Below are 53183 nucleotides of genomic sequence, written 5' to 3'. Positions count from 1 at the left end.
CCGGTGTTGGCACAATGAGATACGCACGGCAGGACGCTGCAGCGGAGAGATCGCTCTCCATGGTGATCTGTGTGGTCAGTTCAGTGACGAGTGTCGATAGCTGATCGAGGGCTGCTGCCAGCCTGATCTGAGTTACAACATCCGCTGTGAGCGCTGCCTGTGCTGACAAATTTGCTGCGATGCGAATCTGACTTAACAGCGATGACTCGGCGGTGGAAGCGCATGTCAGGCTCGCGGAAAAACCTACACCCGTCGATAGTCTTGCAAATACTTCGCTCTGTGTTTTAAGTTGTGCTGCCAGATACGCTGTTGGTGGAACATAGTCTGTCAGATCAGCAAAGATCGATTGTGTGGCAGATAGTGCTGCGTAGAAGCGACCATCCAACGTCGCAATCAATGAGGGTGGCGAGCACGACAGCGCTGCCTCAAGAGCAATCAACGAGTCGCTGAGAGTTGCAAGCGCAGTACTAGAAGCCGATAAGTCGGCAAAGATTCCTGGATCAAGCGCCGCCGTAACCGTACTGGTGACGGTCGGGTAGCTGTCTAAGTTTGCCGCATCTTGTCCGATGAAAATAGCATCTGTGGTGTTAGCATTCGCACGGCTAGATACCAATACCAGCTTGCCACTCTGCAACTGGAATAAATCAAATATCTCGTCATACGATGCAAGGGCACTGGGCTTATCGCACAATGTTGAGAAAGTAAGTGTATCGCCAGATACCGTGATCTCTTGTAGATGGCCGGAGGTCAGATAACCCGTGGATGTCTTTAGAACGGAACAGCCGATAACCCTGTTAGGAAATACTCGAAGCGTGACCCGCTTGCCGAACTCACTTGGCAAATTAACTGTTGTTGCCGCTGTCCACGTGATGGTGTCCCCACTCACCACACCGAGATAATAGTAAGTGCCGTTGGAGGTTACAGCGATCAGTCGCCCATCGTTGAGGACATCATAAGACCACCCTTCCCACCCAGCACCTTGAGACCACCCAGACTGAGTGCATGTTGCCCAGGTGATCGTATTGGAAGAAACTGTGCCGAGTTGACAATTCCCGTGGTTGCTCCAAACGCAGATTCTTCCATCAGGTAAGGTGACACAGGAATTGACGTTATTGAAATCGCCAGCACCTCCCCAAGCCATCGCTGCTGGTAAATCTGTTGACTGCACCCACGAGTATGTATTGGTACCCGACGAGTAGGTGCCTAGATACGTGGTCTCATCGTATGACCCTGTGTTCCACCAAGAGCCGCCGACAAATAACCTTCCGTCTGACAACTTAGTGGAAAAGTTATTTGTCGATGAGTTTTCCCCACTTCCGTATGGGGGGACGGAAGTTGTTGTGCCGTTCGAAGTCAGCGAGCCGCTGGAGAAATCGAACGACATTGCATGGGCGGCTACCGATGCACCTCGCGCATGGATGCTGTGGTACCGCTCGTCTGCTCCAGCGGAGTGGATCAGTACCGACCGAAGATACGAGTATTCCGTTCTAGCCGTGCTGGACGGGCTTACCCATACAATCGACATAGGATTTTACGTATCCAACGTGAATACGAATGCTCCGGTGGAAAAGCTAGGGGCTGCGTCTCCGTTGTTCACCGTCTTTGGCGTGGTCAACGTACCCCACACTAACAAGTTCCCCGCCGTCGCTGCGTCGAACACACCCACTGCGGTGATCGTGCCCCAGTTCGTACCGCCTGTCGGCGCGTTGAAAACAATCGATGCGTTGTTCGAAGTTACTGCGTCAGTACCCGCTGAAACAGCGATGCCTCCCGGAACAGACGTAGCAGCGAAGTTGGCAAGCGAGGCGACGACGGACTTGCGTGCGTAGTTGGTACCCGTGGTCGAGACTTCGGTACCGCCACCCGTATCACTCGGTGTTGCGGTGAACAGGGCGAAGTACAGCGTGCCTGGGAATGAGTAGGCTTGGCCGCGAAAAATCTGATCGATCAATTTGTTTTCGAGGTAATTGGATAGAGCTGACATGATGTGTCCTTTCGAGCTTATCAGAGTTTATCAGATTTCGATTGCTGAGCGCGATACGCTTTCGGCAGATGCGAGCGCAGTAGCTCGCTGTTGTAACTATCCTGGCAGTGGTTCGGATCACGGAATATCCAGTTGATGAACGCTTCTCGCCGCTTCCATCCTTTACGGTAGGCGCGAGCGGATACAGTCTCGTCGGCATACCCGCCGACAAGGGTATTCAGCAACTGGTCAATGGCAATCAGAACTTGTCTCACACAGGCCACCCGGCGTTGATGTCGTAAGTCGTCAGTGTCTCGAAATCAGCAGCGTCGATTGCGGTCTTGTGTGCCTTGGCTGCGGAGTGCAGTGCGCTGGCGTTCATGGCAAGAGCAGCAGGCATACCGAGCATCGCGGCTTGGTCAAGGGTAACGATGGAGTTATCCGCCGCAGTCCAGTCGACTGTGAAGGTCGGGCCGACTGCCATTGCCGTCAGTGCCGCCGAAGTGATCCGCGCCACGCTGCGCTCGTCGCTGTCGAAAGGCTTGGTCATGTAGATAAAGCCTTCGGCTTCCTTCTGGTCGCGCATGGCTTTGACCTTGGACTTCAGCATTTCGCGGATGGATTCAACTGACTTCGGCGTGACGACCAGATACGGCGCGTCGTTCTGTTCCGTGTTGTAGTAAAACTGCTCGTCGCCGCGTGCCGGATCAGCAATCTCCACCACGTTCGCCGCGGCTCGTTGTTCAGGCGTTTCGAGGCGGGAAAAGCCCTTGTACGGGGAGTTGATATTGACCCGCAGTTTTGTGTCGTTGTCGATGAACATAGTTATCGTCCTAGTGAGTATTTACCAGCCACGTCGGCAATCGCGAAGCCGATGTAGGTGCCGCTGCTTGCGTTTGCGCTTGCTCCCGTAGTGCGCCACTTCATGCCGTTAGCAGTAGTATCCAGCGCCCCATCAGAGAATTCTGCGCTAGATAGGTTTGCACCAAGGTACAGGTTCATAACGTTAACCGTGTTCCGCGTGGTGTCGAATATCAGCCAGTCTCCTGTGCTGTCTGTCCGCTTAATCAGAATCCACCGAGGCTTGAACCCTAGATGTACATACGGCCCATCAGCACTGCCGTTACCTGTGTAGCTGAATGCCTTGCTGTAGCCTTCGATGTCGGCGAAGCAGTAGAACACCCAATCCCCTGTAAGGCCGGTTCCGACTGAGAACACCGTAGATGTCGGGGGAGTGCTGTTCCAAGTCGTTGCGCTTGCTGCTTGTGCGGCAGTGGTATCGAGATACATCACGTTGGCAGCGCTTGTCAGGCCAGAGTGGTATATGGGGTGGCTGCTCACTCCATTACGCTTAAAGCCAATAATCAGCTTGGGCGCTTTACCTTGACCGTGACCAACAGTGCCGTTTGCTGCGGATAGCGTAGCCGTAACAATCGAGAAGCCAGCATCCACGTTAGCGGATACCTGTGAGGTAATGCTGCCTGCGTTGTTGGCAACAGGTGCGCCACCTGCTTTCCAGAGCCAATCAACGTAGGTGTTCGTATTCTGATTTGTACTACCCGTACCAGTTACGTTGTCGCCTACAATTATTCCGCCAGTTGCGAACCCATTTGTTATGTCGTTATTTGTTTGCTCTGCGTTAGTCAGGTTAGAGAATAGCTGTTTGTCCCCACCTCTGACTCTATCAAAAAGAACGTGCGTAGCAGATACACCACGATTCTTAATCCACGCAAAATCAGGGTCGAATTGCGAGCCAGTAATTGCACGATCCTGAACACCATTGCCAGTGTGCGTCAGCACATCAAAATGCGCCTTCGGATTCTTGATCGCTACATCTGGCAGGTTCGCTTGGCAGAGTGCTTTGAAGCCGGTTGGCGGAACACAATGGAAGAAGCCACCCGCGTCAGTTCTAAATGCAGAATTTGCTGTCGATGGATACTGACCAGCGTTGAAGGTGCAAGTCTGCGAGCCTCCTCCGCCCTGTATGTCTGCGTGAGGAAACACAGGTTTGGTTATGCTTACGGTTGTTGATGGGGAAGTCCCTGCGGCGGGATCGCCCCCGCCAATCCAAGTTGGTGTGCTAGTTCCAGAAGCTGCGTATCCGAGCCATAAATTACCAGTCGCAGCATCAAACGCTACGCAAAGAACTCCGCCAGCAGTAGGAGGAGCGATACCCAAAGAAGCACTAGACCCGTTGTAAATGGTGTTCATCGAACCTGTGTTATATACACCCCACAGTTCCGCAGAGACAGAACCCATGCTTGCAGAAGCTACTGCACCTCCACCTTGAACACCCCATCCCATGTAATTAACACCGGCAGATGGGTACTCAAAATAGGACTTTCCACACGAGAGCAGATCAGGAACGCCCCGTGCGCACAAGGTAGTAGATGACGTAAATTGCAGATTGCCAGCAGCAATGTTGGATGGGTTGTACTGCAATGGATTCAACGTCGCATACGAATTCCCCGGCACATCCAGCATGTGATCGTAGGTTGTTCCTGCTGTGAGAGAGAATCCGTTCAGCGTCCAGTTGTTGCCCTTGCTACTCTTGTCATAGCCGAGCGTGGTGAGCGACGTAGCATCATCGAAGTCCAGCATGAAGCTGTTCGTACCACCAGCATCGACAACAGCTTTGACTGCGGATTGTGACTTGCTAACCCACTCGTTGATTTCGGTGTTGAGGTAGCCGAAGGAACTCGGAGTCAGTGCTTGACCATCTACGAAGCAGATGCGGGAGAGGTAGCCCCCATAATAGTCAAAGGTTGATACTGGAACGCCACCGCCAAGATATACACCGATACCCTGCATACGGGTGTCGTTCATCTGCATATCGTGAGCACCGGAGTACGTGCTTGTACCCCAAGACGTAATCTGTTCATTATTGACCCAAACCTTGACAGCATTGGCGAAGGTTGCTTGGTTGGTGTCAAGCGCTACGACAAGGTGTATGTGCACTGTTGGGTCACGAAACAATCGCGTGGATATGCCTCTGATTTGATACGAACCACTGAAGTCAACAATTTCAAGTTGATTGCTCGCGTTGATTGCGATGTTGAATACACTTGACCCTGTATCGTTTCCCACGAAAATCCGCTGCATTGCTGCACTGGGGGACACTTTAAGAAAAGCTGAATAGGTTAGTATCCTACGACTACCTGCTCCTCCGGGGGTGCGATTCAAATACTGCGCACCACGAAACCGAAGCGAATGCCCGATGTCGCCGGTGTCTATGCCGGAGGTGCCCGAACCAATTACATTGGAATTAGCCAGAACGCTCATGGCTTCGTCCAGACGCCCAGGATGAAAACATCCGTTCCATCACACAGATACGGAAGGACATACGTACCACTGACGACAATCTTGGCTAGGTCAGTCGTTGCAATCTTCGTATTCGTGTGTGCGGTGTAGGCGTAGTTGCTTCCATTCGTGAGGGTGATGTATCCGGATTTCCCCGCATTGGCGGCGATGTTGGTGAACGTGATAGCGACTGCGCTGGTTGGGGCACTCGCGTAGTTGTTCCCTGCACCAGAGAGGTCAAACGATCCGTCGTTATCAGGGATGTTTGCACTGCGTTGCGAGGCTACCCAGTTCTGCGCCACGTCAGTCTTTGCGGTGTCGGCGTCGTATGCTTGGACGGTTACGCCAATCGCTGCCGGTGCCAGGTAATTAGTACCCGCCACGAAATTCGCTGCTCGGTAGTCGTTGGTGTAATTCGTGTTGGCCGCATTATCACCCGTATTTGTACCACTGGTCGCGTCAAGTTTCGCTTTATCAGAGCCGCTCAGGAAACCCGCTGCACCAGACGCCACCGCCAACGCATGTGCAGCTCCGCCAGCACCAACGTGGGCAGATGGTGCACTAGCAGCAATGGCAGCGGCTTGTGCTGCGCTGTCAGCCGCTGCCTGTGCGCTACTAACAGGCTTGTTTGCATCGCTCGTATTGTCTACGTTACCAAGGCCGAGATTGGTACGGGCCGCAGGGTAGCTGGCCAACCCTGACAAATTATCAGACTTGAGCATATCCCCTGCCCCATCGCCAGCAGGGCCAGCAGGGCCAGCAGGGCCAGCCGGTCCTTGTGGGCCAGCAGCGCCAAAAGCAACCCAGGTGGGGGTGGTTGATGCCAAGCGCCAATAAGTTCCATCATCTAGCTGCAAGGCCAGCTTATGCAAATCGGAACTTTGAAACCCCGTCGCACCAGTGCGAGCAGCAGCATTCGCATACTCATAGTTGTGCGTGGCGTGTCTATCTTCAACTGGAATATTTTTATGTAGCATCGTTGGTCACCACATCACCTTCTTTTGTAAATACAATTTCAGGATTACCAAAGTTGTAAACAGAGACAGGTTCAAGGTTCCCGCTTGACCCATTCGCACCAGCAGGCCCAGGTGGCCCCTGCTCACCCGCTGCGACGACGAAGGTTTGCACCTCAGTGACAACGCTGATGTTTTTCATTGTAGCACCTCGGTGATCGTCACGAACTCACCCTGCTCTTCCACGATGGATAGCTCGTCGCTTCCGAGGCGCACGAACAGCAAGGCCTCCTGTGTAGCGATGAACTCGACCGAGGTAGCCGGCACTGATCTACGAATCGGATTCCGTGGTCGCACTTCTTCAGGAGCGTCCTTGAACTTCGTCTGCAATATCGTGTGGGTTGGCTCTTCAACGACCACGGTGAACTGAGATACCAGCACCGGGTACGGCGTGCCTGGGCCACTACCTGCTGTGATAGCAAGCAGGTGTGATCCTGCACTGACCCCAGTCAGCCCAGACAAACCGACGAGGATTGCCCCAGCAGTACTCATGGCAGCACCTTGGCCCATACGGCATCAGCTATCTCTGCAGCAGTTGGCCCCGTGCTGCCCGACGTGCTGATCCCCTGCGCCTGTACCGGCACGGTGTAGTTCACGTTGACTTGGAACGTGCCGAGCGTCGAGACAACCGGCACGCCGCCGCCATCAACGAACAGGTTGCCGGTGATCGTCAAATTGTGGCTTGACTCCATCGGACGCACGCGCCAGCCGTTGAGCAGGAAGAAGTAAGGTGGGATCGACAAGCCGCCGCCGAGATCGTCGCCGCCTGTCGCGCTGAAAGCTGGCAGGTACTTGAGGTTGTCGGAAAGCAATGCCCAATCCGCCCACGCCCTGAAAATGTCCTTGGCGGTGACGCTGGCCGAGTCGAGGATAATCCGGTTGTTTGCCGGATCAATCGTAATTGCCATCAGGCATATACTCGGTCAGCTTCTGCGACCAGTGACAGCGCAATCGACTTGCTCTGCGTAATCTGCCCGGTTGCCACAGCGAACTTTCCATACCCCGGACGAATGCCGATCAGCGTAACGTCGCGTACCGTGCCGCCAGAGAACCCGCCCTGCGTGTTGCCGTTCCAGTCGAAGTCGAAGGAAATTGACCCGCTGCTGATCGTGCCTGTGATTGGCGTTCCGGCTGCGTTATTGACCGTAATCGCAGTGGCCTCGCCGTAGTCGTCGCCGCCCGGTGTGGTCGTGTAGATCAGCCGATAGCTTGACCCTGCACCGACCAGCACGCTGTTGAATGCCATTGCGCCCGATGCGGTGTAGTTATTGACGCGCAGTGTGTTGCTGTCGTCGTAAAACTCAACCCGGTTGCTGTCTGCCGAGAGAACGTCGTCGATATAGACCGACTGCGAAGTCACCAGCGTGTCGCCCACGAAACGCAGTAGTTCGTCCTGAATCTTGCCCGTCTTGGTGCCGGCGGTGCCGCCTGTGTTGATATCGGCGTTCTGGCGCAGCAGATACTGAACCTTGGCGTAAATCTGCTCCAACGTGCCGCCGTTGCCCTCGATGATGATTTTGAAGTTGCGCGATACACCTGCGATGGTGCGCGTCTGGTTGGCTGAGTAGTACGCCACAGTGATGCCGGAGTAAGGCGCCCCGGCCATAGCTGCGTCTGCGGCGGTAGCATCCGAGCCAAGCAAGGTCGTCAGCTTCAGGTCGTCTTCGTTCGAGACAAGGAAGTTCTGCTTGAACGGGCCGGTGCCTGACGAACCGGTATCCGCCAGCACTGAGGATTTGAACTTCTTGCCGTACTCACGAATGAACGCCTTGAAGTAGGTGCGTTTGTCCAGTGATACGTTGTCATAGACCTTGACGCCGACGTTGAACTGGTCGGTGAAAGGGAAGTTGATCGGCGCATCGGTCGAGGCGAGGTGATAGTACGGCTGGCAGGTCGTCACCGGGGTGATCGAACCAAGGCCCACTGCACCCACGTACTCGGCAGTCTTTGTGCCGCCGCTGTTGTACTCGGCCCACCCGCCATCGCGCAGCATATTGCGCGTGGTGTCGCTATCGAAGTTCCAGCCGCTGAATGTCGCGCCGTCAGTTCCAATCTGAAACTGCCCTGATAGCGCGTCAATCGCGTAGAAAGGCATTGGGCTATCTTGATATGACGCCGTTGCCCACAAATCTACGATCTTCGAGTATAGCGCTTGCCACGTCACGCCGTCTTTTGCGACAAGGTTGCCGGTAGCAACCAACTGAATCGTTCGAGCTGGCTCATTGATTACCAGTTCCGTGCCGACGTTCAAAAGCGACTTGCTTGTAATTTTCGCCATGATTAGACCTCGTACCTATTGGCTTTAGAACAGTTGTAGTCGTATGCAACGACCGATAAATTTTCAGGAACATGCAGCCCGCTAACCTTCTCGCCGCGTAACGGGATCACATGATCGACGTGGTGCGGAATCCCGGTAATTTCGGTTATGCGGCGAGCAACGTGATATATCCGATTGATACGTTCTTTGTCGGCCCACGCTACTGCCCGGCACAATTTCGCCGCGTTCCTGCGCTGAACCTTTGCCACCTCAAGATGTGGCCTGCGTTGCCTGACGGCTCGCGCATGGGCTTTAACCATTTCTGGATTGGCTGCTTGCCACCGCCGGGTGTTTTCTATTGCCTTGCGTCGCGCTTCGGCGCGTTTGTCCGCGTAGGACGGGTCGTTCGCAAGTCGCTCTTTGAATGCCTTGCCGGCCGCATAGCGAAGCGCTTTTACGCGCTCTCCACCATTGGCGCGGTACTTGTCATTACGCGCCTTGGCTGCTGCTTTCTTTTGCTCAACCGTGGGCGTCGGCGAATAAATCTCAAGGTTCTCAATACGATTATTCAGCGTGTCACCATCTTTGTGGCGAACGCGCAAGCCTCTTTGCAGTCCGATGTACGCCTCGGCAACAGCGCGATGGATAGGTACCGCTATGCGTTTGCCAGCGTCGTTATGTATCTTTACCGCCAGCATCCCTTTGTTCAGGTGCGGGGATATCGCGTGCCCGCGCGGGCCGACGACCGTACCGTCTTCGGCGATCAGGTATTTTGAAAATCCATTGATTGGTTTCATGGCAAATAATTCCTATCCGGTGTCAGTGTCACCGGCAAGCTTGAATCTGCCGCGCCTAGCGCGAGGTTGCGGAAGTAGTACGGCACATATCCCGGCTTGATAAAGCCGACATCCACGGTCGGCGTGCCTTCGTAGGTGTAGCCGTAGGTCGTGCCGGCGGCGCTATCCACCTGCGCCAGAATCGTCGAGGTGCCTGCTGTCAATACCACGGCGTCGTAACCGGACGGCAGACCGGTGAAGGTAACGGTAGTCACGTCCAGCGGATACAAGTTATCCGTCTGAGCTGCCAGCGTGCTCGTCGTCGCAATGCGGATGTAGGTCAGCAGGTTGGTCGTCGAGGTCGTGTCGCAGACAATCCGGTATTTCGGCCGGAATCCCGTAGCGGGCGAGATGGTTTCGCCACTCAAGTTCGCTGCTGTCAGGTCTTTCCATGTGCCGCCGTATCCGCTTCCGGTGTCGATCTGGTAGTAAATATCGTGGTTGCCCCAATCCGGGCCGCTCACATGCGTAACGTTCGTGCCTGTGACAATCGGCGCAGTGTTGGTCAGTGCCGTGCAGCCCTTGACGAAGTAGCTGCTTTCGATAATGACTTCATCGCCCACAGTCGCCAGCACAAGGTTTCCAGCCGAGGTGAATTTCGGCGTACCTGAAACGACGGTGTAATAGCCGGAGGTTTCCGTCGTCGGCTCGTTGAGGCTCAAGATGACACGCCCGGCCGTGTCAGAGGTAAAGGCATCCCAGAAGTGCGTGCCATAGACAGACGCCTGCCCGGTTGTGGTATTCGTACCGCCGCAGTTCTTGACCGACGAGTTCAGGTCAGCGATGGTCATCGTGTCAGCCACGTCACCATAAACGTGCTCGTAGGTGTTGCCTTTGTCGGAGTTCGTTGTACTGATTGCGCCCGTCCGCGTTGGCAGCATGTAGCAGCGCTGCACCTTAACTCGCCGGTTGTTGCCGCTGCTGAGGAAGATGTAGGCCGGCTGGTTCGCACTGCCGCCAGCAGCAAACGCCGCACGGCTGCCGAGGCCGCGGAATGTAATGTCCTCGCTCTGGCCGCAGTTGAATACGCCTAGGTACGGGTGGCAGTTGGCGATTGCACCGCCCATGCCGAAAGTCACTGCATCCACCGTGATGCGTGCCGACGAGGCGCTGACAACCACGGCATAGACGCCGGTTGTGGTGTTGGTCGCGCCGACGTAGCGATCAACGTGATCCACCAATTGCAGGTGACAGTCGAAACAGGTCGTAAATGCCACCGGCCCGTTGAACTGCTGCAAGGTGCCGGTGATGCCGCTGCATTGCGTGAATTGAAACGGCAGGCCCGTTGATCTAGCGTAGGTCACGATGCCCGAGCGAACGTCGAGATTCCAGTCGCCAGAGCAATAGACCATTTCAAAGGCGTGGTCGGTTGTGCCTGCTTGATGCCGTGGAGAATCCCACTTGAGCACATCGCCGCCGGCAAAGTTGGAGGTAAAGGTTGCGGTTCGGGCATCAAGCGTCTGGCTGATTCCATTGCCGCCGTCGTAGATATTGACCGCCGAGGCGCACTCGCTCACGTTGATGTAGTCGAACGTGGCGCAGTGGTGCATCTTGACAGCGTACGGCTGCGCGAACAGGAGATACCAGTCCGTCACGAAATGCTCGATGTCGATAGCGCCTGCCGAGGTTGTTGTGAAGTCTGGCCGCGTGGCTGCCGTGGCGTTTGGGATGGCGCTGGTAGCGCGTGTCCCCGTCGCGCACTGGCGACCGAACACGTTGGGGATGCGAATCTTTCGCCCAGCCGGCGGCACGTAGCAAACGGAGGCGGTACCGTTGTGCCCGATGCGAATTGCGCCAGTAGTCTCCATGCACACGAATTTGCTTCGGGCGTCTGTGCCGAAGTTGGTTGTAATCATCGCCGCCGCGTAAATCGACGGGTAGAAATCGTAGTCGTCGTCGGTCGTCGGGCTGGCGACGTTGGCGATCCAGATACCCGGCACGTAGCAGGTTGAGCTGCCGTTGGTGGGAATCTGAACGACTTGGTTTGCCGCGCCGGTCGTGGTGCCGAGGTCGAACCAATCGCCGCGCACCGTGAAGTCACCAAGCCGTGGGACTGTGATGGCGATAGCCTGGTCATGAACAACCTCCAGCCAGCCGACCGCATCCGCCCCATTGGCCGTTGCGCCGATGCCTGACAGGACATCGTTATCGACATACGCGCCCGTAACCTCACGGAACTTGAGAAAGCCCGTGGCAGGCATCGCTGCACCCACTGCGGTAGGGGCTGCGGTCATGGAAGCCCACACGCCCAGCAGGTAGCCAGATGCACCCGAGGTTCCGCCCGTAACTGTGGTGCCAATTGCCGGCACGTTGCCGCTGCCTGCGTCGTAGGCCATCCAGCGCACGTTGCGCCCGTCAATCGTGTAGCCGCCGCCCAGCGTTGCCGAGATCGTGACGCTGCCGAGGCTGCCAGTCATGGAGGCCGGGCTGTTCGCGTGCCAGCGTGTGTCTGTGCGGATCGTCAGCCGTCCGCCGTTGAGCGTAAAGGCTTCGCCCGCCGTGCAAGCAGCGGCGTCGAGATAACGGTCAACGGTCAGAGTGGCCAAGGCTTACCCCTCGATGCGGAGATAGTATTCGCCAGCTTGGCGAGGTTGCAATCATTTGCTTACCTTCTCGTTCCAGCTTTGAAGCATGTTCTGCATCAGTTGGACTTCGGCGCAGTCCGCTGCAATTCGGTCGGCAGAAGGTACTGTGCCGGCCCCGGTTTCATTAGCTCGGCTGGAGGGCGCGGATACTCCACCGGAGGGCATACCACCGGCACTGGGGCGCACCCCACAGCGGCCAGACTTGTAGCACTGATGCAGAGCATCCAGATTCTTGAGCCAGTCATTGCTTGTCTCCTCGTTTAATTTCTGCTGCTTGTCCTTCTCGATCTGCTTCTGATCGATGATGGCCTGCTCCCGTGTCTTGTAGCGCTGCTTTTCGGTTTTCACGTCGTTCTTCAGGCTGCTCACGTGCAACCCCTGAACGTACCAAGCCGCGCAGAAGCCTAGCCCGAAGACTACGCCGTAGGGCAGCGCCCACTTGAAGAACTGGATCACCATCGGGTTCATCATTCATCCTTCCGACTCTCGATGTACGCACGGAATACCGTACCGGCAAAGAGCGTCACAGGTGCTTGTACAGCGGCCAGAATCGCCGCAATCTCCAACCCCGGCCTTGCGTTTCCCACTGCGAACCACATGCTCCAGCGCGACACTTCCAAGGTCATCAAGATCGCCGTCGTCAGGACCGTGATGCGAACCGGGTGCCGGGCAATGTCCTTCGCCCCATTGATTGCCGCCGTCCGAAGTGTCTCTGCCCAGTTCATCGCCACGTCTCATACCAAGCCCATGCCAAACAACTCACCAGCGCCACGTATGACACGACGGCGCAGCCAAACAGGACATCCAGATTGCCAGTTTTGCGGCAGTCACCGCCAAGCCAACAAGCAAACACCCGATCAGGGCAGTCTGCGCTAGGGCAAGAAGAATCTCCCTGTCGATGAATCTGAATGGGCGTTTCATCGGATTTCAATGGTGATCTCCTCACCAAGTGCTTCTGCTGCTTCGAGCTTGTTGAACAGGCGCTCGTAGGCTTGCCGCGAGTTGTACAGCCGGTCATTCCCGATACCGACCCCAACGAGGATGCAGCCATGCGTATCTTCCGCCGTGTTACCGGGGTGGATACGGATGCCTTCAAACTGCGGAACATCCACAAGCAACGGCATTGGCTGCTTGAACCTATTGCTGTAGGTGATAACGACTTTGTAAGTATTACGAGGTATAGCCGTTTCCCCATATACTTTTTCGCCTCCTTCTTCAAGGTGACGATCACGGTCTTCGAGCGTATAACACTCGCGCACACCATCGACGTACATGGTGCCTATGCTTGTCTTGTCGCTGAACAATTCACGTTGGACCAGGAGCTTCATTGCTTCACCTCCATGACGTGATCCATCACGGCCATGCGACGGTGATTCGCAGCCTCAATCTCGGCGCTGATACGCGCCTTCACCAGTGGGTCGTCGATGGTGTTCATCTCGTTTAGAATGCGCAGCAGAGCGGCCTGCTCGTCGATGAAGGCAAAGCGCAGCTTCATCAACTGCTGAGTCATCAGAGCGATGTCATGTGACTGCGCACGTACCAGGACTTCCAGTCTGCCTATCTCTTCACGCAGGCTCCCTATCTGCTCACGCTGCGTCGAGTCCTGCACGACAGTGGTCGCGTCGCGGCTGATGCGCAAGACGAGGTGGCGAATCGCCAGTATCACCACACTGACGATACCCGTGCCCCCGATAGCGTAGGTTCCATAGGTCATGATTTCGGCCTCAGCAGCCATAGTCGTTCGCCCTAACACCTTTGAGTTTCAACCCGGAGCGCACCCACACCCAGGCAGCACCGACAGCAAGCGCCAGTTCACCAGAGATTGCTGCAGGGGGTGGAGATACGCTGAGATACATGGCGATGACCACGAAGCTCCACAGCACGCTGTTCCAACCGGCGAAGGCTGTGGCGAAGGCGGTGTGGTACTCGCAACGGATCAGAATGCTCAACTGTGTTGCGGCGGATACAGCGAACACGAGCGCCCATGCCTCTTCAACCATGACCTGTCTCATGACCGCGTAGGTTGGGCGAGCAAAGGTGTCACCCGGCATGAACAGGGTGATTGACCAGACTGCTTCGGCCAGTGCCAGCATGAAACGCGTGCCGTGCAGGTCGCTATAGAAGACGATCTTCAACAGGCGGCAATACACGTCGTGGAATGGGCCGACTGGGATCACGTCGTCACCTCTTTCGTGACTGTGACCTTACCTGTCAGCAGCGCGGTCACTACTGGGGTGACATCACCGCTGACTAGTTCGAGGTCGTAGACCCCGGTCTTCCACGTCAGTGCGGCTGTGGCCAGGGCCGCGATCGTCAGCGAAATAGTGCTGCGCACGAGATCGATAGCTATGCCGCCGTTCTCGGTGGTGAGCGAGAGCAACTCGGTGCCACCCACTTTATCCTTGATCGACATGCGTGCGGTGAAGCCGGTGAGTACGACAGGGGTGTTGTACTGGATGTAGCCGCCGCTGACGTAGGGCTTGAAGCCTGCTGCGTTGATGTCGTTGATCTGGATCGTAGAAGCGTCGATCACTGTCGCTTGGTGATAATCGCTGTCCTTGACCTCGTTCGCAGGGGCGTTGATGTCGGTCATGCCCTTGACGTTGGTGACGGCTACGCGCCAGCCTTCAGGCACGCCGTGAGCGGCCACAGTGAGGTTCACCGGAGCTGTCTGTGTGGCCCCTGTGATGGGTTTGAAGATTACTGGCGGGGCTTCCCATCTCAGCACAAGGCTGAAAGTTTTGCCCTGCGTGATCGTCAGATTCTTAGCCGCCATATTGAACCACTCCAACCTTGTAGCGCTGGCGCTCAAGCTCGCCCTTCGCTTGCAAGCAGTAAGCTCTGAACTCGTCACCGCAATGCGTCGACTTGTTCACGTCGTACGTCTCCGCATCGTGCTTCTTGTAAGCGAGATGCTTCATCCAGTCGAGCAGGTAGATGTGATGCATCTCATCCACCTCAGCCAAGTCGTGATCGAATCCACAGATGTCTTCGAGCGGTAGACGGAACACTGAGAGCTGTGCTTGATCATCCTCAACGGGGATCGAAGCCCACTCAACCTTGTCCTTCTGGCGACCGATGATCATCGAGTGCACTGCACCGACACTTCTATCATTCACCAGACTACGCACGTTGCCGTAGTCGCTCTGCGTGACCGAGTTCAAGTCTGTCGTATTGACGATCCTGAGCGGGTTGCCGTCGCTCACACGCTCAGCGTGGAGGATGCGCAGGATGGAGGGGTGACTGTCTGCCACCTTCTCCCCTGCGACAATGTCGATCAGCGTGGCATCCGAAAGGAAGTCGGTGATGCCACCAGTGAGCCGCACGAACATCTTGTAGGCCGCGTCCATGTAGCGAAACACCTCATCGTCCGACCAGAGGTAGGGCTTCGCTACATCGGACACGTCCGATCTGAATGTGTCGTACAGCTCACTGGAGTTCACTGTGCTTCGTCCTTGGATGCGCGGAACGCTTGCCAGACTTCGAGCAGTTCTTTCTTGTCGATGCCGAACTTAACCAGCCGCTCGACAGCTTTGATGCTCGGCGTACCGGCAGCTCCGAAGTCCTTCGAGTCGTTTACGGCGACGATCTGTTCGAATGCTGCGAACAGAATGGCTTCGCGATCCTGGCCAACAGGAGTCGGATCATCCACATTCTCTGGGGCGAGCACATCCGGGTTGTCACCGTCGACGCGCTCTGCGCCGAATGCGACAACTTCGCGCTCACATGCAGGGGGAACGTGGACCGGTCGGCCTTTTTCAAACTTGATGGTGAAACCCTGCGTGGAGCGATGCAGGTGGTTGCGATTCAATGTGTATTCGGGCATGACTTCCTCGTCTTATAGTGGCGCTACGGTTGAATGAGGCAGGGCCGAAGCCCTGTCCCAAAAAGGAGGGTGAGTTTCCTCACCCTCAAAGCCCTCACAACAATTAGTTCGGGATCACCTCGTTGGCCTTGCCGGGGATGACGAACAGGACACGCACCGTCGCTTTGCCAGCAGAAGCGTTGGCGACGGTCGAGTTGATCGTCAGGCGAAGGTTTTCCGTGGCGCGGAAACCGGTCAGAGTCAGCGCGGTGCGAGTACCGACAGCGCCTTTCAGATCGACTGCCGAAGCGTAACGTGTGGCCAACGCAGAGTCGCCCAGCGAGACAGTGTAGACAGTCGGGCCAACACCCTGAACATCGATGACGACTTCGCCACCTACAACCACCGCGTTATCCGGCAGATTGAGAGCCGAGGCTACGATGAGGTGGGTGTAGGTCGAACCGAAGCTCTTCTCCACACCGTTGATGTCGACCATCGTGTCGTCGAAGTTGAAGGTGAACTCGGCCAGCAGCGGCCACTGAGCAGAGCGGGTTGCAAGCAATTTTGCCATGGTAATTTCTCCTTACTGGGCAACGTAGATGGACATGACGCCGTGGTCTTCCTGCGTGGTGCCACCCAAGTATTGCGACTTGAACTGCGGCTTCAGGAAACCAAGAATCTTGCCGATGGAAATACCCGGCTGGTTGTCGTAGTCGAATTCCTTCTCGACCCACGTCGGTGCACCGAGGTCTGCCATACCGAGCGCTTGAGCGCCGCAGAACAGAACCTGACAACCGTCGACCAGACCACCTGCACCGTACTTCGAACCCGAAGATGCGAGACGGGTGTTCGGGACGTGGCGGAACTCGTGCAGCCAGATACCGTCGACCTTCACAGCGTTGCCGCTGAAGAGGGCGTCGTTCTTGCTGTTCTGAGCGTGGCGCAAGTTTTGCAGGTAGGTCGCGTCGAGCTTCAGACGGGACATAGCCATCGGCGACAGGAAGGCGTGATAGTCCTCATCACCACCATCACCACCGGTACCGCGCATGTAGGTCTCTTTCGCGTAGGCTTTGGCCTGAACGAGCATTTCCCACATCGGAGTGTCGGCGACGACCACATCGCTCGAAGCACCGCCAACAACGAGGCTCTTCGTGGCACCGTTCCAGCGAGCCACTCGCTTGGCAGACGGGGCAACGATGTCGGCGGCGAACTCAAGGTTCTTGAGATCGGAACCAACACGAGTGCGGCCATCGGGCATCTTGGTGTAGGCGATACCGGCCATGGTCAGGAAGGCCAGTTGGTCGATACGGTCAGCCATCCAGTAGGCCAGCTTGTTGCGGGAGTTTTCACGGAAGTTCACAACCGACTTTTGGTCGGCCATCGTACCTTCGTGACGGTTGGCGTTACGCATCATGTCGATGCGGATCACCTTGTCTTGCGAGGTGAGCTGCTCTTCGTTGCCTTCCAGCGTGCGGTCGCCCACGACGCCGTCGCCTTCCATGTCGGCGAGCAGAGTGATCACGGCGCGAGCGCCCTTCTCAGTCTTCTTCAGTTCGGTAACGTGCTGAATCAGCGAGTTCTCACCCTTGCCGAGGAACTTGTTGACGAAGGACATGTTGCGGGATTGACGCCAGAAGTCCATGGACCAGGCGGTTTTTTGCTCATTGGTGAGCAGTGCAAAGTTAGTTGGGGCACCCATTTGAGTGATCTCCTATCAAATTAAAAATCGAACGGTTTCTTGCTGCCGTACGCGGCGGCGTGCGGTGCCTGTGTCGCTGGCAACTTGCGAAAACGAACGACTTTTGACGGAGACGACCCGGCTGATTTTTGCGCTCTCAGCTTGAGCAGTGGCCGTATCGCTGGCCTTGCGAGGTGCCCCGCTGAATCGCCACCCGGTTTCGAGATAACCTATGTGGCCGCAAGCAGCGGGGCGAAGCACACGAGGAGTGCTGGCGCAACTCTATCAGAGTGTCTCAGAGTCTGCAACAGTTAAAGCTCGTCTCCACGCAGACGGGCGCGAGTCTTCTCAGGCAAGGCGTTGAACTCTTCCTGCGAGAGCTTCGTCACGTCTGGCAGGCCGGTGTTCTGCCCTGCCTTGTCGCTATCGAGACCGACATCCTTCATGTTCGACGGCTGCGCTTTCGCTGCGGAGAGGTTCTTCCTCACCTGCGCCGTCTTGCGCTCTTCTGCAGCCTTCGACAGACCTTTCGCCTTCTCGTCCGCCTCTTCCTCACCTGGATCACTGGCGGCAGGATTGAAGCGACCAAGCACGTTCTGCGCAGCGAGAGCCATGGCGGCTGACGGGCTATAGCCCTCGGTCTTGACTAGAAGCTGCTGCTCGGCCAGCACGTAGGTGACGAGTGACTTGTCGAACATCTCGCTCTTCGGGTTCAGCACCGGGTGATCCGCCTCAAGGCGAGCGATGGCAGACTCCAAGCGATCCGCTTCGAGTACGTTAGAGCTGGTGACGCGGGAACGGGCATCCGCCTCGATAGCCGAGACATGCTTGTCAATCTTCCGGGCCTGATTCCGCAGCTCGGCAGCGGCCTTTGCATCACCGTCCAGCAGCACCTCGTCGGCCTTCGCGTAGAGCGCGGTGGCCTGATCTTCCAGTGCCTGGATGTCGGCGCTCTGCTGCGTATTTGTAGCCTGCTCGCTCAACTGCTTCTCAAGGGCTTCGGCACGGCGCTCGGCGGCTTCACGAGCCGCACGCTCCTTGCCAACCTGTTCGTCGAAGCGCGACTTCGGAATCTTCGCCTCCTTCTTCTCGAACTGGCCCTTATCGTTGCGCGGCGGCTCTTCAGAGGCTTCCTCCTCAGCAGAAGGCTCCTCCTTAGAGGTTTCCTCTACAGCAGGAGCTTCCTCCTTGGCTACCTCCTCTGTGGCAGGCTCTGCAAGCGCCTCTTCGAGGGCTTCAAGTGTGTCGCCCTTGTCCATCGAGGCAATATCGACAGCATCGAGGTCAATACCGGGGGCGAGAGAGTCAAGATCAAAGCTCATGGTTTACTCCTGTTGTGAAGGGCTGGCGGTTCCCTGCGCTTCGCTGCGCAGTTGTTGTGCACGCTGAGCTTCCGCCTGCTGCTCAGCCTGTTGATCGCGCAGCTGCATGTTCTGCGCGTGTTCCTGCTGCTTGAAAACCTGGTTCTGCTGGTGCTCTTGAGCCTGCAGTGCCAGCTTCTGCTCCATCTCCTGAACCTTCAGAGCGAGCTTCTCGCGCTCGGTCTGCATCTTCATCTCCATCTCTTCGCGTTTGAGCTGGGCCTCTTCTCGCATGAGCTGAATTTCAGCCATGACCTTCTGCATCTCGCTCTGATCACCACCTTGGGCTTCCTGAGCCTTCGTCGCAGCTTCGGCAGATGTCTTCTGGACCTCGGCCTCTGTCTTCGCCACCTCAGCTTCCTGACCGCGCATCTGCAGCTGCTTCTGCTGCTGCGCTTCAGGCGAGTTCGCAGCGGCTTCCATCTGCTTGACGATCTCAGCGCGGTTCTGCAGGCGGCTGTTCTCAATCAGCACGCTATCCGGGATTGGCAAGCCAAGCTCACGGAGGGCGCGTGCCTGTTCGAACTGGGAGTCTTCGAGGCTGGCACGTGCCGGGGTGGAAGTGACTACGATGCTGTACTCACCGAGCGTGAGGTCGTTCAGAATCTCACCTGTTACCGGATCAGGCTGGTTCACCTCGACGCTCTCAGACTCGTGGCTGACGTTGTCCTTGATGATGTCGATGATGCGCGGCTCGGTGTAGTACTCCTGCACGATATCCAATACGTTCCGGGCCAGGATGTAATCTGTGCGCTGCAGGTTGTCCTGCGGCTTCGCCATGGAGACGGAGCCACTCTGCTTCTTGTAGGCGATGGCCTTCGCTGCCACGTCCTCGCGGTCGAAGCCCTGCATGCTGTCAGACACGCCGGAAATCGTCTTGATGCTGTCCTCAGCCTTGTAGGTGATGCGGTCGAGGCCGGTGGGGGTCTGGTTCGGTACGATCTTCTGCGGCGGCTGCGCACCCTTGCGGTACTCAACGACGAGACCAGTCTGTGCACCCTTCTGCTCCAGCTCACCGATGGTCATGTTCAGCAGCGAGTCCTGCTCAATCATCCAACCACTGTTCGCCGTCGTGTTGACGATGTGCAACTCCTGACTGGAGACCTTGTTCAGAATCTCCTGCGGCCCCAGCAAGTTCTCCACAGCACCCATGGTCTTGCCGTAGCGGAACATGGGGAAGAACGGCACGATGGTGAAGTGCTTGTATGGCGACCAGTCGTCGTGCAGCAGCACGTTGTCCGCCGTCACACGCCAGCGTACCCGCTTGATCAGCTTCTTCGTGGTGCTGAGCTGACCCTGAGCCTTCTCAAGCACTAGCGAGATGCGGTTCCTGTCCCAGTCACGTGGAATTGGCCGCATATCGCCGGTCTGCAGGTCAACGAAGTGCTCCTGCTTGTCCAGCTTGCGGTACTGACGTTCGAGCACGCGGATATTCCGCTGCTGAGTGATGTTCGGGTCGTCGGAAGTGGTGCCAGTCAAGGTTGTGCCAGCAAAGCGGTCACGCACGCGCTCGACGGAATCCGCCCCGAAAGTAGCGAGGCCAGCGTGGTCCTTCAGGTACTTCGCATCGTCTTCCGAATAATTGATAGAGATGTCGTCAGTGGTCATCCACTTCGAGATGAAGCAGTCCGCCCAGCTATCCGGGTCGTACTCCTCGCCATCCGGGTCCAACACAACGTTCTTGCTGTTCTGCAGGCCGATGCGCACCTCGCCCTGCATGCTGTCGGTGAAGTCCAGGCGCACATCGTAGAAGCCACGGCTGCGCACCATGCCGTCGCAGAACACGTCGCTGCGCGTCCAGTCCAACTGGTTGTTCTGACTGATCTGCATCCACACCTTGTTCAAGGCGTCTGCCACCTCGGCAGGTGCGCCGTTCTTCGGTCGATACAGGACTTCTGTGCGGTTGTAAATCTGCTCTCCGAGAATTGTGCTGATCGTGGACATGATCTTGTTGATCGTCATGGCCGGTCTGCGCTCTTCCTTCAACCGTGCCAGATCACTCACTTCCCACTGGTTTCCAATCAGGAAGTTGTCGCACTTGTCGGCCTTGGCTATGAACTCCAAGTGCCCACGGTCGCGGCAATACTCAAAACGACGCCACTGCTCATCACAAATCTCGGTATTCACTGGCATATCAGCAGCCCCGTTTTTGGTTCACTGCTGCCTTGCGACGAAGAAGTTCTTTTTCGACGATACCGCCGTCCTTCATACCAGCGGCGGAGCGCACAGCGTCCCTGTTCGCCTTGATAGCGTCGATTACCCCCGGTACGGTGGTGGGTGTAGTGGTGACAGCAGGCTGTACGGGAGACGGTGCCGGTGGCATGGGGTCAGGTGTGGCGATAGCAGGCGACGGTGCCGGACCGTACTCTGCCCCCATCTTGGCTCGCGCCGCCTGTGAGGCTTTCACGCTGGCCAGGGGGTCTGTCTCCGGTGTGGTGGGTGGTACCGGCTTCTTCTTGATGCCGAGCATGCTGCCGAGCGAAAAGTCCATGGTGCTCTCCTGTTCAGATTTCGCCAGAGTGTATCAGAGTGTTATACCCGTTGACAAACTAGGCGCTCATGTGTGTACCGCCTCCGTTCTCCATGAAACGAGCGAGATCGTCCTTCCAGCTCTTGAGTTTTGGCTCAGGGCGCTTTTCGCGAGGTGCTGTACGGGTCAGGATGAGGCGCGTGACCCAGGCAAGGGCGTCGATCTGGTCGTCGTGCTTCCCTGCAGGGAAGTGCAACATCTCTTTCTGCAAGTCCTTCCACCAGTGAGCGTTCTGGTCGAAATACACCTTCCCCGCCTGCATGCGCCCCTTCAACGGATTCGCCCGTACCATCTTGTCCGTCAGAGGCTTCAGCACTTCGAAGCTGGGGAACGTGCGCTTCTCCTCACAAGCCTTCAGGAACTGCGTCTCGATGGACTTCCATATCTGCCCGTCCTCGACACCCAGACCGTCGACAGCGAAGAGCTTCGCCATGTCCACCATCGTCTCCGCGAGGTGTATGCCGTCTGCCGTCTTGAATCGGCGGATGTCGAGCACGTAGCAGGCGTCGCGGTGATCCACACCGACAGTGGCACACACCGTGAAATCACTCTCCTTGCCTGTGCTGATGGCGAAGTCCCATGCCTGATACACGTAGAGGTCTTCCCGGCGCGGCGCAGTGGAGTAGTAGCGGAACATCTCTTTTGAGAAGTAGTTCCCCTCGTCTGGTATGGGGTTCTGCTGGTACAGCGCGTCCCACGTGCGCTTCATGCCTGCTGCGATGGCGTTGCGCTTGATACGCAACATGGCCTCGGTGGTGTAGCGCTCCGGGTGAATCGCCGTGTTGTGCGGACGTGTGCGACGTGCTCCTTGCGGTACGGTGTAGTCCGGAGGAATCTCGACGATGGTGTCGTCCTCCAGCAGATACTCATCACCAGACTCGTTGATCGCCGGGTAGCGCACAACTTCGAACTGGTCACCCTCCCCTGCAGCCATAGCATTCTGGATGCGACCCGCCCAGTCGTCGTCGTGCCACCAGGTGTTGTGTGAAACCAACCCGTTGGCTATGAAGTTCTCAGTGTCGTCGACCTGAACGTCGAAAACTTCTTCCTCGCAGTCGAACTCAATGCTGACGATTTCATCCAGCGTGAAGTCGAAGGTATTTCGCTGCGGAACGTGCCACCGACTCAGTTCCAAGATGTCCGATTCCTGCGTTGCAGTCGTTGCAGAGCAATCCTCGAACCCTGCCTGTGTCGTGGCAGTGATCAACGGCGAGTTTGTCTTTCCAATGCGCAGGTTGACGTTCCCGACCACACCCGCAGATGGCGCATTTTCCGCCCTGATCGGCGTACATTCTGTCGTAGTCGGCTGCTGTGATCCCGTAGCGATGCTTGAGTCGGGCATTGCGACGAGGTTCGTAGCCGTCAGCTTTTGTACGGTGCCCGTCCGCCCACTTTTTCTTGTAGTAGTGCGAGCTACACAAGCCTCGGCACTTGGCAGGCTGCTCACATCCATCAACTGAGCAAGCGATGCCCTTCCACTTACCCCATTGTCCGGGCAGGCTACGATTTTGTGGGCCGTAGTCAAGCTTCTCACTCTTGTCCATACGAGTTCTCCGTCGGGTGTGATTGTCAGGAAGGGATGCCTCTGATTCGCTCTGACAATCTTACCAGAAGTCGTCGTAATTTTGAAGACTAAATCTCGACCACTTGTCTTCAAAGCCGCTACACGAGAGGAACTTAGCGCCCCGTTGCGGTACGTGGCTACCTTGTCAGAGGTCTTCAGAGTGTCGAGGCGTTTCTCGGTGCCGTCCGCCATCAACACTAGTGTGTCGCCAGTCATGCACATGAGGCCAAGCACGCCGCCACCCGGTGCGAGACGGGTGTATGCAGTAGAGATGTACCACTCCCATGTGTTGTCACGAATCGTCAGCGAGTCCGCAGCCTCGATGTCCTTCACCAAGTCGTCCAGCAGCAGGATGTGAGCACCGCGACCCGTAATACCCGTGCCGACACCCGCAGCGAGGTAGCCGCCACCACGGGTCAAGTTCCAGTTCTCAACAGACTGGCTGGATGGATCGAGTCTGGCGTCGGGGAACACAGCGGAGTAGGCCGGATCACGAATGAGGTCACGCAGGTAGCGTGAGAAACTCATGGTTAGGCTGCCGGTATGGCTCGCAGCGATGATTTCCCAGTCCGGGTGCTGCCCCAGTACCCATGCAGCGTAGTGGCGTGAAGAAATCTCTGACTTACCTGAACGCGGAGGCATCATCAGAAGCAGACGAGGCTCCTCGCCATTTTCTACCTGCTGGAGGAACCGTTCGAAGCGGCGACAGATGTCTGCGTGGACCCAACCGGCCATGTACTTTGGTCGGAAACGCTGAATGAAAGGCAACAGACGACGGCGACACAGCTCTCTTGAAGCGAGTTCAGCAAGTGGGTCGGCTGTCGCAGCATCGTAGTCAAACATGGGTGCGAGATATGGCTCAATCAGGCCACTCTCATTGGTGGGTACAGGTGCCTGTTCTTGAGGTTCTTGAGGTTCTTGGTGAAAAAGTTCTTCTGCGGCGTCGACTTTGACCACTCGCTGTTTCTTTTCTGGCTTGGGCGGTGGCGTTGGCTCTGCTGGCTGTTTTGCAAGCTCTTGTGCCTTGAGCTGACCGAGTGTGAGTGGCTTTTTGCGTGTCATTGCAGTCTTTCCGACTCGCCATCGATCGTTTTCAGGCGACCTTCAGCCAAATCCATCAACTCCTGGTCGGTAAGCTGCCGTAGTTTCGATGCGAAGACGTTTTGATCCGTCGTCAGCTCGATGCGCTTCGTCTCCGGAGCGTAATACCCCATGACTTTCGCGATTTTGTCTGCACCGTTGATCATGTTGGCCGGATCAGCAAGAGTTCTCGCCATTTCGATGGCTTCCATGAAGATATTCATCACATCGATGCGCTTGATCGTCGAAATATCACTCATCTGGCTTCGTGCTTCAGCCAGTGCAGTCTGTACATCCTCATCACGCATGACGTTTAGCGCGTTTGATGGGTGATAACCGGCAGCACGCATGGCGTCAGTGTCCGATGCGCCTTCCATCTTTGCCTGTACGACAGCCGCATGCTTGGCTTTTATCTCCTCCTGCTTGGTGCAGATGGATTTTTCTCGCGCCTTCTTCGTTACGACGGCATCTCTGGATATTTTGCCCATGATGTTTGCATACTCTCTGAAAGAATCTAAAAATATTATATGCGAGTTCCGTAGAAATGATAGGGCGGGGTTGCTTCGGATTTGTTTGTCATATTCTGAAAACGAAATTTTGCAAAAATATAGCGAAATCACTTGGCATAAGAGTGATTTCGCAAAAACGAAAGGATTTACTTGGTGTACATCCCTCCCCCACCTCGCCAAAGTGACCACCCCACTTCGGATTCGGATTTCGGGAAAGGTAGGAGTCCCTTGTTTCGTAGTGACGAACGATCCGCGTACTTCGTACGCGAGGCGCTGCGCGAGGCGCATCGCAACACCATCGCTTGTGTCAATCACAAGGAGATGATCATGAACTTACCGCTCGATCTACTGCACGGCATGCCTGTGCTCGTTATGCGCCCAGGCCACTATCCAAGTACCAAGGATGTTCAGGACATCATGAAGACTTGGCCCAACTCAACCGTACGTACGGAGACCATGCACTACCCGCACACACGCTTCGTGGTCACCGTACGTCGTCGCAACTAATTACACTTGGGATGCGCGAGGCGCATCCCACCCCTTTCTGTTTTTGTAGCTGACGAGAATGTCCTCGCAGCTAATCACTCAGGAGAAACATCATGGCCAAAGCCAACTCGTTCAACGTTGAAGCCTACCTCGCTTCCAAGACTGTTGAAGAAAATCGTCCGTCGCTCGCAGCCGTCGTCGCCAACAAGTTCGAGAACGTTGTGCAACGCGCCAGCTATCGCGCCGGTAAGGTCAGCGAGTCGCTCGGCGGCACTGGCGAAATCTTCGACCTCGGCAAGAAAGTCGGTGCAATCGATGCGGCTGCACGCACTGAAGAATTCCGTGCTCGTGCTGCTGCTGAAATCCGCGCACGCATCGGTCAGTGACAAATCAACAGGGCGTGGGGCAACCCACGCTCCGTTGAAACCGAGCACAACGGCCTATGGGCATCGGGCCTAGCCTCTGCGCTTGGCCTTTCCGACACAGGAGGAAACACATGCTTCATGAATTTTTTGAACAAGCGTCGTTCATGGACGACCCGCTTGAAAAAATGTTGCGCGACGAGGAAGCGGAAGATGAAATCGACGCGTACGAGGCGCAATGCAAATCGGGTATGCACCGCACATATCCGAAGAAATCCTCTGACGCTGATTTTATTCCAATGCACTAACCACATGGCATAGAGCACTGAATATAAGCGTTTGCTTAATTAGCCGTGGAACAATTTGTTCCGAAATTCGCCAACTTTAGTCTAAATATCGAACATACACATGGTCAAAAACAGCATAGTGACCATTACCACTTGTTATATTCAATATTTTAGAACATTGGAACAAATACCCTATAAAACCAGTCGTACCAATGGTTTCAAGCTGTTCCAATATTCGTTCCGAACACCGTTCCGTTCCGGTATTTTCTGCCGTGGAACATACATGACAAATGGATTGTTTCACGACAGGAGTTGTCATCGTCATAAGTGACTTTCAAAACACCCCCGTGGAACCAAAATGTTCCGGTTTTTGTGAACGCTTTTTGGGGCACTTCGCAGCACATTCGCATACAACTTTGTCATTTTGGGATTCGCGAGGCGAATCCCACCCCTTTCTTCATGTGTAGTGAAACTTCACTACATCACTTAATCACACAGGAGTAACATCATGACTCACACTGCACAAAGCATCATCAACATCTTCAGCAAAACCCAGTCGCTCTCGACTGATCCGATCTTCCGCAAACTCAACATCGGCTGGCTGCTCAGCTCTCCGTTTGAGTGGAACATCATCAACCGCGCTGCTGTCCTCGCTCGTATGGACGAAGACATTCGCAACAGCGAGAAAGGTGATCAGGTCAAGGTTGCTCTGGCATCCCTGCGCCATTTCGCCAAGCTGGCTGAATCCCACGAAGTTGGCATGGGTGCGATCCGCAACTGCCTCAAGATTGACGCCGAGATCAATATCGACGCCATCAAGAAGCTGACACGCGACCAGGTGGCCATGGAACTGCGCAACAAGCCCATGTCCGTGGAACAAATCGTGAAACGCCGTACCGAGCTGCAAACGCTCAAGCTGGAGCAGGCAACTGCCCAGAAGGCGCAGAACGAAGCACTGCTCGACGAGGTGTACTTCCTGTGCAACTCTTCCGACAGCGAACTCAGCACGGGCGTTGTCGGTGACGACGCACAACTCGTTGATTTCGACGAGTACGGCTACATCGTCGAATCGCTGCTGGAAAAGCTGGTGCGTCCGCTGCGTGAAATGCGTATTCACCTCAAGTCCCTGCGTGATCGCAGCTTCATCGCCAGCCACATCGAGGCGTGTAACCGTTATCTCCCCGAGATTGAAAAACTCATGGTTGAAACGGGCATCGACGTGGCCAAACTCGATGGTGAAGAAAAACGCATCGAAGACACACTGCTGGCTGCCGATGCAGAATTCGACAAGACGGATGCTGAAGTGGAAGCGGCACTCGCTGCTGCTGATGCTGAAGTGCCCGAGCCTGTCGAAGCACCTGTGACCAAAGCCACTGCCACTCGCGTACGTGTGCCCCAGGCTGTCGCTCAGCGCCAAGCTGAAGAAACTGCTGTGAAGCAGGAGGCCAAGGCACATGCTACGAAGATGGCAACAGCTATCGCCAAAGCCAAGGCAACGAAGTCTGCGAAGAAACAAGCTGCACTCGCAGAGTAGTACCGCCGCATGACGGGGAACGTGGAGACTAATAACCTCTCCACGTTCTACATGCAACTCGCACGTGTAGCGAGTGATAAAGCAATTACACCGGTCGTGTGACTTGGGGCTTAGCGTGAGCCTGACCGTACGCCCAACTATTCGAATGCAAACGCGGCATTGCCGGATAACGTAACCGGCACTCATTCAGTTACAAGGAGATCATCATGAGCGGAATCATCGATTCTAACGGCGTCCAGTGGGAACACTGCACTTGCTGTAACAAATCAGTTCGGCTAGACGACCTCGGCTACGAATCGCCAAGGTTAAAATATCCACATGGTCGTGATATTTGCATCGATTGTGTCATCAACGGCATCGAAGATGGTTCGATTCTCGTAGAGAACATCATACCGTCGAACAACTGGATAGCCGTTACTGAACCAACTTAACAAGGAGATCATCATGTTTGGTTTAGGCCACATGGACTTAGGCCCTGTCATCTACGGTGTGGTTATCTTCCTTGGCTTGTTCAGCATCTGGTGGAAGATCACACATAAACGCTACATCGCAGCAGTCATTGAAATCACGGTGTTCATCATTGTGTTCAAACTGCACGGTGGTAGCATGGCAGGTGGCTTCGCAGCAACAGTGGCAGCACTCATTGCTGGTGTTGTTATCCCACATACGCTTCCAAAAAGGTGGAGGTCATGAACACGTTATACAACATTGGTAAACGCTTCTTTGAATTCAGCAACTACATGTGGACCATCGTCGGCATTGTCACAATGCTTAAGTGGGTTGTGAACTTCATTGCCAATAGCTGACAATCAACACATATCGCACTTGGGTTAATCCCCAGGTGCGATATTTTTCATTGTTAGACCCACCTATGGGCATCACATCGAGGAGGGCATCATGACTGAGGTAATACAATTCATCCTCAACCTCCCAGTTGAGATGCACCTCTACGACTTCTTGTTCTACATCACGTTCATCCCTGCCCTGCTGTGGATATGGTTCGACTGAACGCTGCTGACACAGCGTGAAACAGCGTGAAACACCGTGGAACACTGGTCAATCCTCAGCTCTGAGGAACTCTTTGACAAGGCTTGTTCGAGTCTGTCAGACTATTCGCTCTACCGAGGAAATCCATTATGCAGATCACATTTCTAGGGGCAGCGTTGCCTCTGGTGAAGTCATTTTCACCGACATCAAAAGATGCCTACCCACTGGTGACAAACTTCACCAGTTACAACGAAGAAGTAAAAGACCCACTCGACCTGTTCAAAGCGATCGACAAACATGCCACCCAAGGACACTGCCTACTCAAAGGCACCATCGCACGCCCGCTCAGTAATGAGCCTCGTCGTGGAACCACCTCAACTGATTCGGTCACCCAGTGGGTATGTCTGGATTTTGACCGACATGAAACGGCTGACATCGATGAAGAACTCACCAAGCTGGGCGTAGGCAATATCAGCTACACACTGCAGTACTCTGCCTCACATGGCCTGGACGAGAACGAAGGCACAGTCAGTGCCCATGTGTTCATGCTGTTGAGCAAACCCATGGCTGCACCCACGCTGAAGGCGTGGCTGATGGAGAAGAACCTGACCGTGTTCAACGATGGTCTGCGTCTCTCGCGTTCGAAGAACACACTGAGCTGGCCACTGGATATCACCACGTGCCAGAACGACAAGCTGCTGTACATCGCACCGCCTATCTTCAAGGGTATGAAAGACCCTATGGGCAAGAACTCACGCATCAGCTTCGTCAAGCGCAAGCTCTCGGCCATACCTGTAGAGACCATAGGTGAGAAGCACATCAACGCACTGAAGGTCGACGAGCGTGCAGCACTGAACGCACTACGTGTCGCTGAGGGCCTGCCCAAGCGCACAGCGAAGACCACCTGGGTGACAGGTGTCGAAGTACAGAACAAGCCTGACGTATGTACTGTTACCGAGACCAAGGACTGTGGTGAGTACATCAGATTGAACTTGAACGGTGGTGACTCATGGGCTTACTACCACTACCGTGACAACTTCGAACTGATCCACGACTTCAAAAGTGACACGTGGTACAAGACGAAGGAGCTGGTGCCCGGCTACTACAGTGAGCTATGTGATCAGCGTTCCGCACACACCTCAACCCCAACAGAAGATGGTGATCTGATCCTGGCCTTTCGTGATCTGCAAAGCTCCGAGTACTACAACGGGCTGTGGAACCCGAAGGAAGAAAAGCTCTCCCTCTACCGTGCAAAGAACGAGACGCAACTGGATCACTGGATGCGCAGCCATGGACGTTTCCTTGGCGAGTTCATCCCGATCTGGCAGATGAAGTACCTGCCAAAAGAACACTTCACTGTCGACGAGAACGAGCATGTGATCAACATCTTCCAGCGCAGTCGTTTCATGCGCTTGGAACCAAAGCACAACACACGCTTCCCGACGATCAAGGGCATCATCTGCCACATGCTGGGTGTCACACCCGACAATGATCCGGACAAGCTCTTCGACCACTGGATCAACTGGTTTGCCTGCATCTTTCAGCGGCAAGAGAAGCCCACCACATCCTGGGTCATGCAGGGTACGCAAGGTACCGGCAAGGGCTATGTGTTCAACAAGATCATCTCGCAGCTACTGGGCAGTATGAATGCTGCCTCTATGCTGGCTGCGAACGTCGAGGATGACTTCAACGGCTGGATGGAGAACATTCTGTTCGCCTTCATCGATGAGGTGGATGTCGACGACTTCAAGGAGAAAGGTCGCGTCGGTGCCAAACTGAAGAATCACATCACTGAACCGACGATACCTATTCGCCACATGCGTCGTACAGCCTATGACGCAGTGAACACATGCTGCTTCATGTTCAGCTCGAACATGCCGCAACCTGTACACATCCCTGAAGGTGATCGGAGATACAACGTGGGTGAGTTCCAAAGCAAGAAGCTGCCGCGACCTGACGACAGCGTGGTGAACGCAGAACTTGAAGCCTTCGCTCAGTTCCTGCTGGCACACAAGGCGGATATCGTACAAGCGAATACTATCGTGCACACCGAGGCACGTACCAAGATTCAGCGCCTGGGTGTCACCAGCCTTGTTGAAACCTGTCAGATGATCATGGACGGTGACTTCGAGGCTCTCTGGATGGCACGCCCTGATGAGAAACTGCTGAACGAGTCGGGGATCATGAACGAGCACACGACGAACGCTGCGGCGTACATCCTGTTGCTCAAAGAGATTGCTCGTACCGATTTCGACGACAAGATTACCCGCGATGAGCTGCTCATCATGCTGCAGTACAACGTGGGGAACATGCCGAAGACGCCGAACAAGTTCACCAGCTTACTGCGTCACAACAACATCTCGTTGAAACGTATTCGCAAGAACAACGTGCTTGGCTATGGGATTCAAGTGGACTGGAAAGTCTCGGCAGAACTTCGTCGAGAACTCGAAGCCTCTCTGAACCTATCGAAAAAGAGACTGAAAGTCGTCGGAGGGAAGAAATGACCATCGAAAACGTAAAGCTCAGTGACCTGGGCATCGCGCTCATCCTGAGTGAGCAGGAATACCGGGCACTTCAACTGCAAGAGAGACGCTGGCGTGAACGCCGACGCGAGGCAGACGACATGCTGAATCAGATTCACAACCAGCAGGATCAAGTTCTCAAAAACATCATCGCTATCAAGGAGCAGATATGAAACATCGTCACATCACGTCCCGCACGCCCCGTAACGAGTGCCCTGGCTATCACACCCCCGACGCGCCGAAGAGCACATCCGGTGGCGGCTATCCGCACAAGCAACCGTTCAACATTCGCAAGAAGGAGAAATAAGCATGTCAAACGCTCTCTTCGCAGCCATAGCTGCACTCATCGCAACTACGGGTGAAAAAGTCCAAGACTTCGTCCCGCGCTTCTCATTCAACCATGGCACGCCCTCGCGCCGTGTACGTAGCGCCGGAAAGCGCGGCCAGGCTGGTGACAAGATGGCCCGGCATGCAGACGAACAGCGCCTGGGCACATGTCACGGTATCAGCTACCCGATGAAGGTCACACCCCGTATGGCACGTGCAGCGAAGAAGCGCATGTCGTTGCAGTCCTGATCTTTCGCGCAGTTTCTATATAGGGACAGAAACTGAAAGTAAACTGCACGCAAACACACAAGGAACTGAAATGAAAAAGCTCAGCACTGGCGACGACTCAACGCTGAAGAATTACCGCAAGCTGGCGTCAATGGTATTTGGCGCAGACAGCCCACAGGTCAAATACCTCGACGAAGAAATCGCAAAATCACCGAACGGTGAAAACGAAGAAGTTATCGCTGACGAAGGCCAGGTGCTCTACCTACTTGGGAGTCTGTCATGATCAAATCAATTGACCCTGACAAGCTCACCAAGTTCATCAAGTCCCTCCGACGCCTCGCCAAGGAGGTAGACGATAATGGTCTGGACAGCATCAACATCGAAGATGGTGAGCTGGCTTACATGCTCAACTACGCAGCAAACCTGCTGGAGAACAAGAAATGAAACCACTCGTGATCTATCACGCCAACTGCACCGACGGCTACGGCGCTGCGTTCGCAGCATGGCTCAAGCTGGGCGACGAGGCTGAATATCTGCCGATGAATTACGGCGAGAGCTTCGAATGGCCCGAAATGACAGGTCGTGAGATTTACATCCTCGACTTCAGTTTCCCCCGCGAAGTAATGGAGATGTTCTTCGCTCGCGCCAAGCGCGTCGTCTGGCTCGATCACCACAAGACTGCGTTCGAGATGTGGTGCAGCACTGAACGAGAACACTTCATACTCAATGACACGACAGATAACGTGATCATCCTCGACAACAACAAGTCCGGCGCTCTCCTCGCTTGGGAATACTTCCACCCCGGCACCGAAGTCCCGATGCTGATCCAGCACATCGACGACCGCGACCGCTGGCAGTGGAAGCTTGCCGGTTCGGCTGAGATTCATGCAGCACTAAGTAGCTACCAACCGTGGAGCTTTGAGCAGTGGCAAAAACTCATTTTGCTACAAGAACACATTCACATCTATCACCAAGGCACCGCCATCCTCCGCGCCCAGAAGCAGCACGTCGAGCGCATGGCGAAGCAGGCGAGGGAATGCAGAATTATCTTCGATGCCAACTCGGCTGCATCAGATGGTGCATCAGGCCTCGCCGTCAACTCATCAATCCACCAAAGTGAGGTCGGGCATGAACTGGCAAATGCTTCTGGTACTTACGGCCTTGTGTATTACATCAGCAGTGATGGGCGCGTGCGCTGCAGCCTTCGCAGCAATGGTGAATATGACGTTTCTGCAATTGCCAGCAGCTTCGGTGGGGGCGGTAATCGGAACGCTGCTGGTTTTGAAACTGACATCGAAACGCTGATGGAATGGATCAAATGACAAAAGAGGCCATTCCCAACACAATCGAAGAACTTTTCCTCGTCGCTGAAAACGACAGAGAATTCTACGACACGGTTCAGCCAGCAGCAGCAGACCGATTCTTTCAGCACACAATAAACGGCAGCACTTTCAGAGAAATCTGTGTACAAGGCTCTGACCAATCTGTTCAGAGGATATAACGGCTCTGCTTATCAGTACGTCACGTCAAAGGCTTGCGTGTACTTCGCTTGTCGATACGCGCCTGCTTCGAAATCCAGAGGATGGTGTCGTGCTCGAATAGCCGATGGTTTTGCAGAGTATTCGATACTGCAAGCAATGGTACTGGAAAGCGACATATCCACGCTTGTAAACAAGCAAGGCGAAATGAAGGACCTCGCATCAAAAGTTTCAACCAGGCTTTTCCTGCAGGACTGGGTAAACGAAGGGGACCAACCCTGGGCACAACCTACAGGCGAATTTCAAACTGCCGCACAAAACCTCACACAAATTTTCAAGGAGCCAATCATGGCAAACAACGCACCGATCTTCGAAATCAAAACCTTCATCCGTGGCACTGATGCAACAACCCTGAACAACGAGGCAATCTTCAGCGTCATCACTGAAGCCGAAGCTCGCATCGAACAACTCAACAAGATCGAACACAAACCGAAGGCACTCAAGGACGAGATCGAAGCGCTTCAACTCGGCTTGCAGAACATCGTCACCTTCGTTGACGGGCGATCCTGAACTCTGATACGCTCTGCGATTCTCTGTGCGAGGCAGTAAGATGACAAAATCCACGATCCCCAACTGGTCTTTCTCCAGGCTCACCGTGTACGAATCATGCGCGTATCGTGCGCGACTCGCATCCATCGACAAGGTGCCTGATCTACAACCCAAGACCGCTGCGGATCGTGGTACTGCCATTCACCAGGAGGCCGAAGATTATGTCACTGGAAAAGCCGCCCTCACCGCCAACCTCCGTCATTTCAATGAAGACCTCTCCTCCCTCGCGAGACACTATGCCGAGGGGCGTGTCGTTTGTGAGGAGGAATGGGGTTTTGACAATCAATGGCGTGTTGCTCCTTGGAAATCAGCGTGGCTCAGGCTTAAATGCGACACAGTGTGCCACCTTACAAAGCAGCATGTCGCAGTGGTTGATTTCAAAACCGGCAAACGATTCGGCAATGAAATAAAACATGCCGAGCAATTACAACTCTATGCACTGTGTGCTCTGATCCGCTACCCGGACGTTGAGCAAGTGACATGTGAGCTGTGGTACATCGACCACAACGAGCTGGCTTCCTTCGTCATGCATCGCCGTCAACTCTCACGCTATCTGAAGATTTTCGATCAGAGAGGCGTGAGACTTACGACGGACACCACGTTCAAACCGAACCCGAACATCTTCTCTTGCAAATACTGCCCGTACAGCCCTGACAAACAAGGCGACTGCAAGTTCGGCATCTCTGTATCGGGTCAGCAGACCTCTGTGGTCAAGCCGATGAACTTCGTCAAGACGGGCAAGGCGACCAAGGCCGACAAGATGTTTGGGGATGACGACTTGAAGAGATTCCTATGAAAAAAATAACAGCAATGAAGCATCAGCTTCAATCCCTCGCATTCATGAAGGGAAAGAAAGCTGTTTTCGATATGAGCGATCCTGGCACTGGCAAGACCTTTGTCGAGATCATGGACTTCGCTGACCGACGCAAGAAGCGCGGCGGCTGTGCCTTGGTAGTTGCTCCGAAATCATTGCTGCAAGCGGCATGGGCCAACGACGTAAAGAAGTTTGCCCCACATCTGAAAACCAGCATCGCATGGGCACACTGCCGTGATGATGCATTCAACGTCGATGCAGACATCTACATCATCAACGTCGATGGCGTGAAAGACCTGTTGAAGAAACCTGCCTCCTTCTGGAAGCGATTCAAAGGCGGCACGATCATCTTCGACGAGAGCACTGCATTCAAGCACCACACGAGCAAGCGCAGCTCAGCTGCACGCAAGATCGTAAAGTATTTCGAGTACCGACGCACTATGAGCGGTACGCCTACCAGCAACGGCATCTGCGACATTCACCACCAAGTACTGCTGCTCGACGATGGCAAACGCCTGGGTCAATCCTTCTACAGTTTCCGCAACGCAGTGTGCATACCGGAACAGACCGGGCCTTCTGCCAACATGCTGAAATGGATCGACCGACCCGGTGTTGAAAACACGGTGATTGGTCTGCTCTCCGACATTGTGATTCGTCACAAGTTTGAGGACTGCATCGACATCCCACCCAATCATAAATACGCGCTGAACATCACACTCAGCCCGAAGCACAGGAAGCTATATGACGAGCTTGAAAAAGAGTCCTTCCTTGAATTCAGCACGACCACCATCACAGCGATCAACGGCGCTGTCCTTGCGACGAAACTGCTTCAGGCGGCGAGTGGTGCCGTATATAACAATGACGGCGGGTATTCATCCTTCGCAACTGATCGCTATGAGCTTGTTCTCGACCTTGTAGAAGCACGTAAGCACAGCATCGTCTTCTATCACTGGGAGCACCAGCTCGAAGAATTACTGAAAGAGGTCAAGAAACGCGACATCACCCACAAAGTGTGGGACGCAGATCACCCTGAGATTGAGCACCAGTATCAACAAGGATTCTTCCAGGTGCTCTTCGCTCACCCGCAGTCTGCTGGTCATGGTCTGACACTGACCAAGGGCACCGCTACGATCTGGGCTTCTCCTACGCCAAACCTTGAACACTACCTGCAAGGTCTGAAGCGTATTGACCGTATTGGTCAAAAAGAAAAGACCGAGACGATTGTCATCGTAGCCGAGGGCACTCGTGATGAACGCATCTGGCAAATGATGCAGGACAAGAAAGTTCGTATGGATCAACTGTTCGACGCAGCAGAAGCACTGTGATCTACAGCCGCCTGAATATTTCAGATCGATGGTGTGCGAATTGTCGCAGCTATCGCCCTTTGAAGAACGGCGATTACGTCAAGGCTAATAGGGGTAAAACACACCGCTGGTTCTGCGAACTGTGCTTGACGAGTTGGAAAGAAAAACTCATATCAGCGGAAGCTTTACTCATGCAGTTAATGATGGGGAAGTCGAAGGAGAGTTCTCAGCTATGAAGGACTATCGCGTAACAGTTAAGGTCAGAAATAATCGACTCTTAAAAGCAATTGAAGAGTCCGGTGGCACGCCTGGTCAAAAATGGTGTGATGCAAATTATCTGAGCTACACGAAAGTAAACGAATTAATCAATATGACGCGTAGTCCAATAACGTCGTATGGGGCATTAAGCCCTATTGCAACTCAACTATGCGACCTACTCAATAAGGTGCCAGAAGACCTTTGGAGTGCAGAACAACTGCACCCATTGGAAAAGAACTTTGCTGAAATGGAAATGAGTCACGAACAATTAGCGGCACTACTACCATCAGAACAACAATCCTATGAATTAGATATTAGTGAATTCGAAAATAAACAAGTTGCACAACAATTACTTGATGTTTGCACAGAAGCGCTAACACCTCGCGAACGTCAAGTGCTGCACTACCGATTTACGGAAGATATGTCACACGTTGAAATAGGAAAAATACTTGGTGTATGTAGAGATCGCATTATTCAGATTGAAGCAAAGGTTCTACGCAAATTACGCTCTGGAACAAGGTTAAAAAAACTATCACCTCTACTGGCCGCATATGCCGCGTAACTACATCCTGCACCCAAAGCAGCAACGCCAGGGCATGCGTACCAACTACACCATAAACAAACATTTCTGGGCAAGCGTACGTGCTGCTGCCCAATTGATCGTTATGGCGTTAATCGGTTTACTGATCTGGAACACCACTGCACTTTCTCAAGCCATCTACGAAGAGTACTCGCAGCGAGATAAGGCCGAGCAGCTCATCATTTCCTGCTTGCGGCATGGCGCTGCTTACTTCAACAACGAACTGCACCTTTGCCGACCAGCGAATGTGTGGATCGAAAAAGGAAAGGATTTGAAATGACTACAGGCTCATTCAAACACGCACTGAACGACGGTGAAGTCGAAGTCTTCTTCCAGTACAAGTGGCCGTACGCTTCGTCCGCAGAGATCACCAAGATTATGTTCGAAGGCGTTCGTGTCAGCGACATCCTGCACCCGGAAGACTACGAGTACCTGCAGGACCGCATGTATGACGAAGCGGAGAAGCACAAGCACGAAGAACTGGTATGCGCAGCCGAGGCTGCATGGGAACGTGAGCGTGACGACGCGATGATGGGAGAACTGACATGAAAATGCCACCGAACTACTGGCCCCTGGCCGCACATCGCCAAGCGCGTCGACAATCAGCAAGTCTCATACGCGCCAAACGATATCTGCAAAAACGAGGTATCAGTGCGCACAGCGTTGGCAGCAAGTTCGAGTACAGCCAAGCGCCAAAGGTGTTGGTATGAACTTCACCCAACTCGCGCACCACTACGCCAGCACTCATAAGCCCGAAGTGACAAGGGCTGTTGCTACGCAGAACAAGCGAGTGTCGACGGGGTTTCTACAAAAGACGCTCGATAAGTACGAGCAGGTTATGCGGGGTAAAGGCTGGTTTCATACCGACCGACTGGCAGGGCTTGTAGGTACTGACAAGTACAGCGCAAATCTGATACTGAAGCGTATGCGTGCCGCCGGAATTGTCGAACTTGACGACTCAGGCAAGAACGAACGCGGTAGACCGCTGTATCGTTGGCAGTGGATAGATCAACGGGGCTAATCAACCAAGGCTGCAGTCGGGAAAACTATGGCCTGCCCCACCCTTCAACGCCGGGGTGCCACTACTTAGAAGTTGCTGGAGGTAGCGGATTGGATCACCCCGGCACCAGATAGGAGAGAAGTGTGATGGAAGGTTATCCAGCAAAACGGGACTGGAAGCGTGAGTGCAAGGAACTCGAAGCCCTCGTCGCCCAACAAGCTGCGGTAATTGAGCAGATGCGCGAGGCACTTCAAGTTGCTGAACGTAATAATCCGGACAAAGTGCTTGTGACTGTCTTTAGCAAAGCCCTCGCCCTCCAACCATGCCCGGAAGTGCTGAACAAGGTACGGGCTGATGCGGTTCGGGAACTGTATAACTGGTACATGGATCAAGACGTGTTTGACCATCTCGGTGAGGCAGCTATTGAAACTTTTATCGCACAGCGCATCGAGAAGGGAGAAGCGTGATGGCAATCGTTCTAATCAACGAAATCCCGACAGAAGTCGGTAGCGGCGCAGATGAAATCCTTAGGCTCAGGGAAGAACTAAAGGTTCTATATGCGACCAACAATAACCATGTAGAAGTAAGAGTCAAACTTCGAGAAGAACTCGCCGCTTGGAAAGAAGGCCACACAAAAGAAAAGTTGTCAGCAATTGAGTGGGCAGGCAAGTGTCAAGAACTGCAAGAACAACTCGCAACGCTCAAGGCTGAACTGGACAAATCAACCGATAGAACGCGCTTTTGCAGCACATCCTAACCTTGATTTAGATATTGAGTTCGCCATGCAGAAGGAGAACGGGAAATGACTGACGAAGACAAAGAGTATTTGATTTCAGTGATCGAGTCGCAGATTGCCCGTTGGTGTGACTTTACAGGTTTTAGTGGTGACGGTGTGCTGGCGACAAGAATTGCGAATGCGCTCGAAAGCGAGTTTGCGTTTATAGCCTACAAGGAGAAGCAACCATGAGCAAACGTATTTATCCGGTATCTGATGCTCAAATGCGAAGAGACGCAAACAACAATAGGGGATACAGCGACCGTGTTGAGAGAATGGAGGTTGCACTTAAAGCTCGATACGGAGAAGCGTACAAGCGTTGGCCTGAAGACTACTTGGTAAAACCAGCCTTTGACGTGTGGAAGTAAGCGGAGAAAACAGAATGAACACCGAAATAAAAAAACCGATCGAGGATGCGGCGAAGCTGCTTGGTCTTGAAGTGGTTGATTGGCGCGGAAGCACTCCGGTTGCAGTTGATAACCAAGGGCTGTTGCATGGATTCAACCCACTCGACCCAGAGCGCGGTGATCTGATGAAGGTGGCGGAGGCTGCGGAGTTGGAGATTCGATTTAATCTGCTGTCTGTCGTTTTCTATGGGCCGGCAGGGTTGCAAGTGATGATCCCGTTTGAGAAAGGCGACTACCAATCCCTCGCTCTTGCTGTGCTTCGTGCAGCCTCGGCTGTGTTGAAATCGAGAGGAGAATAAGAATGAGCATTACTTCGGACAGAATACGCGAACAAGGATTTTTCCACGCTCTTGCAGACGATGCTGCGGATGAAATAGATGCGCTGGAGAAGGAAAATGCAAAGCTGCGAACATTAATTGAATTGATCTTCTCCTCGACGCTTCCATACAACGGCGAAGAGGCGACATTCAGTGATGCAGTTACTGACATGTGGAAAGAACTGAAAGAACTGACTGAAGAGGAGAGACAGAATGCTGAGTTTTGAAGAAATTGAAGATTGTTTCCCGAATGGGGCGGTATCGCTACCAGACGGCTGGATAGGAGTAACGGCACAGTGGATGCACGACCTTGCCCGAGCAATCGAAGCCGAAGTGCTGCCGGAAGGTTGTGTTGCTGTGCCGCGCATCGTAACTCCAGCCATCGAGGCGGTGTATGGCAACGACAGCGGGGCTTACGGCACCGCGCAAGAACTGCACGACGCAATGATCGCAGCAGCACCGAAAGCGCAAGAATGCAGTTGCCAGCAAGGTCAAATGTGTTTGGTCTGTGACCCCGACATTGCGCAATCGAAGCCAGCGCAAGCCGAGAAGCAAGAGCCGGTGAAGGATGAGCCGGTTGCTTATCTTGCTGGCATGTACCGCAGCGTTATTGAAGGTAAGGCGGAAAATATCCCACTAGGGGCCACAATCAGTTTCATCAATATGGGATGGAAGAATCAGATTGAACTCTACACCCACCCACAACCTGACCTCACGGCAGAAGTGGAGAGGCGATGATTGATTTTCTGAGAGAGGCATGGGCGCTGGCGAAGAAGAAACGCGCCGAGCGCCGAGACAGCGACGAGAAGGCTGCGATAGCAAAGGTGTTCAACGACCGCTACACCTACAGGCACGAATACCGGAAGGATTGCGGACGGTTTGAGAACTTCACACGGCGGGGCTATGCGTGGATGTGCCCTGAGTGCAACGCCGTTCACGCACCAACGGACTGCTCCGGACTGACGGGTTTGCAGTACCCGCGATGCTGCGGAACTGGCGAAGGGCACCGACTTCATGATGGCATTAGGACGTGATGCCCAACGCTAGCGTAACCGGCCTTGCGCCGGAGAAAGAGTGTGAGAAATGAGCGAGATTATCGCGCAAGGTCCGGTTGACGTAAATGTTATGCCCGAACCTGTTTGTGACGTGCGCGGAACCAAGCGCCGAAAATGGCTTAACTGGTACGGAAAGGATTGGGAGCGTCATGCAGTTGGAACGACCCTTTACCTTGACGCTGACGTTTCGCGGTTGATAGTAGAACGCGACTACTGGAAGCAACAGGCCGAATCGCTAGCGCGAACAGTAATGATGGACCAGACAGCACACGATGCATAACGCTGGCGTAACCGGCGCGTAGCGAAGCGGAGCGTCCGCGTTGACGCAAATGTTAGGCATAGGGGAGTGAAGATGAAACCGAATGCAGCACTGGAAGCGCGAATACAAGCCGCTTACTCGGCAGTACCCGAATACGTCCGCGACGACATTTATGAGGCCGCGAAGTGGGCGAAGGAGACGTTGATGAACCGTGAAGGCGCTGGGCATCAGATTTACGTGTCGGCAGCGCGGAACGGGTTGGTGTGCTGTTCCTTCGCCAAGGTGGAATGGGCCGGCGACCACTGCGGGCGCGGAATGGAGCACGGCGCGGAAGCCATTGTGATGGCAGTGTGCGAGTACATGAATGGTGCCTAACGTGAAGTTGAGGCGCGGCGCAGAAGAGTAACCACGGAGCGCCGCTTATAAACCGTCGCCTCGAACGTAGGGTTAGAGCGCGGCGTTTGATCGGAGAATTGTATGAACCTACCAGAACCAACAGCATATATGTGGGTTGAAGCGTGGAAAGACACCGATACGCCCTATGGTCCAGGCGACTACAACGAAGAGGTTGTTTTTGATACGAACCCGCCAATTGACGGCACGTATCACTCGAAGCTCTACACCGAAGAACAGGTGCTAGAGATGCTGCGCTCTAACTAGAAGTAGACGTCACTTTTGACGTATACGCTGGACAACGCGGCGCACCGAAACACAACTGGCACAAGGCTTTCGGGCCGAGTGTCTGATTATTTACGAGGATATTGGACATGAATAAAGAAACACGAGACTGGCTAAAACTGCTGGCGGTAATCGTTTCGTCCAGCGTGCTGCTTATGTTTGCGATTCCTCCGGTGGAATATGCTTTCAAGATGTGGGAGGCGTACTGGAAATGACCATGGACAAACTATTCGACGGTAGCGACGCGCATCTGTTGCCGGGTAATGCGGAGTTGATTCAGCGGTTGCGCAAAGGTTACGGCGATATGTACTTGGAAGCAGAAGCCGCCGACGCCCTTGAAGCGGCGGATAAGCGGATAGCGGAACAGGCTGAAGAAATCTCCAAGCTCAGGATGAAGCACCTTTATACCTGCGGCACCACGCACCCGGAAATGTATAAGACAGAACTGGATTATGCGAATCAGCGTATAGCGGAACTGGAAGCCGCAATAATTGGGTGGAAGGCTGACCAGAAGGAGAACATGGCTACCGCTGTAGAAGAATGCAAACGGGCGAACGAAGCCGAGCGCAAGCTGGCCGTTGCGCGTGAGGCGTTTGAAGAACTGGGCAATTGGGACGGTGATCTTGTACTGAAAGACTTCTGCGAGGGCGTACTCGCACTGATCGGAGAAGATTCTTGAAAAAACAAAACTGCATCTTTGACATTGAAGTCATCGGCAAAGAAAAACCTGTCTTCCTCGTCTGTGTAGAGAACACGACGACCAATGAACAGCATGCGTTCTGGGCGCACAAGAGAGGTCATGCTGCCAATCTCGAAGCGCTTCTCAACACAAAGGGTCTTAACTTCATCAGCTTCAACGGTGAGCGGTTCGATGGCCCCCTACTCGCTGCCTACATCGCTGGTCATGATGCGGATAATCTGAAGATCATCGCGCAAGAAATCATCGAGAATGAATTGATGCCTTGGGAGGCCCTGGCATTCGCCAAGGTGCAGCCGCTGGACTTCGATCATATCGACTTGATCAACGTGGCTCCAGGGGTGATGACTTCGCTCAAGATTTACATGGGGCGTATGCACTATCCATCATTGATCGACATGCCCTTCCATCACGATACTGATCTGACACCCAAGCAGCTTCCAGTCGTCGAGAACTACTGCATGAACGACCTGGGTGGCACACGTGCCCTGATGAACATGCTCAAGGAAGAGCTGCAGCTTCGTGAAGAGATGTCTGAGCAGTATGGACTCGATCTGCGTAGCAAGTCCGATGCACAGATTGCCGAAGCGATCCTGAAAAAGAAGTGCATGATCTCCGGCAAGCAGCGCATGCCCAGTGGTGTGACCTACAAGGCACCAGCCTTCATTCAACCAAAGTCTGGCGTTCTCAAAGACCTTTTGTTCGACACCGAGCAGGAGACTTTCAAGATCAACTACATGAACGGCTCGCCCATAGAAGCTGAGTGGATGGAGCAGCCTATTCAAATCAACAACGGAGTGTACAAGTATGGACTGGGTGGACTACACAGTCAGCATGACGTTTGTTTCCATGACTGTGCTACCGATGAGTATCTCATCTCGGACTTTGACGTTGCCTCCTATTACCCATCAATCATGCTGGCCTGTGATTACGCACCCAGACTGGGTTTGAACAAAGGTGAACTCTTCCTTGAAGCCTACCGTGAAATCTACAACACACGTATGGCTGCGAAAGAAGCTGGCGACAAGAAAACAGCAAACTCGCTGAAGATTGTTCTTAACGGCACCTTCGGCAAGCTGGGCAGCTCGTACTGCTCGTTCTACTCACCCGATCTGCTGATCGCTGTCACCCTCACCGGCCAGCTTAATCTGCTGTGTCTGATTGACGACCTGGAGCGTACGAAAGGTGTTCGTGTGCTCTCGGCAAACACAGACGGCATCATGGTGGGTTATCCAAAGAACAAGCGTGACGCTGTGTTGAAGACGATTGCTGCAAATGCCAAGCGGACCAAGTTCATTTACGAAGAAACGCCTTACGCCAAGGTAGCGATGAAGGATGTGAACAACTACATCGCGATCACCACCGATGGCAAGGTAAAAGCAAAAGGTTTGTACGCTGACAGTGGTCTGATGAAGAACCCGACCATGGAAGTCTGCTCATTGGCCACGCGTCAGTATCTGATCGACGGCACGCTGCCTGAGAAATTTATCGCCAAGCACTCGCGGTCGATCAAGAATTTCAAAGACTTCCTGGCTATTCGCAGTGTGAAAAAGCCCGGTGGTGTGCAGCATCCTCGCACAGTAATCGTCGATGACTGGAAGCTTCTGAACGACTTCGGTACAAAGGACAACATCTGGTATAGCGAGACCACTGACAAGAAAGAGAAACGGAAGTCTCGCCCACATGCTTACGCTGTCGGTGTAGGCGGTGAACCCTTTGGCCGTGTCGCTCGCTGGTACATGACGACACGGGTACTGCCTCCGATTACCTATGTCGAGTCTGGCAACAAGGTTCCAAAGACTGAAGGCGCGAAGCTGTGTATGATCCTGCCGACAGCAATACCTGCTGATCTGAATCGTCAGTGGTACATCGACGAGACATATAACATTCTTGCCGACATTGGAGTTTTGAAAAATGAGCAATGAAAAACAACGTGAGCGACTCTTACATATTCTGACAGATGCACCGTTCGAGATTCTTCTGAACGCTGTCGAGGATTACAAGGCGTTCAAGATCAGACAGTCGGAAGCAACCAACGCTGTCTTCAAGTACTTCGGTGACGGCAAGGCCAAGCAGGAAGTGACTACCCCCTCGCCCACTGTCGAAGTCCCTGCTCCGAAGGATGATGCGAAGCTTATCGCCTGCCCCGGCACCCCTACCGCCAAGATCGGTGGCGAGACTGAGGCAGCGGTAATGGCGCATCTGCGCGGTGGCCCGGATACACTGCAGAACCTCGCAGTGGCTATGGGTCGCAATGAAGCTGTAGCAACAGGTCTTCTCGCTCGGCTACATGCGAAGAAGAAAATCGGATACCGCTCTGACAAAAAGTATTGCGCACTCTAAATCACTCTGATACAATCTGTATCAGATTCTTATACGATTCGTACAAGGAGAAAACAATGGCTACAAAAGAACCACCCCTCGGCACGGTCATCGACAAGCTCGACGATCTGCGTGAAGTGAAGCGCAAGCTCGGTGAGCAGATCAAGGCCGCTGAGAAGGACTACAACGATCTCATGGCCAAGCTCCAAGACCGTCTGCTCAAGGAGGGTATGGACAAGGCCACCGGTAAGAAAGCCACTGTCTCAATCTCCCGTGTGGTCGTGGCCAACGTGGTCGACTGGGATGCGGTCTACAAGTTCGTCAAGAAGACCGGCAACTTCCAACTGTTTCAACGTCGCATCTCTGACCCGGCGTTCAGGGAACTCGCAGAAGCAAAAGGCGGGGTTCCAGGTCTTGAGGCATTCACCAAAGTCGGACTCAATCTGACATCACTGAAGTAAAGGAGCATCACCATGGCAACCAAGCCGAAAAGTACTGCCGTACCAAAAGCAAAATCCACCGCTGTCTCGACCAACGTGATGTCCTCGATGGCGCAAGACATGGAAGACCTCCGCAGTCGTTTGACGAAGGTCAGCGGTGATCGTATCAAGATCAGCAACAAGCAGTTCACGTTGCCGTCCGGTGACATTCTGGACTTCCTCGATGTCGTGATCGTCGACTTCGTGTACACCAACAAGTACTACGAGGGTGCATACGAGAAGGACAACATTGTCCCGCCGAACTGTTTCGCAATCCATCAGGAACCGACTGGTATGGTGCCGTCTGCCAACTCGCCGGATGTCCAGTGCGAAGACTGCAACAAGTGCTGGGCAAACCAGTTCGGCTCGTCGGGTAAGGGTAAGGCTTGCCAGAACCGCCTGCTGATGGCCGTGCTGCCTGCTGATGCTGGCCCCGACACTCCGTTCGCCATCCTCGACATCTCGCCCACTGCTGTGAAGCCGTTCAGCGCGTATGTCAGCTCGGTGGCTCGTGGCCTGCAGCGTCCGCCGTACGGTGTCATCACTCACGTCGAGTGCAACCCGTCGACCAAGCACGATGTGTGCGTGTTCTCCGATCCGCAACCGATTGAAGACATGGAATTCATCGAGATGGTTCGTGGCCGTCGCCAAGAGGCAATCGAGCGTCTGTCGGTGGAGCCGGATGTCGCAGCTATCAACGCCGCCAACGATGCGAAGCCTGCTCGTGGCAAGGCTGGGCTGAAGGCACCTGTGAAGCGTCGTGCTTAACGAATGGCGCATCTCTGAAGCACTGACTTCTGTCCGTCGTCTGATGGGTGTTCTCCAACAGATGACGGACGAGGAGTTGATCGAAGCAATCAAGCTTGAGGAGGCTTCGCTTCGCCGCAAACACATCCTCGAAAAGTTGTATCGTCAATCCCGCGTGCTTGCACGTAAAACGCATCAAGCCAATATCAAGGAGAAAATCCATGGCCCGTAGCAAATCTGTTGTTCTGACCCCGGCTGAAAAGAAAGCCGCCCTCGCCAACCTGAAGGCCGAAGCAAAGGCTACTGCTGCCGAAGTCAGCGCCATCGCGAAGACCCGCAAGGGTGTTCTGAAGGCTCGTGCTGCCGAAGACAAGGCGCACGACAAGGCCCTGGCTGCTGCTGAAAAGGCAGATGTGAAGGCCGCTGCTGCTCTGGCCGCTGCCAAGGCGTAATGCTCCGCGTGGTCGGCTGCGCGTAATCAGCCGACGCCCATCACACTTGGAGATAAAGATGGCAACATCAAAAAAAACTCCTGTCAAAGAAGCAACGAAACATGACGCTTCCAAGGCAACCCTCGGTCTCATCCCGCAATCGGCTCTAATACAAGAAGCGCTCGTCATGGCATATGGCGAGAATAAATACGGGCGAGACAACTGGCGCGGTGGCATGGCGTGGTCACGCCTCATCGACGCTGCACTTCGTCATACCCTAGCGTTCAATGCGGGTGAGACATTCGACAAAGAAACCGGTATTCATCACCTCGCACACGCACGCTGTAATCTTGCGTTCCTGATTGAGTACATGACCACGCATCCTGAACTGGATGACCGGTATGTCAAGCAAACCTGAGACAGTCTTCATCGCTTCAGTGAACAAGCTGCTCCCTTTGAAGCGATTGAAGATGTGCACGGCTGCGCGTGCCTTGGTTCACGAAAGCCAGTACATCCATTACGAAAAGATGAACAACCCATATAGCGCAGGCACTGCTGATGGCTGGTACAGCGGCAATGCAGGTGACCTGTGGGTTGAATACAAGAACCTTCCGCGAATACCGCAACGCGGAATCGTTGACCCCATGAAGCTGCTCAGCGCATTACAGGCTGATTGGTTGACTGGTCGATATGATGAAGGTCGGAATGTGGCAGTGATTATTGGCTGTCCGTCTGGCGGTGTGCTCCTGAGAGACAGGTTGTGGGAATCTTCCATGACCGCAAAGGAGTACGTCTGTCTTTTGCGTACTAGGCAGGGCCTCGCTGCTTGGATCAAGGAGCAAACAACGAGGTAGTCAGATGATTCGTCTACTGATGTCAGCAGCTAAAGTTGCTGGTTTAACGTACTCGATTCTGTCAACAACCGTCCTCATTGGCGTTCTCGTTCATGGAACGTACAAGGCGATTAAACGGAAATGAGTTTTGATGGCGATGCCGGGAAACTGGCATCGCCAGTTCTTTCTCTAGGAGGCAATAATGGCACACATGATTGAAACAATGGCGTACGCTGGACAAGTTCCGTGGCACGGTCTCGGTAACAAGGTCGAGGACAACATCGCCCTCGAAGATTTTCAGAAGGAAGCAGGTTTGGACTGGACCGTGAGTAAGCGCCCGGTGAAGTACTGCGAGGAAGGTAGCGCGGACTACATGCGCACCTTCCCAAAGCGCTTCGTCATCGCTCGCGATACGGACGACAAACCCTACTCCGTTGTGTCTGACCGCTACAAGCCGGTACAGCCGAAACAGGTCTTCGAGTTCTTCCGTGATCTACTCTCGATGCACAACATGAAGATGCACACCGCAGGCTCGCTCATGGACGGTGGCCGCATCTGGTGTCTCGCTGAAACGGGCGATGTGCACAAGGTACTCGGCCAGGATCGTGTCGACGGCTACCTGCTGCTCAGCACGTCCTACGATCTGACGCTCTCTACTCTCGCTCAGTTCACTTCCGTCAGAGTCGTGTGTAACAACACGCTGCAGCAGGCACTGGGTAACAGCACTGGCCGAGTGACGATTCCGCATGCATGTGACTTCCGCCCTGACGAGATCAAGGCTCAGCTCGGCATTGGACGTGAACAGTGGGAGACCTTCACCAAGACGCTCGATGTGTTGGCCAAGATCAAGCTTGATACGGCCAAGGCTACCGAGATCATGGACAAGGTGTTCAAGATGCCAGAGGACATGCAGGCACGCACACTCGACCCGGATCGCATCCACGTCGACAACGTGATCCAGATGTTCAAGGATCAGACGTTCATCGGTGCTGATCTTGCCGGTGATACCGCCTGGGGTCTGATCAACTCGGTCACCGAGTACGTGGATTTCAAGAAGCGTGCGCGGAACCAGAACAACCGCTTGAATAGTGCGTGGTTCGGCGACGGTGCGCAGCTCAAGGTGCGTGCGATGAACGAGCTTGTCGCGCTGGCAGCATAAGGAGAATGACATGGGCTACTACGTTGAGTACGACATCGCTGTGACGATTCCGGCAGAAAGAGCGCCGGAAGTAATCGCAGCTATCAACGCCCTGCATGACCCGGAGCTAATGGCTTCACAGAGTCATGCGGGTACTTATCAAGGTGGAGTACGCACCCACGTCCGCTACTCATGGACGGACAATCCGCCTCCAGGCGGTTTCACCACAATGGAAGAAGCCTTCTTGGCATGGCGCTTTAATCTTTATTCCACGAATGAAGGGTCTCAATTTTCATTCACATGGTGTGGTGAAAAATGTGGAGACGAAGAGCATTTCTTCCGCGCATTGGCACCGTTTGCTAACGGCTCTATCTATGCTCGTGGTGAGGACGGAGCAGAGTGGGGCTATCAGTACAAAGACAGCGAGATGCGTGAACTTCAGTGCATCAAACAATGGGTATCTAGTTAGGAGGCACAATGTCCGCATACATCTGCAACCCCGAACACTTCGGCATCCTCGCCGCGTTCGCAATCCAACGCAGTTGCGCCGTCCGCGAATGGTGCAGAACAGTCATCGGCAACGACATCGAAACAGCTCAGGCGGTGGCTCGTGGTCTGGCTCGCGAGAACATTCGTTCGGTCGCTCATCGCTACCCGGACGACGAGTCAGGCTCCCGCCCCGGCCCGTGCATGCACGACGCCGAGATCGAAGAGGCTGCAGCTATCTACGCTGCCCACTTCGTGACGCACCCGCAAGGCGTTGCGCCAATCCAGATCATCAAGCTGGCTATGAGTCTCGACTACCAGAGCTGCGAGACTGACGACTGGAAGGACACCTTGGCGTGGCGTCAAGTTGAGTGGATCAAGAACGCTGCCATCCGTTGCCTGAATGGCTACGAAGGCGCTGACTGGGACTTTCAGCTTGTACTGCCTGAAGTAGAGGCGTTGTACGCACAAGAGGAGAAATGAAATGGGATACGGCCCGGTTGTAAACGGAAAGCACACTCCCATCACGCCGTGGCACGGAAGCTGGGCGCAGCAAGAGTTCGCAAAACGCTGCGAAGAGCCGTGGTTCAGTAAGTGGCATGGACAGTGGATTGTTCGACATCATCAACGCCCTGAACTGGTCGTAGCTCGCGGGGCTACCAAAGGAGAAATGAAATGGGATGGCTATTCAGCAGCGCGTGGTTAGAGCGCAAAAACCTCATCAAGCACCTCGTTGAGAACAAGGGTGGTGCGAAAGTGCTCAAGCACTGCACTGTGGGTAACAACCTGTGGCTGGTCTACGAGCACGAGGACGGCAAGCGCAGCGTCGGCCTCTGCATGATGAAAGGGCCGCACGGTGTCAGCAAAAACTACACCGGGATGGACAAAGACTGGTGGGGCTACAAGGACGTGCATGAAACGGCTGGGCCGTGTGAGATCACATGCCCTGTCTCCTATCTGGAGATGTGCACCGCCCCGGAGACCAACTGGGCCTACGAGTGGCGGCAGCGCGTGTATGCCCGTGGCAGAAATGCCAGAGCACTGGTCAAGGGGAGCAAGTGGAAGATCGGCGAGAAAGTCGCTGAGATTATCAAACGCCGCAGTCCAAGCGCGTTCGTCATTGACCTCGATGGCATTCGCTACCGCTGCGGTTTGAGGTACTTGGTTGGAAGGGAGGCGGTATGAGCAAGTCATGGAAACCTTATTTTGAATTCCCCGGTGGGGAGTGGGCCACGAACTCCACGGCGTTTGCCACAGAGGTTGAGGCGCATGCCGCTGCAAGTGACCGCTTTCAACGGTGGACGATGCCTATCGGATTCGAAGCTCGTGAGTCTGACGAAGAAGTGAACTACGTGTACGACTTTGAAAAACGAGAGGAGCGCCATGTACCGTGTCGGCCTAACTCGCATCAGTCATAACAAGAAGACTGGCCCTATCCCTGTGAGCACGACAGAGGCGCGTACTTGCCCTCCCACGTGTGAGCAGTTCGACACCTGCTACGCGAAGTTCGGCCCACTGCTCATGCACTGGAACAAGATCAATAACGGTGAACGAGGTATGGACTGGCCAGACTTCTGTGACGAGATCAGCCGCCTGCCGCGCAAGCAGCTCTGGCGACACAACCAAGCAGGTGATCTACCAGGTGACGGCGTACTGATTGACCAGCCTGCGCTTGAAGAACTGGTGCAGGCGAACAAAGGGAAGCGTGGTTTCACGTACACACACTACCCCCTCACACCGGAAAACATTCACATCATTGAAGCTGCGAACGAAGCTGGATTCACCATCAATGTTTCGTGTGACTCTCTGACGAACTCTGATGCAGTCGCACAGATTACCTCGCTACCTCAAGCAGTGGTGCTACCCAGTGGAATAACAGAGCACTCGCTCTACACGGCTGGCGGAAGAAAGGTCGTCGTCTGCCCAGCCACTTATCGAGACGACATGGACTGCGCACGCTGCGGTATTTGCGCAGACAACAGTCCAGATCGCGCAGTCATCGGATTTCCAGCACATGGGACGAAGAAACGCGTGATTGATTTGAAACTAATGAAAGAACAATGAAATGAAAACCTTCTACCTGAAGCAACGCGAAGGTGAAGATCGAGTCATCCTCGATACCGAGACTTCTGCAAAGGACAACGTGTTGCAAACCATTCCTGCCAAGAACTGGCTAGACGCACGCGAGAAGGTCAACACCACGCAGCTCTGGCACAACCCAGGCTACGGCTGGTACACAAGGTAGTGTCCGTGATGCCCCAGCCAAAGGTGGGATAAAACATTGGCTGAACAGGCGTGGTCTCTTACTTGTTCCACCTCCAGCTGCGTGACTGTTCCGTTCGAAACGTCCGAGATACGTTAGCCCCGACACCGCTGCCCAGCCCCCTGTCGGGCACCAAACTCTTTTAGGAGCAACACATGATGCGACCCGATATCGAACGACTGCGCGAGCTGATCCTGGTGCAGTTTAAGAACAACAACCTGAAGCCCAAAACGCAAGCAGCAGCGAAGGCTGAGTATTTCATCATCGTCGGCTATCTAGCGATGCAGGCTGAGCTGGGCGAGAAGCTCGACCCATACCTGAGCATGCTGGCCATGTCGGGTCGTCGACTGACGGAAGAAAGGGCAGTGCAATGAACCGAGACAAATTCAGCAAGTACCTGGAGATCGCAAATGCTATTTCAAAGCTCAGCAAGGACAAAAGCACGCAGGTTGGCGCAATCGTCGTCAGTCCCTCGCTCGAAGTCCGAACCATGGGATACAACGGTGCTCCCAGAGGGTGTGCTGCCGATGAGGATGTTCGTGGTACCGAGAGGCCGGAGAAATATTTCTGGATGGAACACGCGGAACGCAACGCCATATACAACGCAGCGCGTATGGGTGTGTCGCTCATCGGAAGCACCATTGTCGTCACTCACCCACCGTGCATGGACTGCGCTCGTGCAATTGTTCAAGCTGGGATAAGGGAAGTGTTCTGGCCCAAGCCAGAAGAAGAATTCGCCAAGCGGTGGATCGAGCACAAATATCGTGTAATCCGACTGTTCAATGAATGCGGTGTTTATTTTGATGAGGTGCCACATGACTAAGCTCACCATCGAAGAAATTCTCACCCTCCCAGTCATGGATCGCGAAGCGACCATGGTACAGGGGCTGAAGTGTGACAAGCCGACTAAACCAGGCATGTACCTTTACCTCTATCACGGGCGCGAATACGCCGAAGAGGAAATGAGTGACTGGGGTGACGATGGCCCTTATCTCGGCCCGTTCGAATGGATGGCATGCACCTATATGAGCGACCTACGCTTTGGTGACGATGAGGGTGACGCTATCAGCATCGGTTGCCCAGTCTGTACCTTCCACAACGGCAGCACGAAACCAGTGTCGTTTCGTGCGCCTATCTTCGTTTGGGAAGACATGATCTATTACGACGGGATGTTCTACGGCGACTGGAGCTTTCAGTATTACAAAGGAGAAACGAAATGATTTTCAAGCCAATGCTTGCAACCGACGCTGAGCTGGACAAGCTTCGTTTTCCGCTCTTTCATAATCTACTTCTCTCTGATATACTCCATCAGACTTAATAACTGAGTTGAGTGGGTTATGAAGAAACGAGATCGCACAGGTGACGTTGTTGGGAGATTAACAGTAGTCAAAGAGGGTCCGGGCCATGTTCAAGCCAATGGACGCAGACGCGTTAACTGGGTGTGTATATGCGGTTGCGGTAACACCATCCTTGTAGAAGCAGGGAATTTGCATGAAGGGCATTCAAGATCGTGTGGATGTCTTGTTGCAGACACTTGTTCAAATGTCGGTAAAACGAATCTACGACACGGTAAAACAAAAACACGTGAGTGGTTTGCGTGGCGTGGAGCGAAGGACCGATGCTTTAACCCGAACGCGCCGCAATACAAAAATTACGGCGCTCGCGGTATTACGGTATGCGCTCATTGGAAAAGCTCATTCGAACGCTTCTTAACTGATATGGGTGAGTGCCCACCAAATCACACACTTGAGCGCATTAATGTAAACGGCAATTACGCACCCGGCAACTGCAAGTGGGCGACGGTTAAAGAGCAAATGAGAAATCGCACATGTACACCACGGATAAAGCACAAAGGACAACTCGTACCTTTGGTAAACATTTGCGAATCAAAAAACCTTCCGTATCGCCTCATATACGAACGCATATATAGGAACAGTTGGTCGATTGACAGAGCTTTATCAACAACCAAAAGGATTAAAAATGTTTAAGCCGATGTTGGCATGTGATTGTGATTTAGAAAAATTAAGGTATCCGATTTTGTGTTCACCCAAATTGGATGGCGTCAGAGCCGTGGTGCGTGACGGTGTGGTGTACAGCCGTAGCAACAAGCCGATCCCGAATGCCTTCGTGCAGCAGGAGTTCAAGCACCTCACACACTTTGATGGCGAGCTGATCGTTGGTGACCCCAGCGGCAAGACTGTCTATCGAGATACTGTCAGTCACGTCATGTCTCACGACAAGGAGAAGTACGACCTGCGCTTCTACGTGTTCGATCACGTCGAAGAACTGGTATCTGAGTACTCGCGTCGTGCTGACAAACTGAAATCTGCGCTGAAGAATTCTCGTGAACTGAGTGTTGTGCTACACGACCAGAAGCTCGTCAAGACTATCGACGCATTACTCAAGTACGAGGAGGACATACTCGATGAAGGCTTCGAAGGTCTGATCCTGCGCAGCCCGGATGCCCCATACAAGATGGGCCGCAGCACGGTACGCGAAGGCTACCTGCTGAAGCTAAAGAGGTTCATGGATGCCGAGGCCACGGTCATTGGTTTTGAAGAGAGGATGCACAATGGAAATGAAGCAACTGTGTCTGAACTTGGACGAACCAAACGCAGCAGTCATCGAGCGGGTAAATCAGGTCGAGGCGACCTTGGAGCGCTTGTTTGCAGAACTGCGGAAGGAGTCGAGTTCAATATCGGAACTGGGTTCACCGACAGTGAGCGCGAAAACATCTGGCAGCATCGTGATCAGTTTCTCGGTGGATTCGCCAAGTACAAGTTCTTCCCAGTCGGTGTTAAGGAAGCTCCGCGCCACCCTGTTTTTCTCGGCTGGCGCGATTTAAAGGACATGTGATGATCTACGACATTTACGTCGAAAATGACGACAGCGACTACCGTGATGTACGACTCGACATGGCGCTGGAAGACTACACCGAAGACACGTACAGCGTTGTTCTGACACTTGACCGTGACTACGGTACGCGCAGTATGGGCGATGTACTTTATGCGGCCAGTATGCAATTCTTCGTTGCGATCA

Annotated in this window: 79 protein-coding genes (1 of these 79 running past the window's edge); 51 read left to right on the top strand and 28 right to left on the bottom strand. The window is 54.2% G+C overall.

Annotated features, from left to right (window positions below; genetic code table 11):
* From IPL32_17845 to IPL32_17715, 27 genes are all read right to left on the bottom strand, one after another.
* Nucleotides 1-1384 carry the 5' portion of a hypothetical protein gene (locus tag IPL32_17845; GenBank protein ID MBK8467681.1) on the bottom strand. 62 nt of this gene lie to the left of the window's left edge, so 1384 of the gene's 1446 nt are visible here — the first part of the coding sequence; the start codon lies at nucleotides 1382-1384; the stop codon falls past the left edge of the window.
* A 147-nt stretch (nucleotides 1385-1531) separates the two neighbouring features.
* Nucleotides 1532-1984: a hypothetical protein gene (locus IPL32_17840; GenBank protein ID MBK8467680.1), complete on the bottom strand. Its 453-nt coding sequence runs from the start codon at nucleotides 1982-1984 to the stop codon at nucleotides 1532-1534.
* A gap of 20 nt (nucleotides 1985-2004) precedes the next feature.
* Nucleotides 2005-2247, bottom strand: a complete 243-nt coding sequence (locus tag IPL32_17835; protein MBK8467679.1) for a hypothetical protein — start codon at nucleotides 2245-2247, stop codon at nucleotides 2005-2007.
* Nucleotides 2235-2786, bottom strand: coding sequence for a DUF4376 domain-containing protein (locus IPL32_17830; GenBank protein ID MBK8467678.1), 552 nt, complete (start codon nucleotides 2784-2786; stop codon nucleotides 2235-2237). The genes IPL32_17835 and IPL32_17830 overlap by 13 nt, the downstream gene beginning before the upstream one ends.
* Before the next feature lie 2 nt (nucleotides 2787-2788).
* On the bottom strand, nucleotides 2789-5245 hold the full coding sequence (locus IPL32_17825) for a hypothetical protein (GenBank protein ID MBK8467677.1): 2457 nt from the start codon (nucleotides 5243-5245) through the stop codon (nucleotides 2789-2791).
* A complete protein-coding gene (locus IPL32_17820; protein ID MBK8467676.1) occupies nucleotides 5242-6240 on the bottom strand; it encodes a hypothetical protein in 999 nt (332 codons plus the stop codon). Before IPL32_17820 ends, IPL32_17825 begins: the two co-directional genes overlap by 4 nt.
* Nucleotides 6230-6418: a hypothetical protein gene (locus tag IPL32_17815; GenBank protein MBK8467675.1), complete on the bottom strand. Its 189-nt coding sequence runs from the start codon at nucleotides 6416-6418 to the stop codon at nucleotides 6230-6232. Before IPL32_17815 ends, IPL32_17820 begins: the two co-directional genes overlap by 11 nt.
* Nucleotides 6415-6768 carry a hypothetical protein gene (locus tag IPL32_17810; protein MBK8467674.1) on the bottom strand — a complete coding sequence of 118 codons (354 nt, stop codon included), beginning with the start codon at nucleotides 6766-6768 and terminating at the stop codon, nucleotides 6415-6417. The genes IPL32_17815 and IPL32_17810 overlap by 4 nt, the downstream gene beginning before the upstream one ends.
* Complete coding sequence (locus tag IPL32_17805; protein MBK8467673.1) at nucleotides 6765-7184, bottom strand: hypothetical protein; 420 nt, start codon at nucleotides 7182-7184, stop codon at nucleotides 6765-6767. The genes IPL32_17810 and IPL32_17805 overlap by 4 nt, the downstream gene beginning before the upstream one ends.
* Nucleotides 7184-8554, bottom strand: a complete 1371-nt coding sequence (locus IPL32_17800; GenBank protein ID MBK8467672.1) for a hypothetical protein — start codon at nucleotides 8552-8554, stop codon at nucleotides 7184-7186. The genes IPL32_17805 and IPL32_17800 overlap by 1 nt, the downstream gene beginning before the upstream one ends.
* A gap of 2 nt (nucleotides 8555-8556) precedes the next feature.
* On the bottom strand, nucleotides 8557-9330 hold the full coding sequence (locus IPL32_17795) for an HNH endonuclease (protein MBK8467671.1): 774 nt from the start codon (nucleotides 9328-9330) through the stop codon (nucleotides 8557-8559).
* A complete protein-coding gene (locus IPL32_17790; GenBank protein MBK8467670.1) occupies nucleotides 9327-11915 on the bottom strand; it encodes a hypothetical protein in 2589 nt (862 codons plus the stop codon). Before IPL32_17790 ends, IPL32_17795 begins: the two co-directional genes overlap by 4 nt.
* A gap of 51 nt (nucleotides 11916-11966) precedes the next feature.
* Nucleotides 11967-12425 carry a hypothetical protein gene (locus IPL32_17785; GenBank protein ID MBK8467669.1) on the bottom strand — a complete coding sequence of 153 codons (459 nt, stop codon included), beginning with the start codon at nucleotides 12423-12425 and terminating at the stop codon, nucleotides 11967-11969.
* Nucleotides 12426-12692, bottom strand: coding sequence for a hypothetical protein (locus tag IPL32_17780; protein MBK8467668.1), 267 nt, complete (start codon nucleotides 12690-12692; stop codon nucleotides 12426-12428).
* A gap of 179 nt (nucleotides 12693-12871) precedes the next feature.
* Nucleotides 12872-13282 (bottom strand): hypothetical protein, encoded by a 411-nt coding sequence (locus IPL32_17775; protein MBK8467667.1) that lies wholly within the window; start codon nucleotides 13280-13282, stop codon nucleotides 12872-12874.
* The gene (locus IPL32_17770) at nucleotides 13279-13689 is read right to left on the bottom strand and encodes a hypothetical protein (protein MBK8467666.1); all 411 of its coding nucleotides are present in this window, start codon (nucleotides 13687-13689) and stop codon (nucleotides 13279-13281) included. The genes IPL32_17775 and IPL32_17770 overlap by 4 nt, the downstream gene beginning before the upstream one ends.
* Nucleotides 13679-14131: a hypothetical protein gene (locus IPL32_17765; GenBank protein MBK8467665.1), complete on the bottom strand. Its 453-nt coding sequence runs from the start codon at nucleotides 14129-14131 to the stop codon at nucleotides 13679-13681. Before IPL32_17765 ends, IPL32_17770 begins: the two co-directional genes overlap by 11 nt.
* A complete protein-coding gene (locus IPL32_17760; protein ID MBK8467664.1) occupies nucleotides 14128-14730 on the bottom strand; it encodes a hypothetical protein in 603 nt (200 codons plus the stop codon). Before IPL32_17760 ends, IPL32_17765 begins: the two co-directional genes overlap by 4 nt.
* On the bottom strand, nucleotides 14720-15397 hold the full coding sequence (locus IPL32_17755; protein MBK8467663.1) for a hypothetical protein: 678 nt from the start codon (nucleotides 15395-15397) through the stop codon (nucleotides 14720-14722). Before IPL32_17755 ends, IPL32_17760 begins: the two co-directional genes overlap by 11 nt.
* A complete protein-coding gene (locus IPL32_17750; protein MBK8467662.1) occupies nucleotides 15394-15780 on the bottom strand; it encodes a hypothetical protein in 387 nt (128 codons plus the stop codon). Before IPL32_17750 ends, IPL32_17755 begins: the two co-directional genes overlap by 4 nt.
* Nucleotides 15781-15883: 103 nt before the next feature.
* Entirely contained in the window at nucleotides 15884-16330 is a 447-nt protein-coding gene (locus IPL32_17745; GenBank protein ID MBK8467661.1) for a hypothetical protein, read from the bottom strand.
* 12 nt (nucleotides 16331-16342) lie between these two features.
* Complete coding sequence (locus IPL32_17740) at nucleotides 16343-17458, bottom strand: DUF4043 family protein (protein ID MBK8467660.1); 1116 nt, start codon at nucleotides 17456-17458, stop codon at nucleotides 16343-16345.
* 290 nt (nucleotides 17459-17748) lie between these two features.
* Entirely contained in the window at nucleotides 17749-18759 is a 1011-nt protein-coding gene (locus tag IPL32_17735; GenBank protein ID MBK8467659.1) for a hypothetical protein, read from the bottom strand.
* Between the two features lie 3 nt (nucleotides 18760-18762).
* A complete protein-coding gene (locus IPL32_17730) occupies nucleotides 18763-20925 on the bottom strand; it encodes a hypothetical protein (protein MBK8467658.1) in 2163 nt (720 codons plus the stop codon).
* A gap of 7 nt (nucleotides 20926-20932) precedes the next feature.
* Nucleotides 20933-21289, bottom strand: a complete 357-nt coding sequence (locus IPL32_17725) for a hypothetical protein (protein ID MBK8467657.1) — start codon at nucleotides 21287-21289, stop codon at nucleotides 20933-20935.
* Between the two features lie 58 nt (nucleotides 21290-21347).
* Nucleotides 21348-23954, bottom strand: a complete 2607-nt coding sequence (gene terL, locus IPL32_17720) for a phage terminase large subunit (GenBank protein ID MBK8467656.1) — start codon at nucleotides 23952-23954, stop codon at nucleotides 21348-21350.
* Nucleotides 23951-24460 (bottom strand): hypothetical protein, encoded by a 510-nt coding sequence (locus IPL32_17715; protein ID MBK8467655.1) that lies wholly within the window; start codon nucleotides 24458-24460, stop codon nucleotides 23951-23953. Before IPL32_17715 ends, terL begins: the two co-directional genes overlap by 4 nt.
* Before the next feature lie 249 nt (nucleotides 24461-24709).
* Between IPL32_17715 and IPL32_17710 the strand changes: the two genes are divergently transcribed.
* The 6 genes from IPL32_17710 to IPL32_17685 all read left to right on the top strand — a co-directional run bounded on the left by IPL32_17710 (nucleotide 24710) and on the right by IPL32_17685 (nucleotide 27843).
* Nucleotides 24710-24988, top strand: a complete 279-nt coding sequence (locus IPL32_17710) for a hypothetical protein (protein ID MBK8467654.1) — start codon at nucleotides 24710-24712, stop codon at nucleotides 24986-24988.
* Between the two features lie 92 nt (nucleotides 24989-25080).
* Nucleotides 25081-25353 carry a hypothetical protein gene (locus IPL32_17705; GenBank protein ID MBK8467653.1) on the top strand — a complete coding sequence of 91 codons (273 nt, stop codon included), beginning with the start codon at nucleotides 25081-25083 and terminating at the stop codon, nucleotides 25351-25353.
* Between the two features lie 110 nt (nucleotides 25354-25463).
* A complete protein-coding gene (locus IPL32_17700) occupies nucleotides 25464-25637 on the top strand; it encodes a hypothetical protein (protein ID MBK8467652.1) in 174 nt (57 codons plus the stop codon).
* A gap of 487 nt (nucleotides 25638-26124) precedes the next feature.
* Nucleotides 26125-27150: a hypothetical protein gene (locus IPL32_17695; protein ID MBK8467651.1), complete on the top strand. Its 1026-nt coding sequence runs from the start codon at nucleotides 26125-26127 to the stop codon at nucleotides 27148-27150.
* A 206-nt stretch (nucleotides 27151-27356) separates the two neighbouring features.
* On the top strand, nucleotides 27357-27581 hold the full coding sequence (locus IPL32_17690; GenBank protein ID MBK8467650.1) for a hypothetical protein: 225 nt from the start codon (nucleotides 27357-27359) through the stop codon (nucleotides 27579-27581).
* A gap of 13 nt (nucleotides 27582-27594) precedes the next feature.
* Nucleotides 27595-27843 carry a hypothetical protein gene (locus tag IPL32_17685; GenBank protein ID MBK8467649.1) on the top strand — a complete coding sequence of 83 codons (249 nt, stop codon included), beginning with the start codon at nucleotides 27595-27597 and terminating at the stop codon, nucleotides 27841-27843.
* 96 nt (nucleotides 27844-27939) lie between these two features.
* On the opposite strand, the gene IPL32_17680 is transcribed toward IPL32_17685, so the two are convergent.
* The gene (locus IPL32_17680; GenBank protein MBK8467648.1) at nucleotides 27940-28203 is read right to left on the bottom strand and encodes a hypothetical protein; all 264 of its coding nucleotides are present in this window, start codon (nucleotides 28201-28203) and stop codon (nucleotides 27940-27942) included.
* Between the two features lie 83 nt (nucleotides 28204-28286).
* Here IPL32_17680 and IPL32_17675 point away from each other — a divergent pair, with 83 nt between their 5' ends.
* The 45 genes from IPL32_17675 to IPL32_17455 form a co-directional block, all read left to right on the top strand.
* Nucleotides 28287-30641, top strand: coding sequence for a hypothetical protein (locus tag IPL32_17675; GenBank protein ID MBK8467647.1), 2355 nt, complete (start codon nucleotides 28287-28289; stop codon nucleotides 30639-30641).
* Nucleotides 30638-30832 (top strand): hypothetical protein, encoded by a 195-nt coding sequence (locus IPL32_17670; GenBank protein ID MBK8467646.1) that lies wholly within the window; start codon nucleotides 30638-30640, stop codon nucleotides 30830-30832. Before IPL32_17675 ends, IPL32_17670 begins: the two co-directional genes overlap by 4 nt.
* 136 nt (nucleotides 30833-30968) lie before the next feature.
* Nucleotides 30969-31235: a hypothetical protein gene (locus tag IPL32_17665; protein ID MBK8467645.1), complete on the top strand. Its 267-nt coding sequence runs from the start codon at nucleotides 30969-30971 to the stop codon at nucleotides 31233-31235.
* 70 nt (nucleotides 31236-31305) lie between these two features.
* Nucleotides 31306-31497 carry a hypothetical protein gene (locus IPL32_17660; protein ID MBK8467644.1) on the top strand — a complete coding sequence of 64 codons (192 nt, stop codon included), beginning with the start codon at nucleotides 31306-31308 and terminating at the stop codon, nucleotides 31495-31497.
* Complete coding sequence (locus tag IPL32_17655) at nucleotides 31494-31658, top strand: hypothetical protein (protein MBK8467643.1); 165 nt, start codon at nucleotides 31494-31496, stop codon at nucleotides 31656-31658. Before IPL32_17660 ends, IPL32_17655 begins: the two co-directional genes overlap by 4 nt.
* Nucleotides 31655-32536 (top strand): hypothetical protein, encoded by an 882-nt coding sequence (locus IPL32_17650; protein ID MBK8467642.1) that lies wholly within the window; start codon nucleotides 31655-31657, stop codon nucleotides 32534-32536. Before IPL32_17655 ends, IPL32_17650 begins: the two co-directional genes overlap by 4 nt.
* Nucleotides 32537-32677: 141 nt before the next feature.
* The gene (locus tag IPL32_17645) at nucleotides 32678-33262 is read left to right on the top strand and encodes a hypothetical protein (protein MBK8467641.1); all 585 of its coding nucleotides are present in this window, start codon (nucleotides 32678-32680) and stop codon (nucleotides 33260-33262) included.
* A 40-nt stretch (nucleotides 33263-33302) separates the two neighbouring features.
* Nucleotides 33303-34097 carry a PD-(D/E)XK nuclease family protein gene (locus IPL32_17640; GenBank protein MBK8467640.1) on the top strand — a complete coding sequence of 265 codons (795 nt, stop codon included), beginning with the start codon at nucleotides 33303-33305 and terminating at the stop codon, nucleotides 34095-34097.
* Nucleotides 34094-35440, top strand: a complete 1347-nt coding sequence (locus IPL32_17635) for a DEAD/DEAH box helicase (protein ID MBK8467639.1) — start codon at nucleotides 34094-34096, stop codon at nucleotides 35438-35440. The genes IPL32_17640 and IPL32_17635 overlap by 4 nt, the downstream gene beginning before the upstream one ends.
* A 121-nt stretch (nucleotides 35441-35561) precedes the next feature.
* On the top strand, nucleotides 35562-36239 hold the full coding sequence (locus IPL32_17630; protein ID MBK8467638.1) for an RNA polymerase subunit sigma-70: 678 nt from the start codon (nucleotides 35562-35564) through the stop codon (nucleotides 36237-36239).
* Complete coding sequence (locus IPL32_17625; protein MBK8467637.1) at nucleotides 36229-36537, top strand: hypothetical protein; 309 nt, start codon at nucleotides 36229-36231, stop codon at nucleotides 36535-36537. Before IPL32_17630 ends, IPL32_17625 begins: the two co-directional genes overlap by 11 nt.
* Complete coding sequence (locus IPL32_17620; GenBank protein ID MBK8467636.1) at nucleotides 36507-36806, top strand: hypothetical protein; 300 nt, start codon at nucleotides 36507-36509, stop codon at nucleotides 36804-36806. The genes IPL32_17625 and IPL32_17620 overlap by 31 nt, the downstream gene beginning before the upstream one ends.
* A gap of 157 nt (nucleotides 36807-36963) precedes the next feature.
* Nucleotides 36964-37278, top strand: a complete 315-nt coding sequence (locus tag IPL32_17615; protein ID MBK8467635.1) for a hypothetical protein — start codon at nucleotides 36964-36966, stop codon at nucleotides 37276-37278.
* 125 nt (nucleotides 37279-37403) lie between these two features.
* Entirely contained in the window at nucleotides 37404-37724 is a 321-nt protein-coding gene (locus IPL32_17610) for a hypothetical protein (GenBank protein MBK8467634.1), read from the top strand.
* A complete protein-coding gene (locus IPL32_17605; GenBank protein ID MBK8467633.1) occupies nucleotides 37724-38014 on the top strand; it encodes a hypothetical protein in 291 nt (96 codons plus the stop codon). The genes IPL32_17610 and IPL32_17605 overlap by 1 nt, the downstream gene beginning before the upstream one ends.
* A 45-nt stretch (nucleotides 38015-38059) precedes the next feature.
* On the top strand, nucleotides 38060-38224 hold the full coding sequence (locus tag IPL32_17600; protein ID MBK8467632.1) for a hypothetical protein: 165 nt from the start codon (nucleotides 38060-38062) through the stop codon (nucleotides 38222-38224).
* Nucleotides 38221-38400 (top strand): hypothetical protein, encoded by a 180-nt coding sequence (locus tag IPL32_17595; protein ID MBK8467631.1) that lies wholly within the window; start codon nucleotides 38221-38223, stop codon nucleotides 38398-38400. The genes IPL32_17600 and IPL32_17595 overlap by 4 nt, the downstream gene beginning before the upstream one ends.
* A gap of 14 nt (nucleotides 38401-38414) precedes the next feature.
* Nucleotides 38415-38738 carry a hypothetical protein gene (locus IPL32_17590; protein ID MBK8467630.1) on the top strand — a complete coding sequence of 108 codons (324 nt, stop codon included), beginning with the start codon at nucleotides 38415-38417 and terminating at the stop codon, nucleotides 38736-38738.
* 2 nt (nucleotides 38739-38740) lie between these two features.
* Nucleotides 38741-38983: a hypothetical protein gene (locus IPL32_17585; protein MBK8467629.1), complete on the top strand. Its 243-nt coding sequence runs from the start codon at nucleotides 38741-38743 to the stop codon at nucleotides 38981-38983.
* Complete coding sequence (locus tag IPL32_17580) at nucleotides 38970-39494, top strand: hypothetical protein (GenBank protein ID MBK8467628.1); 525 nt, start codon at nucleotides 38970-38972, stop codon at nucleotides 39492-39494. The genes IPL32_17585 and IPL32_17580 overlap by 14 nt, the downstream gene beginning before the upstream one ends.
* A gap of 345 nt (nucleotides 39495-39839) precedes the next feature.
* Entirely contained in the window at nucleotides 39840-40091 is a 252-nt protein-coding gene (locus IPL32_17575; protein MBK8467627.1) for a hypothetical protein, read from the top strand.
* A gap of 72 nt (nucleotides 40092-40163) precedes the next feature.
* On the top strand, nucleotides 40164-40445 hold the full coding sequence (locus tag IPL32_17570) for a hypothetical protein (GenBank protein ID MBK8467626.1): 282 nt from the start codon (nucleotides 40164-40166) through the stop codon (nucleotides 40443-40445).
* 102 nt (nucleotides 40446-40547) lie between these two features.
* A complete protein-coding gene (locus tag IPL32_17565; protein ID MBK8467625.1) occupies nucleotides 40548-40730 on the top strand; it encodes a hypothetical protein in 183 nt (60 codons plus the stop codon).
* Nucleotides 40731-40965: 235 nt separating this feature from the next.
* On the top strand, nucleotides 40966-41427 hold the full coding sequence (locus IPL32_17560; GenBank protein MBK8467624.1) for a hypothetical protein: 462 nt from the start codon (nucleotides 40966-40968) through the stop codon (nucleotides 41425-41427).
* Entirely contained in the window at nucleotides 41424-43370 is a 1947-nt protein-coding gene (locus IPL32_17555; GenBank protein ID MBK8467623.1) for a hypothetical protein, read from the top strand. Before IPL32_17560 ends, IPL32_17555 begins: the two co-directional genes overlap by 4 nt.
* Complete coding sequence (locus tag IPL32_17550; GenBank protein ID MBK8467622.1) at nucleotides 43360-43788, top strand: hypothetical protein; 429 nt, start codon at nucleotides 43360-43362, stop codon at nucleotides 43786-43788. Before IPL32_17555 ends, IPL32_17550 begins: the two co-directional genes overlap by 11 nt.
* A gap of 56 nt (nucleotides 43789-43844) precedes the next feature.
* On the top strand, nucleotides 43845-44228 hold the full coding sequence (locus IPL32_17545) for a hypothetical protein (protein ID MBK8467621.1): 384 nt from the start codon (nucleotides 43845-43847) through the stop codon (nucleotides 44226-44228).
* A 12-nt stretch (nucleotides 44229-44240) separates the two neighbouring features.
* The gene (locus tag IPL32_17540; protein MBK8467620.1) at nucleotides 44241-45014 is read left to right on the top strand and encodes a hypothetical protein; all 774 of its coding nucleotides are present in this window, start codon (nucleotides 44241-44243) and stop codon (nucleotides 45012-45014) included.
* Entirely contained in the window at nucleotides 45007-45225 is a 219-nt protein-coding gene (locus IPL32_17535; GenBank protein MBK8467619.1) for a hypothetical protein, read from the top strand. Before IPL32_17540 ends, IPL32_17535 begins: the two co-directional genes overlap by 8 nt.
* Nucleotides 45215-45445, top strand: a complete 231-nt coding sequence (locus IPL32_17530) for a hypothetical protein (protein MBK8467618.1) — start codon at nucleotides 45215-45217, stop codon at nucleotides 45443-45445. The genes IPL32_17535 and IPL32_17530 overlap by 11 nt, the downstream gene beginning before the upstream one ends.
* Nucleotides 45446-45503: 58 nt before the next feature.
* Nucleotides 45504-45842 (top strand): hypothetical protein, encoded by a 339-nt coding sequence (locus tag IPL32_17525; protein MBK8467617.1) that lies wholly within the window; start codon nucleotides 45504-45506, stop codon nucleotides 45840-45842.
* A 19-nt stretch (nucleotides 45843-45861) separates the two neighbouring features.
* Nucleotides 45862-46278, top strand: coding sequence for a hypothetical protein (locus IPL32_17520; GenBank protein MBK8467616.1), 417 nt, complete (start codon nucleotides 45862-45864; stop codon nucleotides 46276-46278).
* A gap of 181 nt (nucleotides 46279-46459) precedes the next feature.
* Entirely contained in the window at nucleotides 46460-47416 is a 957-nt protein-coding gene (locus tag IPL32_17515) for a DUF932 domain-containing protein (GenBank protein ID MBK8467615.1), read from the top strand.
* A gap of 10 nt (nucleotides 47417-47426) precedes the next feature.
* The gene (locus tag IPL32_17510) at nucleotides 47427-47864 is read left to right on the top strand and encodes a hypothetical protein (GenBank protein ID MBK8467614.1); all 438 of its coding nucleotides are present in this window, start codon (nucleotides 47427-47429) and stop codon (nucleotides 47862-47864) included.
* An 8-nt stretch (nucleotides 47865-47872) separates the two neighbouring features.
* Nucleotides 47873-48364 carry a hypothetical protein gene (locus IPL32_17505; GenBank protein ID MBK8467613.1) on the top strand — a complete coding sequence of 164 codons (492 nt, stop codon included), beginning with the start codon at nucleotides 47873-47875 and terminating at the stop codon, nucleotides 48362-48364.
* 1 nt (nucleotide 48365) lies between these two features.
* On the top strand, nucleotides 48366-48587 hold the full coding sequence (locus IPL32_17500; GenBank protein MBK8467612.1) for a hypothetical protein: 222 nt from the start codon (nucleotides 48366-48368) through the stop codon (nucleotides 48585-48587).
* Complete coding sequence (locus IPL32_17495) at nucleotides 48557-49066, top strand: hypothetical protein (GenBank protein MBK8467611.1); 510 nt, start codon at nucleotides 48557-48559, stop codon at nucleotides 49064-49066. The genes IPL32_17500 and IPL32_17495 overlap by 31 nt, the downstream gene beginning before the upstream one ends.
* A gap of 372 nt (nucleotides 49067-49438) precedes the next feature.
* On the top strand, nucleotides 49439-49945 hold the full coding sequence (locus IPL32_17490) for a hypothetical protein (GenBank protein MBK8467610.1): 507 nt from the start codon (nucleotides 49439-49441) through the stop codon (nucleotides 49943-49945).
* Between the two features lies 1 nt (nucleotide 49946).
* Nucleotides 49947-50126, top strand: coding sequence for a hypothetical protein (locus IPL32_17485; GenBank protein ID MBK8467609.1), 180 nt, complete (start codon nucleotides 49947-49949; stop codon nucleotides 50124-50126).
* Between the two features lie 173 nt (nucleotides 50127-50299).
* Nucleotides 50300-50518 carry a hypothetical protein gene (locus tag IPL32_17480; protein ID MBK8467608.1) on the top strand — a complete coding sequence of 73 codons (219 nt, stop codon included), beginning with the start codon at nucleotides 50300-50302 and terminating at the stop codon, nucleotides 50516-50518.
* The gene (locus IPL32_17475) at nucleotides 50515-50967 is read left to right on the top strand and encodes a CMP deaminase (GenBank protein MBK8467607.1); all 453 of its coding nucleotides are present in this window, start codon (nucleotides 50515-50517) and stop codon (nucleotides 50965-50967) included. The genes IPL32_17480 and IPL32_17475 overlap by 4 nt, the downstream gene beginning before the upstream one ends.
* Nucleotides 50960-51364 (top strand): hypothetical protein, encoded by a 405-nt coding sequence (locus IPL32_17470; protein ID MBK8467606.1) that lies wholly within the window; start codon nucleotides 50960-50962, stop codon nucleotides 51362-51364. The genes IPL32_17475 and IPL32_17470 overlap by 8 nt, the downstream gene beginning before the upstream one ends.
* 271 nt (nucleotides 51365-51635) lie before the next feature.
* Complete coding sequence (locus tag IPL32_17465; GenBank protein MBK8467605.1) at nucleotides 51636-51857, top strand: hypothetical protein; 222 nt, start codon at nucleotides 51636-51638, stop codon at nucleotides 51855-51857.
* Nucleotides 51858-52088: 231 nt separating this feature from the next.
* Nucleotides 52089-53000: an ATP-dependent DNA ligase gene (locus IPL32_17460; GenBank protein ID MBK8467604.1), complete on the top strand. Its 912-nt coding sequence runs from the start codon at nucleotides 52089-52091 to the stop codon at nucleotides 52998-53000.
* Nucleotides 53000-53183: hypothetical protein (locus tag IPL32_17455; protein ID MBK8467603.1), on the top strand; the 184-nt coding region annotated here is incomplete at its 3' end. The genes IPL32_17460 and IPL32_17455, both read left to right, overlap by 1 nt.

Origin of the sequence: Chloracidobacterium sp., assembly GCA_016711345.1 — a bacterium.
Classification (GTDB): Bacteria; Acidobacteriota; Blastocatellia; order Pyrinomonadales; family Pyrinomonadaceae; genus OLB17.
This window is presented reverse-complemented; position numbering and strand designations above follow the sequence as displayed.

What these genes read in the sequence shown, in the direction of transcription:
- IPL32_17740 (MBK8467660.1), bottom strand. Translation starts at nt 17,458, where the DNA reads ATGGGTGCCCCAACTAACTTTGCACTGCTCACCAATGAGCAAAAAACC.
- IPL32_17485 (MBK8467609.1), top strand. Translation starts at nt 49,947, where the DNA reads ATGAAAACCTTCTACCTGAAGCAACGCGAAGGTGAAGATCGAGTCATC.
- IPL32_17545 (MBK8467621.1), top strand. Translation starts at nt 43,845, where the DNA reads ATGGCTACAAAAGAACCACCCCTCGGCACGGTCATCGACAAGCTCGAC.
- IPL32_17820 (MBK8467676.1), bottom strand. Translation starts at nt 6,240, where the DNA reads ATGCTACATAAAAATATTCCAGTTGAAGATAGACACGCCACGCACAAC.
- IPL32_17705 (MBK8467653.1), top strand. Translation starts at nt 25,081, where the DNA reads ATGGCCAAAGCCAACTCGTTCAACGTTGAAGCCTACCTCGCTTCCAAG.
- IPL32_17490 (MBK8467610.1), top strand. Translation starts at nt 49,439, where the DNA reads ATGGACTGGCCAGACTTCTGTGACGAGATCAGCCGCCTGCCGCGCAAG.
- IPL32_17735 (MBK8467659.1), bottom strand. Translation starts at nt 18,759, where the DNA reads ATGAGCTTTGATCTTGACTCTCTCGCCCCCGGTATTGACCTCGATGCT.
- IPL32_17810 (MBK8467674.1), bottom strand. Translation starts at nt 6,768, where the DNA reads ATGAGTACTGCTGGGGCAATCCTCGTCGGTTTGTCTGGGCTGACTGGG.
- IPL32_17495 (MBK8467611.1), top strand. Translation starts at nt 48,557, where the DNA reads ATGGGATGGCTATTCAGCAGCGCGTGGTTAGAGCGCAAAAACCTCATC.
- IPL32_17510 (MBK8467614.1), top strand. Translation starts at nt 47,427, where the DNA reads ATGGGCTACTACGTTGAGTACGACATCGCTGTGACGATTCCGGCAGAA.
- IPL32_17670 (MBK8467646.1), top strand. Translation starts at nt 30,638, where the DNA reads ATGACCATCGAAAACGTAAAGCTCAGTGACCTGGGCATCGCGCTCATC.
- IPL32_17610 (MBK8467634.1), top strand. Translation starts at nt 37,404, where the DNA reads ATGGAAGGTTATCCAGCAAAACGGGACTGGAAGCGTGAGTGCAAGGAA.
- IPL32_17725 (MBK8467657.1), bottom strand. Translation starts at nt 21,289, where the DNA reads ATGGACTTTTCGCTCGGCAGCATGCTCGGCATCAAGAAGAAGCCGGTA.
- IPL32_17690 (MBK8467650.1), top strand. Translation starts at nt 27,357, where the DNA reads ATGAGCGGAATCATCGATTCTAACGGCGTCCAGTGGGAACACTGCACT.
- IPL32_17600 (MBK8467632.1), top strand. Translation starts at nt 38,060, where the DNA reads ATGACTGACGAAGACAAAGAGTATTTGATTTCAGTGATCGAGTCGCAG.
- IPL32_17700 (MBK8467652.1), top strand. Translation starts at nt 25,464, where the DNA reads ATGCTTCATGAATTTTTTGAACAAGCGTCGTTCATGGACGACCCGCTT.
- IPL32_17530 (MBK8467618.1), top strand. Translation starts at nt 45,215, where the DNA reads ATGGCCCGTAGCAAATCTGTTGTTCTGACCCCGGCTGAAAAGAAAGCC.
- IPL32_17770 (MBK8467666.1), bottom strand. Translation starts at nt 13,689, where the DNA reads ATGGCTGCTGAGGCCGAAATCATGACCTATGGAACCTACGCTATCGGG.
- IPL32_17625 (MBK8467637.1), top strand. Translation starts at nt 36,229, where the DNA reads ATGCCGCGTAACTACATCCTGCACCCAAAGCAGCAACGCCAGGGCATG.
- IPL32_17825 (MBK8467677.1), bottom strand. Translation starts at nt 5,245, where the DNA reads ATGAGCGTTCTGGCTAATTCCAATGTAATTGGTTCGGGCACCTCCGGC.
- IPL32_17695 (MBK8467651.1), top strand. Translation starts at nt 26,125, where the DNA reads ATGACTCACACTGCACAAAGCATCATCAACATCTTCAGCAAAACCCAG.
- IPL32_17590 (MBK8467630.1), top strand. Translation starts at nt 38,415, where the DNA reads ATGAACACCGAAATAAAAAAACCGATCGAGGATGCGGCGAAGCTGCTT.
- IPL32_17585 (MBK8467629.1), top strand. Translation starts at nt 38,741, where the DNA reads ATGAGCATTACTTCGGACAGAATACGCGAACAAGGATTTTTCCACGCT.
- IPL32_17665 (MBK8467645.1), top strand. Translation starts at nt 30,969, where the DNA reads ATGTCAAACGCTCTCTTCGCAGCCATAGCTGCACTCATCGCAACTACG.
- IPL32_17475 (MBK8467607.1), top strand. Translation starts at nt 50,515, where the DNA reads ATGAACCGAGACAAATTCAGCAAGTACCTGGAGATCGCAAATGCTATT.
- IPL32_17480 (MBK8467608.1), top strand. Translation starts at nt 50,300, where the DNA reads ATGATGCGACCCGATATCGAACGACTGCGCGAGCTGATCCTGGTGCAG.
- IPL32_17615 (MBK8467635.1), top strand. Translation starts at nt 36,964, where the DNA reads ATGAACTTCACCCAACTCGCGCACCACTACGCCAGCACTCATAAGCCC.
- IPL32_17660 (MBK8467644.1), top strand. Translation starts at nt 31,306, where the DNA reads ATGAAAAAGCTCAGCACTGGCGACGACTCAACGCTGAAGAATTACCGC.
- IPL32_17565 (MBK8467625.1), top strand. Translation starts at nt 40,548, where the DNA reads ATGAACCTACCAGAACCAACAGCATATATGTGGGTTGAAGCGTGGAAA.
- IPL32_17605 (MBK8467633.1), top strand. Translation starts at nt 37,724, where the DNA reads ATGGCAATCGTTCTAATCAACGAAATCCCGACAGAAGTCGGTAGCGGC.
- IPL32_17635 (MBK8467639.1), top strand. Translation starts at nt 34,094, where the DNA reads ATGAAAAAAATAACAGCAATGAAGCATCAGCTTCAATCCCTCGCATTC.
- IPL32_17800 (MBK8467672.1), bottom strand. Translation starts at nt 8,554, where the DNA reads ATGGCGAAAATTACAAGCAAGTCGCTTTTGAACGTCGGCACGGAACTG.
- IPL32_17500 (MBK8467612.1), top strand. Translation starts at nt 48,366, where the DNA reads ATGGGATACGGCCCGGTTGTAAACGGAAAGCACACTCCCATCACGCCG.
- IPL32_17655 (MBK8467643.1), top strand. Translation starts at nt 31,494, where the DNA reads ATGATCAAATCAATTGACCCTGACAAGCTCACCAAGTTCATCAAGTCC.
- IPL32_17640 (MBK8467640.1), top strand. Translation starts at nt 33,303, where the DNA reads ATGACAAAATCCACGATCCCCAACTGGTCTTTCTCCAGGCTCACCGTG.
- IPL32_17750 (MBK8467662.1), bottom strand. Translation starts at nt 15,780, where the DNA reads ATGCCCGAATACACATTGAATCGCAACCACCTGCATCGCTCCACGCAG.
- IPL32_17780 (MBK8467668.1), bottom strand. Translation starts at nt 12,692, where the DNA reads ATGAGACGTGGCGATGAACTGGGCAGAGACACTTCGGACGGCGGCAAT.
- IPL32_17575 (MBK8467627.1), top strand. Translation starts at nt 39,840, where the DNA reads ATGAGCGAGATTATCGCGCAAGGTCCGGTTGACGTAAATGTTATGCCC.
- IPL32_17830 (MBK8467678.1), bottom strand. Translation starts at nt 2,786, where the DNA reads ATGTTCATCGACAACGACACAAAACTGCGGGTCAATATCAACTCCCCG.
- IPL32_17650 (MBK8467642.1), top strand. Translation starts at nt 31,655, where the DNA reads ATGAAACCACTCGTGATCTATCACGCCAACTGCACCGACGGCTACGGC.
- IPL32_17795 (MBK8467671.1), bottom strand. Translation starts at nt 9,330, where the DNA reads ATGAAACCAATCAATGGATTTTCAAAATACCTGATCGCCGAAGACGGT.
- IPL32_17570 (MBK8467626.1), top strand. Translation starts at nt 40,164, where the DNA reads ATGAAACCGAATGCAGCACTGGAAGCGCGAATACAAGCCGCTTACTCG.
- IPL32_17840 (MBK8467680.1), bottom strand. Translation starts at nt 1,984, where the DNA reads ATGTCAGCTCTATCCAATTACCTCGAAAACAAATTGATCGATCAGATT.
- IPL32_17470 (MBK8467606.1), top strand. Translation starts at nt 50,960, where the DNA reads ATGACTAAGCTCACCATCGAAGAAATTCTCACCCTCCCAGTCATGGAT.
- IPL32_17715 (MBK8467655.1), bottom strand. Translation starts at nt 24,460, where the DNA reads ATGGGCAAAATATCCAGAGATGCCGTCGTAACGAAGAAGGCGCGAGAA.
- IPL32_17540 (MBK8467620.1), top strand. Translation starts at nt 44,241, where the DNA reads ATGGCAACCAAGCCGAAAAGTACTGCCGTACCAAAAGCAAAATCCACC.
- IPL32_17785 (MBK8467669.1), bottom strand. Translation starts at nt 12,425, where the DNA reads ATGATGAACCCGATGGTGATCCAGTTCTTCAAGTGGGCGCTGCCCTAC.
- IPL32_17525 (MBK8467617.1), top strand. Translation starts at nt 45,504, where the DNA reads ATGGCAACATCAAAAAAAACTCCTGTCAAAGAAGCAACGAAACATGAC.
- terL (MBK8467656.1), bottom strand. Translation starts at nt 23,954, where the DNA reads ATGACACGCAAAAAGCCACTCACACTCGGTCAGCTCAAGGCACAAGAG.
- IPL32_17515 (MBK8467615.1), top strand. Translation starts at nt 46,460, where the DNA reads ATGGCACACATGATTGAAACAATGGCGTACGCTGGACAAGTTCCGTGG.
- IPL32_17815 (MBK8467675.1), bottom strand. Translation starts at nt 6,418, where the DNA reads ATGAAAAACATCAGCGTTGTCACTGAGGTGCAAACCTTCGTCGTCGCA.
- IPL32_17550 (MBK8467622.1), top strand. Translation starts at nt 43,360, where the DNA reads ATGAGCAATGAAAAACAACGTGAGCGACTCTTACATATTCTGACAGAT.
- IPL32_17805 (MBK8467673.1), bottom strand. Translation starts at nt 7,184, where the DNA reads ATGGCAATTACGATTGATCCGGCAAACAACCGGATTATCCTCGACTCG.
- IPL32_17675 (MBK8467647.1), top strand. Translation starts at nt 28,287, where the DNA reads ATGCAGATCACATTTCTAGGGGCAGCGTTGCCTCTGGTGAAGTCATTT.
- IPL32_17505 (MBK8467613.1), top strand. Translation starts at nt 47,873, where the DNA reads ATGTCCGCATACATCTGCAACCCCGAACACTTCGGCATCCTCGCCGCG.
- IPL32_17775 (MBK8467667.1), bottom strand. Translation starts at nt 13,282, where the DNA reads ATGAAGCTCCTGGTCCAACGTGAATTGTTCAGCGACAAGACAAGCATA.
- IPL32_17560 (MBK8467624.1), top strand. Translation starts at nt 40,966, where the DNA reads ATGGACAAACTATTCGACGGTAGCGACGCGCATCTGTTGCCGGGTAAT.
- IPL32_17465 (MBK8467605.1), top strand. Translation starts at nt 51,636, where the DNA reads ATGAAGGGCATTCAAGATCGTGTGGATGTCTTGTTGCAGACACTTGTT.
- IPL32_17745 (MBK8467661.1), bottom strand. Translation starts at nt 16,330, where the DNA reads ATGGCAAAATTGCTTGCAACCCGCTCTGCTCAGTGGCCGCTGCTGGCC.
- IPL32_17760 (MBK8467664.1), bottom strand. Translation starts at nt 14,730, where the DNA reads ATGGCGGCTAAGAATCTGACGATCACGCAGGGCAAAACTTTCAGCCTT.
- IPL32_17595 (MBK8467631.1), top strand. Translation starts at nt 38,221, where the DNA reads ATGAGCAAACGTATTTATCCGGTATCTGATGCTCAAATGCGAAGAGAC.
- IPL32_17685 (MBK8467649.1), top strand. Translation starts at nt 27,595, where the DNA reads ATGTTTGGTTTAGGCCACATGGACTTAGGCCCTGTCATCTACGGTGTG.
- IPL32_17580 (MBK8467628.1), top strand. Translation starts at nt 38,970, where the DNA reads ATGCTGAGTTTTGAAGAAATTGAAGATTGTTTCCCGAATGGGGCGGTA.